Below are 56,533 nucleotides of genomic sequence, written 5' to 3' on the forward strand. Positions count from 1 at the left end.
TGGTGAAGAACCCGGTGACCGCCTCCGCCGCATGGTCGGTGCCGACCACGAGCAGGCCCTGGGCGCCGGCGAGAGCGTACTGCGCGATCATCCGGGCGCGCGCCTTGACGTTGCCCTTGTCGAAGTCCGGCATCGGGGTACCGGTGCTGACGGCGAATTCGGCTTCGAAGCCATCCACCGCACGCTGGATGTTGAACGTGAGGTTCGAGTCAGGATTAATGAACTCCAGGGCGAGTTGGGCGTCGTCCTCGTCGCGCTGCACCGCGTACGGCAGGCGCACCGGCACGAACCGGAGGGCATGCCCCTCGACGGTGAGCTCTTCGATCGCCAGCTGGCACAGACGCCCGGCCAGGGACGAGTCCTGTCCCCCGCTGATCCCGAGGATCAGCCCCTTCGCCCCGCTGGCAAGCAGGTAGTCCTTGAGGAAGTCGATGCGCCGCCGAATCTCGGCGGCCGGGTCGATGACCGGGGTCACGTGCAGTTCCTTGATGATTCGCACCTGTTGTTCTCGCATCTGACGAATCTATCAAGTCGCGGCGGGCGGATGTCGGAAGGACGCCTGCACATCCGCCCGGTCACACGGCGACTCATTGGACCGAGCCGCTCGGCCGAACTCGTAGCGTCGGAGGTGCTTCCGACATCACGTCGGAGGTGAAACGAATGGGGAAGCTGCATGCTGGTCACCGGATTGCTCGTGGGGATAGCCCTCGGATTTGTCATGCAGCGGGGGCGGTTCTGTGTCACGGGGGCGTTCCGGGACCTGTGGGTCACGGGCAACACGAGATGGCTCACCGCGTTCCTCATCGTCATCGCCGTGCAGAGCGTGGGGGTTTTCACCCTCGACGCCCTGGGCGTCATCTCGCTGTCTTCGAGCCCGTTCCCATGGCTCTCCACCATCGGCGGAGCCTTCATCTTCGGCTTTGCCATCGTTCTGGCCGGCGGTTGCGCGACGGGAACGTACTACCGCGCCGGTGAGGGCCTGGTGGGCAGCTGGCTGGCCCTGATCTTCTACGCTCTGTTCTCCGCCGTATCCAAGACCGGTGCGCTCGCCCCCGCCGTTACGGCCGCCCGCGGCGTCACCGTCGAGGCGTCCACGGTGCACGGCCTCCTCGGCGTGTCACCATGGCTCCTCGTGGCGGTTCTCGCCGTGGCCGTGGCCGCACTGGCCCGCCACCACCTGCGTCGCCGTCCGGCCGCACCGATGGCCACCCTGCCCGCTCGCAGGACGGGCATCGCCCACCTACTCTTCGAGAAGCAGTGGGGCGCCTTCAGCACCGCCCTGGTCATCGGAGTCCTCGCCATTGTGGCGTGGCCGCTCAGCTGGGCAACCGGCCGCGAGGCGGGCCTGGGCATCACGGGCCCCTCGTCGAACATCGTCAACTACCTCGTCGCCGGCGACGCCGAAGTGATCGACTGGGGCGTCTACCTCGTCATCGGCATCCTGCTGGGCTCCTTCATCGCCGCGAAGGCCAGCGGCGAATTCCGGGTGCGGATTCCCGATGCGCTCACCACTGTGCGCAGCATCGGCGGCGGTGCGCTGATGGGCATCGGCGCCAGCCTGGCCGGCGGCTGCACCATCGGTAACGCGATGGTCAACACCGCCACCTTCCAGCTGCAGGGCTGGGTGGCGTTCGGGTTCATGATCGTGGGAGTGGGCGCTGCGACCCGGCTGTTCATCACGGGACCGTCCAAGGCCCGGCTGGCGGCCGCCGGCCAGGCATCCGCGCCCGCCGCGCCCGCACCTGCATCGGTGCGCTCGTGACGGTCCGGTGATCGCTCCACTTCCTAGCAGCACCCCGTTCCGATCAGCAAGGAGACAACCATCATGGCTCAGCACGTTCTCGAAACCGACGGCCAGGTCTGCCCGTTCCCCCTCGTGGAGGCCAAGGAAGCCATCGCCCTGCTGGCGATCGGCGACGAGCTGGTGATCAACTTCGACTGCACCCAGGCGACGGATGCACTGCCGCGGTGGGCGGCGGAGGCCGGCTACCCCGTGACGAACTTCGACAGGGTCGGCAGCGCGGCATGGACCATCACGGTGCAGAAGGCCTGAGTCCCGCCGCCCAGAAAAAACCAACCCCGCCGGCAGGACCGGCGGGGTTGTGCTGTGCCCCCGGCAGGATTCGAACCTGCGACAAAGAGATTAGAAGGCTCCTGCTCTATCCCCTGAGCTACGGGGGCGCATAGCGCTTCAACGATACCGCAGTCCGGACCGCTGCCCTCGCGGCGGCGCGTTCAGAGCGCCTTGGCCGTTGCGACGAGCACCTGAGCGAGGGTCGGAACGCCCGTGGCGCGGAACACCTCGTCGCCGGCGGTGTTCTGCACGATGATCGTGGGGGTGTTGCGGATTCCGGCGGCCTCGGCCTCGGCATTGTCGTGCGCCACATCGAGCTCGCGCACCGTGGCGGCCGGCACCAGCCGTTCGACCTCGGCCAGAACGGCGCGGGTCTGCAGGCACGGCTCACAGAATGCCGAGGAGAAGAAAATGAGTTCCATGAGGGCTCCTAACCGTTGACCAAGGCGAGAACGGCCACAACCGCGGAAACCGCGGCCAGCAGCAGCGACACCCCGACCAGCACCGCGTGCACGATCAGGAACGACGTCGGCTTGCCGGACTCATCCCGCGCCCTGCCGTCCTGACTGACCCTCTTGTAGAAGCGCGGCCAGACCACGACGTTCCAGACGGCGTTGAGCAGAAGCAGGATGGCGAGTGTTGTAAGCATCGTCATCAGTCTACGAGCGCCGGGCGGCGAGCCGATCAGGGAGCCGCGTCGGGGCCCACCGCTAGACTCGCCCCATGACAAACAGCAGTGACCGGTTGGTATGGATCGATTGTGAAATGACCGGGCTCGACATCAACAATGACGAATTGGTGGAGATTGCGGTGGTCGTCACCGACTTCGACCTCAACATTCTCGACCCCGGCCTCGACATCGTGATCAAGCCCGACGCCTCCGCCCTGGCGAACATGGGCGACTTCGTGCGCAACATGCACACCTCCTCCGGCCTGATCGAGGAGATCCCCAACGGCGTGAGTGTGGCCGAGGCTGAGTACCAGGTGCTCGAGTACGTCCTGCGTTTCGTCCCCGAAGACCAGCGCGCGCCCCTGGCCGGAAACTCGATCGGCACCGACCGGGCGTTCCTGACCCGGTACATGCCGCGCCTGGACAAGCAGTTGCACTACCGCAACGTCGACGTGTCCTCGATCAAGGAACTCGCCCACCGCTGGTTCCCGCGGGCTTACTTCAACGCACCCGCCAAGGACGGCGGCCACCGCGCCCTCGCCGACATCCTCGAGTCCATCCGTGAGCTCGCCTACTACCGCAAGAGCGTGTTCGTGGCCGACCCCGGACCCACGAGTGCGGAAGCAAAATCGCACGCAACGGCCGTTGTGAACATCTTCACCCAAAACGTGTAATAGAATTCTTGAGTTGCCTTCGCTTGAGAAAGCGGAGCGGCACTTGGTGGGTATAGCTCAGCTGGTAGAGCGCCTGGTTGTGGTCCAGGAGGTCGCGGGTTCAAGCCCCGTTACTCACCCCAATGAAACAAGAAGTCCCGGCCCAACAGGCCGGGACTTTTTGCGTGCGCCACATGGCATGCTGAGTGGATGCTCACGCTCAGCCACGACGACTTCGAACGACTCGTCATCGATCAGCTCGATCTGCTCCCCGACGACATGGTCGACGGCCTCGAGAACGTGATCTTCGTCGTCGAGGACCGTCCAGAGGACGGCACCCTGGACACCCTGGGCCTCTACGACGGCGTCGCCCTCACCGAACGCGGCCAGTACGGTTTCGGTGAGATGCCCGACCGCATCATTCTGTTCCGCGAACCGCTGCTGGCCATCGTCGAGGATCTGGACGAGCTGCGCGACGAGGTTCACGTGACCCTCGTTCACGAGATCGCGCATTTCTACGGCATCGACGACGACAGGCTGCACGAGCTGGGTTGGGCGTGAGCCGCAGCCTGAGCGCGGTCGGCTACCCTGAACCATGAGTAGATTTCGACCTGGCCGTGTCCTCGGTATCTCGGTAGGAACTCTCGTGATCTTGATGATCGGGGTGTATGGGCCGGCCACGTTGCTCGGCCCGCTGCCCAGCGCCACGGTCACCGTCACCGCTCCGAACAGTGCCGTGCCGGCGTCCACCCCGGTGCTGCCCGCCGCCGGCTCCAGTGGGCTGCTCGCCGTCACCGCGGTGGACGACACCGCTACGGACGACACCGCTACGAACGACACCGCGACCGGCGGCGACCCCGTCGAGCCCGCACCCGCGACGCTCGGCGTGGACACCATTGCCATCGGCGGCGGCAGCGACCCGGTGCCGATGGCATCCGCCGCCAAGATCATCACGGCCCTCGTCGTGCTGGACGCCAAGCCCCTCGCGGCCGGCGAACCCGGACCGGCCTACTCCTTGGTCACCGCCGACTACCAGGATTACCTCGACTACACGGCCCAGGATGCCCGCACCGTCATCGTGTTTCCCGGCGAGAGCTGGACCGAGCGCGAGATGCTGCAGGCCATGATCCTCGGCTCCAGCAATAACCACGCCGACACCCTGGCCCGCTGGGCGTTCGGCTCCGTCGACGCCTACCTCATCGCCGCCAACGCCTGGCTGGCCGCCAACGGCATGCCGAACACCACGGTGGTCGACGCCAACGGCCTCCTCGACGGCAGCGCCGGGACCGGCACCGACTTGGCGCGCGTCGCGGGCCTGGCCGCGACGAACCCCGTGGTCGCGGACATCATCGCGCAGCCGGCATCCGCTCTGGTCGGCCAGCGCGGCGTCAGGAACACCACGGAGTATCTGCCCGAAGAGGGGATCACCGGTATCTCGCGCAGCTACACCGAATCCGGCGGGGTCTGCTTCCTGTTCACCGGCACCGTCGTCGCCGGCGAGAAGGCCTTCACCTTCGCGGGTGCCTTCCTGGGCGAACCGGACTACGACACCCTCACGGCCGACCTGACGGCCCTGATGGCCTCGGCGCGGGCGGGGGTCACGGAGCTTCCGATCCTGGCGGAGGGTGACGGATACGCGACCCTCACGACGGCGTGGGGCGATTCGGCCGATGCCGTCGTCGCCACCCCCAAGACCCGCTTCGGCTGGCAGGCCGCCGCCGGCACCGACCCTGTCGTGACGCTCGACGACGTCACGACGGGGCGTGCGGGAGCCAAGATCGGCCGGGTCACGGTGGATGCGTTCGGGGAGAGCGTCTCGTCGACGTTGGAGCTCGACAGCAGTCTGACCGACCCGGGTCCGGGCTGGCGCCTGCTGCACCCGGTCCCCGTGGTCAGCGCCCTCGTCGCCAGCTGGTAGTCAGCGGGTGGGCGTAACCGGTTCAGACCGGAGCGTCGTCAGATTCGACGGGATCGCTGTCCGACGAGTCGAAGGCGTAGCGCACGTGCAGCTTGCCCTGCACCTCTCGACTGTCGACCTCGTCGTACCAGAACAGCGATTCCATGCTGTCGACGGCGGCGACCATGCTGATCCGGGCGTCGTGCTTGCCGTGCAGGAGCACGCGGCTGTCGGTCTGGCCCTCGAGGGGACCGTCCACGAATTCCACGGTGTACTCGGTGTTCTCACTCTGCGGGGTAGTCATGACCCCAACTTACTGCTCAGGCCCGGTTTTCGCCTCAGGCGCCGCCGGAGCGCCCAAGCCCAGGCGGGGTGCCCGTGAGACTGACGCCGGCCGATAGTTGGGGCTGCTCCCGGGCTCGGTAGGCCTCCCAGTCGTGCTGCCACTGGTCCCAGTGCGCCTCGAACCCGCCGCCGTCACGGGCCAACGCCCGCCGCTTGCGGATGCCGTCGTCGGCATCCAGCCACACCCTGACGTCGCTCAGGGACGCATGCGCCCGGGCCAGGGCACCGCAGCCCTCGATCACGAGCGGCCGGTCGGGGTCGACGCTATGCCATTCGGCCGGGACGGCCCCCGCCCAGTCGTACCGCTGCCAGGCGGCTGGCCGGCCGGCATGCCGGGCGCCGAGCACCAGCCGGCCGACCTGGTCGACGGCGGCGTCCAGGCCGCCCCAGCCCGGGTAGATGTCATCGAGGCGCACCAGTGTCGGCGCCACCGGTCCCGGCCAGGCGGCCAGCACGGCGTCGGCGAGGGTGCTCTTGCCCGCGCCGCTGGGACCGTCGATGAGGATCACGGCCCGGTCGCCGACCGGATTGCGGTTCAGCGCCCTGACGGCGGCGAGCACCGGTGCGACCAGGTCAGGCGAGCACAAAATGCCACGTCCCCGCCAGAACGGCTGCCGAGATCGCCGCGGCGGCGATGGCAGCCCCGATCAGGACGACCAGTGTGTCACGCGCTCCGAAGACCGATTCCCTGGCCCAGGTGCGCGGTTCGTCGCTGCCGAAACCCCGGGCCTCCATGGCCGTGGCGAGTTTGCTGCCCCGTCGCACCGAAAGAACCAGCAGAGCGAAGGCGAGTCCGCCGAACCGGCGGGCGCGGCCGCGCAGGCCGCCGCCGTCGCCCACCCCGCGGGCCCGCCTGGCCAGGGCCAGGGAATGCCAGTCGTCGATGAACATGCCCACCAGGCGCAGCCCGGCTAGGGCGCCGAGCACGAACCGGGCCGGCAGGCGCAGCACCTGCGCGAGGCCGTCACCGAGGTCGGTGGGATCGGTGGTGGCCAACAGCACGATCCCGGGGATGCCGATGGCCAAGATCCGCAACCCAATCGCGAGGGCCAGGGCCACGGACCCCTCGGTCACCGATACGAAGCCGGCGCTGAACAGCACGGCGCCGGAGTCCTGTCCGTAGAGCACCGTGGTGAGCACGGCGAAGGGAACCGCGATCCACACCGGTGCGGTGCGCAGCCAGAACTGGCGGGCGCTCAGCCCGCACCAGGCCAGCAGCACAGCCTCGAGTGCGAGGGCGACCGCGGCCGAGACCCAATCGATGGACAGCATCAGGGCGCAGCTGATCACCAGCGCCACGGCGAGCTTGGCGACCGGGTTCACTCCAGCGATCGCACTGGGCCGGATCTCCGGCGTCATCAGGCTCACGACGCCTCCCTTCCGGCGGGCGCGCGCAGCCCGGCGGTCACGCTGCGGCCACTCGCCGGCCCGGTTCCAGGCACCAGGGTGAGGCGCGCATCCGCCAGCGCGGCCACGAACTGCTCATCGTGCGTGACCGCCAGGACGGCGGTGCCGGTGTCCAGCAGTTCGGCGAGGAGGCGCACCAGCTCGGCCCAGGTGCGGGAGTCCTGCCCGAAGGTGGGTTCGTCGAGGACGAGCAGCCGGGGCCGGGTCGCCAGCACCGTCGCCACGGACAGTCGGCGCTTCTCGCCGCCGGACAGGGTGAACGGGTTGGCGTCGGCGAGACGGTCCAGCCGCAGTCTGTGCAGCAGCGCGTCCACTCGCTCAGTTTGCTCGGCCCCGCCCAGGCCGAGGGCGCGGGGGCCGATGGTGAGCTCGGCACGCACGGTCCCGGCGAGGAACTGGTGCTCGGGGTCCTGGAAGACGGTGCCGATGCGCGCCAGCAGGTCGCGGGAGCGCCATCGGTGCGGGGCCGGCCCGAGTCCCCCGGCGAGGGCATCCGTTGCGGTCAACCGCCCGCCCGCGGGGGCCAGAAGCCCGGCCAGGGTGAGCGCGAAAGTCGACTTGCCGGTGCCGTTGGGTCCGGTGAGAGCCGTGGCCGTGCCGGCGCGCAGGGCGAGGTCGAGGCCGTGTGCGACGACGACGGCCTGTTTGCGGGCGAACGGCACCCGTCCGACGGCGAGGTCATCGGCGCTGAGCAGGACTTCCGCGCCGGGACCGTCGGAGCGGGGGCGCCGGTCGGGCGTCGCGGGTGGGAACCTGGGTATCCACACTCCGGCGGCGGCGAGCCGCTCCCCTTCGGCGCTGAGCACGCTGTCGGTGGGTCCGTCGGCGAGGATGCCGCCGGCCGGGTCGAGCACCACGATGCGGTCCACGACGTGCTGCCAGACCGCGACGCGGTGCTCGATCACGATGAGGGTCGCACCCGACGCCTCCACGGAGCGCAGCACGGCGTCGCGCACCTCGACGACACCGTCAGGGTCGAGGTTGGCGGTGGGTTCGTCCAGCAGCACCAGGCCCGGGCGCATGGCGAGCACCCCGGCCAGGGCCAGGCGCTGCTTCTGGCCGCCGCTGAGCGCGCTGGTCGGGTGCCGCAGAGGCAGGTCCAGGCCCACGTCCGCGAGGGCCCGACCGACCCGGGGCCAGATTTCGGCGCGCGGAACGGCGCGGTTCTCACAGCCGAAGGCGACGTCGTCGCCCACCCTCGCAAGCACGACCTGCGAGTCCGGGTCCTGCAGCACGAGGCCCACCCGGCCGCGGGACGCGCTGGGGCGGCGGCCGTCGATGAGGAGTTCGCCGGTCTCGTCGCCGTCCTCGTCATCGCCGAGCACACCGGCGAGGGCGTGCATCAGCGTGCTCTTGCCGGCTCCGCTGGGTCCGAGCACGAGCACCCGCTCCCCCGGGCGGATGTCGAGATCGAGCCCGGAGACCGCGGGGCGGGACCGGCCGGCGTGCCGCCAGCCCCAGCCGGAGGCCGTGACCCTGGCGCCGGTCACGGCCGGGCCTCGGCGACGCGGAGCGGGCATCCGGTGCGGGTCACCGGGCAGGCTGGGTGTCGACCCGGTCGGTCGGGCCCGATTCGCGGCCGGCGGCGAACCGGCTCAGCGCGCCGGTGCGGGCGAGTCCGCGCACCGCCAGCCAGGACAGCAGCCCGGCGAGCACGGTACCGGAGACGACGGCGGAAACCAGGTAGACGATCTTGGGGCCGATGTCGAGGGCCGCGTAGCTGGTGAAGGTGGTGTCGAGCAGACCAACGGCGATGCCCGCGCCGGCGCCGGCCAGGAGGGCCACGCCCAGGCGCCAGTTGGCGTACAAGAACAGGGCCAGCACGATCTCCGCGCCCAGCCCCTCGACGACACCCCAGATCAGGGTGGAGAAGCCCCACTGGGTGCCGATGAGCATCGAGACGACGGCGGCGACGACCTCGGTGTAGACGGCCGCACCGGGCTTGCGGATGATGAGTCCGCCGAGCACCCCGGCGAACAGCCAGCCGCCGGCCAGGAGTCCTTCGAGCCCGGGGGTGAAGGCCAGGAGGGCGCTCAGCGGCGACCAGGCCAGGCCCCATGCCCAGAAGATCACGCCGCTGGCGACGCCGATGACGCTGGCCACGACGATGTCGACGACCCGCCATTTCAGCACCCGCGGTTTCCGCGACGTGGAGAGAGAGGTGGCGGACGAAGTCCTGGAAGGCTGGGTGTTGATTGACGCGTGCACTGTACGTGCCCTTTCCGTAGAGGAATACTGGGCACGGGATTGAGAAGCCTCCCTGCGCTGGCATGATCCAGATCAGGTTCGACGGTCGAAGCTGAAGTAGCTTCCTCTCAGCCCGGTTCACCGGACTCCCGTGTTCAGCTTCGAGTATAGAACTCCCCGGGCGCATCCGGGCAATGCAAGGCGTCGCGCGACAATTTCTGCGCGCGAGGATCTCGCTGCTAGTGCTAGCGCTTGAGCGCGCGGATGATGCGCGCGATGGCCTTGCCGGCGACCCAGACGAAGGGGATGCCGACGGCCAGCAGCGAAATCACATTCGGTTCGAAGCGGGCCGCTCCGCCGGACTTAACGTAAGCGCCGATCGGGATGGCCATGCCACCGCCGCCACCGCCGGCCGCCGCGGACTCGTCACCTTCGCCGCCACCGCCAAAGCCGTACTGCACCAGGGCCACCGGAACGATCGTGACGCCCTCGATCTGCACGGGGTCTCCGTAGGCCGACCTGACGCCGATGGATCGAGCGTTTTCTGCGAGCTTCAAGGCGAGATTAGTCATGGTGAGAGGCTACTCCCCCTCTCCCTGCGGCGTCCCGGCGTTCGGTGTTCCGAACGGATGGACATCACGCTTCGGAGCACTTCCGCCGCCCAGCTGCGAGGCCGGCCGCACGATCCCCCGGCCGAACCGGGCGGTGACGGTGTCCACGGCCAGTTCGGCTTCCCGCCAGTCGTCGTCATCGTCCCACAGGCCCATGCCGGCACCATCGCCGGAGCCGAGTTGCTCGGCCCGCACTCCGATCAGGCGCACCCGGATGCCGCGGGCCGCGAGCACGTCGAAGCTCGCGGTGACCTCCTCGTATATCCGCCGGCCCACGTTGGTGGGCTCGGCCAGGGTGCGCGACCGGGTCACCGTGCTGAAGTCGGCGTAGCGGAGCTTGAGCACCACAGTCCGTGCGACGAGGCCGTTGCCGCGCAGCTTGGCGGCCACCGCATCCGCTTGGCGCAGGAGTTCGCTGCGCAACCGGGCGACATCGGTGACGTCATGTTCGAAGGTCACCTCGTGGCCGACGCTTTTCTCCTCGCGTTCGAGGTTGATCGTGCGCGGGTCGATGCCCCAGGACAGATCGTGCAGTTTGTGCGCGCTGGCGACGCCGACGGCACGCTGCAGCATCTCGAGGGGGGCGTGCGCGATATCGCTCACGTGCCGCAGCCCGAGCCCGAGCAGCACCTGTTCGGTGCTGGCGCCCACCCCCCAGAGGGCGCCGACGGGCAGCGGATGCAGGAAAGCGATTGTGTCCTCCGCGGGGATCACCAGCAGCCCGTCGGGCTTGGCCCGTCCGGAGGCCAGCTTGGCCACGAATTTAGTCGACGCGGCGCCGACCGAGCAGGTGAGTCCGGTCTCGGCGAACACACGGGCGCGGATCTTCCGCCCGATCTCGGCGGGTGAACCGTGCACACGCCGGGCGCCCGCGACATCCAGGAACGCCTCGTCGATGCTGAGCGGCTCGACCATCGGCGTCATGTCGGTGAAAATGCCCATCACCTGGCGGGACACCTCCACGTACCGGCCCATGTGCGGCTCGAGCACGATGGCGGCCGGGCAGCGGCGCAGGGCGATGGCCATCGGCATAGCCGAGTTGACCCCGTACTTGCGGGCGACGTAATTGGCCGCTGTCACCACGGACCGACCGGAGCGGTGGCCGATGACGACGGGGAGGTGCACGAGTTCGGGGTGGTCGAGCAACTCGACGGACGCGAAGAACGCATCCATGTCTATGTGCAGCATGGTGGCGGTCGTGTCGTCGACATCGGCGCCGGTGGTCTGCCGGTCGCTGCCATCCTGCCTGCTCACGCCGCACCACACCCTTCTGCCGCTCCGGCCGGAACCAACTCGAAGCTACCTTCGAGAGTACAGGCAGGAGGGGTCGGCATCGAGCTAGAAACCGCCGAAATCTCCACCGCCGCCGAAATCGCCGAATCCGCCGGAGTCGCCACCGAAACCGCCGCCGGAGTCACCACCGAAATCGCCGCCGGAATCGCCTGAGTCCGCCGTGGTCTCGGCGCCCGAGTCGGTGCCGGCGTCACCGGCCGCATCCGCCTCGCCGCCCATATCGGGCAGGAACGCGCCCACCAGCGCCGAGCCGACAACGTAGCCGGCCACGGTACCGAGCAGGGAAGCGCCGAGCATGCTGCCGAAGCCGGGGCCCTGCCGGCCGCCGGCCTGGTCGCCGCCGAAGACCCGGTCCAGGGTGCCCGGCTGGCGGAGTTCGGCCCGGGTGGCGGACTTGGCCAGGGTGGCCGGTTCGGCGTTCGCCGGGCGCTCACCCTCCATCGCGTTCTCGGTCAGCTGCTGGAAGAGCAGGTCGCGCTGCTCGTCGGTGAGCTTGCTGAACGCTTCGGTGTGCACTTGTTCAATGGTCTCCGGCGGTGCGGTGCGCAAGAGGTACCTGTAGCGTTCCACGGCGATCTCGTCGTCGGTGCGCTGCGGGGCCGGCGCGGTGCGGGTCGGCTCCGGTTGTTCGGGTCGGCCCAGGAGGCGATCGAGGAATCCCATGAGTCTGCTCCTTCGCTTTGGTGTCAGCCTAGGCGGCACCAGCCCGGACCGACAGGACCGTGGCCAGCGACTCCAGCGCTTTCACAGGGTCGGGACCGGCCGGGATGAGGACAACGCTCGTGGCTCCGGCGGTGTGCAGCTCATCGATGCGGCGGCGAGCGGATGCGGCGGTGCCGACCACCGCGAGCTGATCGACCCAGCTCTCGGGCATCGCTGCCGCGAAGTCAGCCCGGCTGGCGCTGGCCGAGCGCAGGGCGGCGAACTCCTTCGCGAAGGGCAGCACCGTGATGTGCGGGGCCCAATCGGGGTCGCCGATCCACTCAAGAGCCGGGCGCACCAGGTTGCGGGCCACGGCGGGGTCCTCGTCGACGGCGGCCGCGTTGTAGGCCACCACGTGACGGGCAGCCGACGGGGGGCGGAGGCCGGGGAACCCGAAGCCCTCCGGCGGAGCGTCGCGGCCGGCATCGAGGGCACCGATCGCGGCAGCGAGGTATTCGGGGGTGACGGGCTCGGCCAGCACCACCCCGTCGGCGCAGGCGCCGGCCAGGTGCAAGGACTTCGGTCCGCGCACGCCCGCCAGGATCGGCGGCACCGTGGACGGCGGACCGGCCAAGGCCACGGCATCCGCCTGGACGTAGCGGCCGGCTGTCGTGATGGAGGCCCCGCGCAGCAGGGCACGCATGAGGTCGATGTTCTCGGCGAGCATGGCCAGGGGGCTGGTCGGCCAGCTGCCGGTCTGCCGCATCCAGACGGGCATGCCATGCCCGACGCCCACCTGCAGTCGACCCGGGAAAAGTTCGGCGAGGGTGGCGATCTCGAGGGTCGCGAAGCCGGGGTTCCGGGCTGCGGCGGGCAGGATCCCGATTCCCACAACTATGGTCGTGGTGGCGGCGAGCACCACGGCGGCCTGGGCGATGCCCCCGCGGAAGAAGCAGTCCTCCACCACCCAGATCTCGGTGAAACCCAGTTCCTCGGCGCGGCGCGCGTAAGCCACGAACTGCGCTGCGGGCAGGTCTCGCGGCAGCATGACGGCGATGGAACCCGGGGCACTGGAAGCTGGCATGTGGACCTCGTCGCGGTAGGGCCGAGGACAGAGCCCGGCGGTGTTCTCTGTCGAACCTAGCTTCTACGGCGGAACTTCTCGCACTGACGGGGAGATTTCCGGCGGACCCGGAATGCCCGCGGGCCGAGCGTCGTTGCACCCAGCACGGACTTTCCCCTCTGGGCGGATGCCGCACGACAATCAACGAAGTGAGCCCACTGTGCTTGAAAAGACTCTGTCCGAAAAAACTGTGCTTGACACCACCTCCGCCAGCGCAGCTCCGTCGATCGACTGGTACACCCTGCAGAAACAGGCGCACCGTGAATTCGGCCGGCGCATCGCAGCCGTGGACGATTGGAACGCTCCGACGCCCGACAAGGAGTGGACCGTCGGTGATCTGGTGCGCCACGTCGTTCGGGAGCAGCAGTGGATCCCGCCGCTGCTGGCCGGGCTGACCCTGGACCAGGCCCGGCGCCGCGTCGACCCGCTCGGGGACGACCTCGTTGCCGAATGGCACACGCACTCCTCACTGGCCACCGCGGCGTGGCAGGCGGCGTCTGCGGATGCGTCGGTGCAACTCTCCTACGACACCGTCACGGTGCTGGACTACCTGCGCGAGCAGGTCTCCGACGTGACGATTCACTCCTGGGACCTGGCCAGGGCGACGGCGGCCGACGAGACCCTGGACCCGGCTCTGATCGAGGCGGTCTGGACGGTGTTCGAGCCGCAGCGGGATGCGCTGGAGGCCAGTGGCCTGTTCGATTCCCCGGTGCCGATGCCCGAGGACGCTCCGCTGCAGTCCCGGCTGCTGGCCCTCACCGGCCGCGACGACCGCCGCTGACCGCCGCCGCCGCGTCCGCCCGCGCCGATCAACTGTTGCTCGTTCGGACAAGTGCGCCCGGCACACCGGGACCATTTGTCCGCACCGGCAACAGTTGCGGCGCTAGGCCGGGCGCTAGGCGACGGTGGTGCCGAAGAGCAGTCCGAGCAGGTAGGTGACCCCGGCGGCTCCGAAGCCGATCACAAGCTGACGCAGCGCACGCTTCAGCGGCGGACCGCCGGAGAGCAGTCCGACGACTGCGCCGGTGGCCAGCAGCGCGAGGCCCACGAGGACCGCGGCGACTATGATCGCAGCGACGCCCTGCATGCCGAACAGGTACGGCAGCACCGGCAGCAGGGCCCCGGAGGCGAAGAAGCAGAAGCTGGAGATCGCGGCGCCCATGCCGGTGCCGATGGCTTCGTGCTCGTCGACAAGTGCGGCGGTGGAGCCGTCGAGCCGGCTCACGTCGAGCGCACCGGTGGCGACCGCCACGGTGCGCAGCACCTCACGGGCGTGTACCTCGGCGTCTTCGGGCGTCATGCCCTGGGCACGGTACACGAGGGTCAGTTCGTTGGCGGCCTCGTCCAGGTGTGAGAGCACGCTGCGCGTGGCCGGGTTCGGGGTGGATGCCTCGAGAAGCTCGCGTTGGGAACGCACCGACACGTACTCCCCCGCACCCATCGACAGGGCTCCGGCCAGCAGGCCGGCGATGCCGGTGAAGAGGATGGTGGCGGTGGGCACCCCGGTCGCCCCGATGCCCAGCACCAGGGCGAGGTTGCTCACCAGACCGTCGTTGACGCCGAAGACCGCGGCCCTGAAGGTGCCGGACAGCCGCTGGCGGCCGCGGGCGGCCAGGCCTCGAACGACTTCCTCGTGGATACGCTCGTCTGCGGCCATGGCGCTGGTGGCATCGGCGTCCCCGTCGTAGGGCGACCGTGCCTCGGCGCGTTGGGCGAGCGCGAGCACGAAGACGGAACCGAACCTGCGGGCCAGCAGGCCAAGCACCCGGGTGCGCAGCGCACCCTTCCGGGGCGCTCCAACCCGCTCGCCGAGCAGGTGGCGCCAGTGCGCTTCGTGCCGGCCCTCTGCCTCGGCGAGGGCCAGGAGGATGTCGCGTTCCTCGCCGGAACGCCGACCGGCCAGATCACGGTAGACGGCGGCCTCGGCCTGTTCATCGGCCAGATACCGCCGCCACCGACGGATGTCGGCCTCGGCGGGCTGGTTGAGGTCGGCCACGGCGATCACGACTCCGGAGCTGCCTCGAGCGAACCCTGCGACACCCGGGCCGACTCGTGGGGGCCGGTGCCGTCGAGACCGTAGAACGGTTCCTCGAAGTGCACCACCCACACCGCTTCCTTGCCCACGACGGGTGCATAAAGCGCCGAGCCGACGAGCTCGCCTGGCGCGGTGATGACCCCGATCGGGTCTTCCACCATCGAGTCGGGGTAGCGGCTGCGGTCAAGCCGCACCACCACCTGCATGCCGACGCCGAACACCGCGGCCGCCCCGTCGGCTGACGGGGCGTCCGCGGGCCGGCGGCTCCAGAGCGCCATTACTCCACCGACTCCGAAGGTGCAGACTCCACCGGAGCGCTGCCGGCGCGTTCGAGCACCAGTTCGCGCACCCTGGCGGCATCCGCCTGGCCGCGCATGGCCTTCATGACCGCGCCGATGACGGCGCCGGCGGCCTGCACCTTGCCGTCGCGGATCTTCGCGAGCACGTCGGGCTGCCCGGCGAGGGCCTCGTCGATGGCCGCAATCAGCGGCCCGTCGTCGCTGACGACGGCCAGTCCACGGCTGGCGACGACCTCGCTGGGGGTGCCCTCGCCGGCGATGACGCCCTCGAGCACCTGGCGGGCCAGGCGGTCGGTGAGGGTGCCGTCGGTGATCAGCTCGATCAGCGCGGCCACCTGGGCCGGGGTCACGAGGCTCTCGGCAGTCACGCCGGCGGCGTTGGCCAGACGGGCAATCTCGCCGGTCCACCACTTGCGGGCGGACTGAGCGGGCGCGCCGGCGGCGATGGTGGCCTCCAGAACGTCGAGGAGGTCGGAGTTGACCACATCCTGGAACTCGAGGTTCACAAAACCCCAGTCCGCCTGCAGCCGCTTGCGGCGGGCCGCGGGGGGCTCGGGCAGCGTGGCGCGCAACTCTTCGACCCAGGCACGCGACGGGGCGACGGGCACCAGGTCGGGCTCGGGGAAGTACCTGTAGTCGTCCGCGTCGCTCTTGGGCCGGCCGGCGGAGGTCACCCCGGTGTCCTCGTGCCAGTGCCGGGTCTCCTGGGTGATGGTGCCGCCGGCGTGCAGCAGCGCGGCCTGGCGCTGGATCTCGTAGCGCACGGCGCGTTCGACGCTGCGCAGTGAGTTGACGTTCTTGGTCTCGGTGCGGGTGCCCAGGATGTTCGAGCCGCGCGGGCGCAGGGACACATTCGCGTCGCAGCGCACGTTACCCTCTTCCATCCGGGCGTTCGAGACGCCGAGCGCCTTGACGATCTCGCGGATGGCGGCGACGTAGGTCTTGCCGATCTCGGGCGAGTCGGCTTCGCCACCCTCGATCATCTGGGTGACGATCTCCACCAGTGGCACGCCGCCGCGGTTGTAGTCGACCAGTGAATAGTCGGCGCCCTGGATGCGTCCTGCCGCGCCACCCATGTGGGTGAGCTTGCCTGCGTCGTCCTCCATGTGCGCGCGCTCGATGTCCACGGTCACCTGGCGGCCGCTCTCCAGCTCGATGGTGAGCTGGCCGTTGAAGGCGATCGGCTCGTCGTACTGGGAGGTCTGGAAGTTCTTGGCGGTGTCGGGGTAGAAGTAGTTCTTGCGGGCGAACCGGCTGGTTTCGGCGATCTCGCAGCCCAGGGCCAGGCCCAGGCGGATGGAGGACTCGATGGCCTGGCGGTTCACCTGCGGCAGCCCGCCGGGCAGGCCCAGGCAGGTGGGGCAGGTGTTGGTGTTGGCACCGGAACCGAATTCGTTGGCGCAGCCGCAGAACATCTTGGTCTTGGTGTTGAGTTCGACGTGCACCTCGAAGCCGAGCACCGGCTCGAACAGCTCGAGGGCCTTGTCGTAGTCCATCAATTCGGCTTTCGCCATCAGACGGCTCCCCCTTCGGTTGCGAACATTTCGATGTTGGCCAGAGCGGGTGCCTGGCTGAGCAGGGTGTGCCCCCAGTGTGCCTCGAGCAGCTGCTCGACGGCGGCACCGAAGGTGTACAGACGGGCATCCGCGCGGGCGGGCGCCATCACCTGCAGACCCACCGGGAGGCCGTCTTCGGGCGCGAGGCCCATCGGCAGGCTCATGCCGGGGATGCCGGCGAGGTTGGCCGGGATGGTGGTGATGTCGTTGAGGTACATCGCCATCGGGTCTTCGGTCTTCTCGCCGAACTTGAACGCCGTGGTCGGCGCCGTGGGAGAGACGAGCAGGTCGACCTTGTCGAACGCGGCGGCGAAGTCGCGCTGGATCAGCGTGCGCACCTTCTGGGCGCTGCCGTAGTAAGCGTCGTAGTAGCCGGCGCTGAGGGCGTAGGTGCCCAGGATGATGCGGCGTTTGACCTCGTCGCCGAAGCCGGCGTCGCGGGTGGCGGCCATGACGCGCTCGCTGGTGAGCGGGCCGTCCTCCGGGTTGACCCGGATGCCGAAGCGCACCGAGTCGAAGCGGGCCAGGTTGCTGGAGGCTTCGGCGGGCAGGATCAGGTAGTAGGCGGAGACCGCGTACTCGAAGTTCGGGGCGCTCACCTCGCTGACGATGGCGCCGGCCGCGGACAGCAGGGCCAGGGTCTCCTCGAAACGCTGCTTGACACCGGCCTGGAAACCCGCTCCGTTGAGTTCCTTGATCACGCCGATCCGCACCCCCTTGAGGGCACCGTCGGCCAGCCCGGCCTGGGCCGCGGCGGCCATCGACGGCCACGCATCCGTCAGCGATGTCGAGTCGAGCGGGTCGTGCCCGCCGATCACATCGTGCAGCAGCGCGGCGTCGAGCACCGTGCGGGTGACCGGGCCGACCTGGTCGAGCGAGGAGGCCAGTGCGATCGCGCCGTAGCGGGACACGCCGCCGTAGGTGGGCTTGACGCCGACGGAACCGGTGACGGCGGCGGGCTGACGGATGGATCCGCCGGTGTCGCTGCCGAGCGCCAACGGTGCCTCGAACGCGGCGACGGCGGCCGCGGAGCCACCGCCGGAGCCGCCGGGGATGCGGTCAAGGTCCCACGGGTTGTGGGTGGGGCCGTAGGCGGAGTGTTCGGTGGAGGAGCCCATCGCGAACTCGTCCATGTTGGTCTTGCCCAGCGGGATGAGGTCGGCGTCGCGGATGCGCCGAACCACGGTGGCGTCGTACGGCGGGATCCACCCCTGAAGGATCTTCGACCCGGAGGTGGTGGGCATGTCGTGCGTGGCGAGCACGTCCTTGATGGCGATCGGAACGCCGGCCAGCGGGCCGAGCTTCTCGCCAGCGGCGCGACGGGCGTCGACCCTCGCGGCGGTGGCCAGGGCGGCGTCGCGGGCCACGTGCAGGAACGCGTGCACATCGGGCTCGACGGCGTCGATGTGGTCGAGGTGGGCGCGCGTGACGTCGACGGAGCTGACCGAGCCGTCGGCGAGCAGACCGGCCAGGGCGGCGGCGGTCTGGTTGATAAGACTGGTCACGTTGTTACTCCTCGTCCAGGATGGCGGGCACGCGGAATTTGTCGCCGGCACGGTCGGGGGCGCCGGACAGGGCCTGGTCGACGGTGAGCGACGGCACGACGACGTCGTCACGGAACACATTCGTCAGCGGCATCGGGTGGCTGGTCGCCGGGACGTCGGGCGTCGCGACCTCGGCGACCCTGGCGACAGAGTCGACGATCTGGCCGAGTTCGACCGTGAGGCGATCGATTTCTGCCGAGCTGAGGTCGATCCGGGCGAGGTTGGCCAGATGCGCAACCTGCTCGGCCGTGATTTCAGACATGAAACTCCCAAGAAAATCGAAGCGGAAGCTCCAATTCTATTCGTCGTCGTCGGTTGCCAGGTCCGCGTTGTCGGTGCCGATCAGCGCCATGTTGTGCAGGGACTCGCTTCCGGGCCTGAAATAGTCGTTGTGGCCGAGGGATCCGCCGAGCCAGGCGCCGGTGACGGTGTCGGTCGCCCCGTCCACGCCGAGTGCCCTGGCACCGTACGAGGAGGCGCCGGGATCGCTGCCGAAGAACGCCGAGCTGACCGCCGGGTCCCAGTCCGCCTTGCCGACGAAGACGTTCCCGTTGGCGACCTCGAGCTTGTCGGCGGACTGGATTTCGCTACCCGGTGAACCGACCACGACGAGGGCGTCCACCTGCACGGAGCCGTTGGCCAGCGCCATGAGCGAGACGGTCGAACCATAGGAATGCGCGAACACCGAGATGAAGGGCTGGTCCGCTCCCCTGCTGGCGCGCACGCCGGCCCACGAGGTCTCGAGGAAGGCGGCGCCGGCCACCGCACGGTCACGCCAGCCGACGGAGAACACGTCGGGCGCCTCGTAGCCGATCCAGGCGATCGTGGCCACGGTCTTCGCTGTGGTCGCCGCGGCATCCGGGTACCCCGAGACAAGCCGGCTGCCGGTGGCGGATGCCGGGGTGACGGACGCTGTGCCGGGTGCGGTTGTGGTGGCGGCCGGCGCCTTCTTGCGTGCGGCCAGGACCGCACGCTGCTCGCGGTAGACGTCGTCGGCCACGGTGGTCCAGTTGACCATCGCGGGCTCGACCCGGTAGTTCATTCCCGGTACCAGGTAGCCGATGTAGTCGGCGGTGTCCGGGTTGCCCAGGGCGATCGCCGCCCGCCCCGACCCGTTGGGGTCGAGCAGGATCAGGCTGCGTTTGGGCCCGCCGTCGCTGGGTTTCAGGGCCAGTTGGACCTGGCTGAGCACGGCAACCCGGCCGCTGGCCAGGGAGCGTTCGGCATCTGACGAGTGGCCGGCGAGGACCCGCTTGGCCTCAGCGAGGGATTCACTGAGGTATCGCTCGTTCGCGCGACTGCGCTGCGCCAGCGGCACGCCGTCGAGGTTGCCGACCAGCCGCGGGGTCGCCGTGGTGAGGGTGGCCCGCTGGGTGGAGTCGAGCAGCGTCCACCAGGCCGACACCACCGTGGCTTCGGGCGGAGTCGCTAGCACCGAGTCGACGCGGGTGGGGTAATCGGCCACGAAGCTCCTCAACTCCGCGACGGCGAGCTGGGACATACCGACGAGCAGATTCGACCCCGTCATGGTGCGGAGGGAGGCCACGTCGATGTCGATGGCAGCGGCCGACTGCACCTCGAGCTCAGCCGAGGCCTGCGAGGCGCCCGCATCGCTCTGACGGTCCGCGACCCGGGCCGAAACGGTCTCGTAGACGCTGACCTGCGAGGATTCGGGCATCAGGACGGGCCCGCCCACCCCGACGAGGGCGAGCGAGGCAGTCAGCAGTGCAGCGGCCTCGAATAGCACGACGCGTCCCGTCCCCTCCCGAACGAATGAACAGCAAACAGACTCGACGCCCCTGGCAAGTCATGCGCTCTCAGCTTATCGAGCCGCGGGCGCTGCCACTGCCCCTCGTTCAGGGCGATCGGACACTTTTTGGCGCAATTCGGCGGCTGCGTTTCGGGCGGGTTTCCGGCGGGGGAACATCCGGTCACGGTGAGGTGAATTTTCGGGGCTCAGAGCGCCTCGGCGGCGCAGCAGACTGGAGGGGCTCAGAGGATGACGCTGCCCACCACCAACGTCCCGATGACCACGATCACACCGATCAGCAGCCCCGTCGCGCGGCCGATCCGTCGGCGGCTGACGGTTCCCTTGCGCCAGGAGGATCGGGACACCCGGTCCAGGTTCGGGAACAGCGCCTGGAACGGTGGCTCGCCGGGCTGGAGGAGCTCAGGCACCGTGGGTTCCTCGGTCGGACGGTCATCATCCTTGATGGGGGTCATGGCCGCAGCTTAGTGCCGGCGCCGGTTCCGGCCGCCTGGTGCGGGCGGCCGGGCGGGCGCGGGGGCGTCAGCCGGCGGCGCGGGCGGCGAGCAGGGCCACCTCGTCGGCGTCGGACAGTCCCGCCCGGCGCGGGCCCTGCGGCACCCTGAGGCGCTCCCAGCGCAGCGTGTCAGCGAGGGTCTCGGCGAGCGGGCGGGTGACCAATCCGGCGGCGCGGGCGGCACCGCTGTCTCGGGCATTGAACCCGGCGTAGTCCGGCAGGGGCAACCACAGCGGCAGGGACCGTGGCCCCGACCACGGCCCGACCTCGTGATCCAGTAGCCATCGGGCATCCGCGCCCACGACCGGGCCGGTGTGTCCGGCCACGCTCCTCGCCACGGCCAGGTGTTCGGCCAGCGCCACGGTCTCCCCCGTCGCGTTGAACACCCCGGCTGTGCGGTCCTCGGCGGCGTCGACGATCCATTCCGCCAGGTCGCGCACGTCGATCACCTGAACCAGCAGCCCCGGAACGTCGGGCACGAGCACACTCCCGTCGGCACCGGCGGGCTCCCTGAACCGCAGTGGCCAGTACCCGCTGCGGTCGGAGACGTCGCCGGGTCCGCCGATCAGACCCGACCGCACGATGAGCGACCTGTCGGCGCCGAACCCCGCAAGGAGCCGGTCCTCGCAGGCGACCTTCGCCTCGCCGTAGGTCTCCATCGACTCCATCACGTCACCGCTCTGCGCACCGACACGCTCAGCGCTCTCGTCCTGGCCCGGCACGGCGGTGTCGGCGTAGACGTTTCCCGACGATACGAAGGTGTACGCGGCGGCCCGGTCGCCCAGCGCCGCCACGGCCGAGGCGACCTGCCCGGGCTGCCGCGACACATCCACGACCACATCCCAGTCTTCGGCCGCCACCTCCGCGTACGCCCCGGCCTGGTCGCGGTCGCCCCGCACGAAGCGGATGCCGGCCGGGGCGTTCCCGGATTCGCCCCTGGCCAGGCAGGTGACCTTGTGACCGTGGTGCATCGCGGCCGTCGCGATGGTGCTGCCGAGCCAGGCCGTTCCGCCGAGAATGAGGAATCGCATGCGGCCAGCTAACCCAACCAGCGCTCCCCCCGGCAAGAGAGTTTCGCTCTGGGCACAGCGGAACGACGAGCGACCGCCGGCGGGAGCCTAGTCGGTGTCGCGGCCGGGCTCGGCCGCGGCGACTGGCTCAGGTTCGGCACCGCTCTCGGCCGGGGGATCCGCCGGGGCGGCGTCTGGCAGGCCGGCCGGGCCGTGTTCGAGCAGCAGCCGGAACTGGTCGGCGTCGATGATGCGCACGCCCAGGGCTTCGGCCTTGGCCAGTTTGGAGCCGGCGCCGGGGCCGGCGGCCACGTAGTCGGTCTTCTTCGACACGCTGGAGGCGTTCTTGCCGCCGGCGGCGATGATCGCCTCCGACGCGCCCTCGCGGGTGAAGCCCTCCAGCGAGCCCGTCGCCACGACGGTCAGCCCGGTGAGCACTCCACCGGCCGCCGCAGCGGCACCGGGGCCCGGGTGCCCCGGCGTGGCGAACTGCACCCCGGCCGCTGCCCATCGCTCCACGATGTCGCGGTGCCAGTCCACCTCGAACCAGTCGATCACGGCGTCGGCGATGATGCCGCCCACTCCGTCGACCTCGGCCAGCTCGTCGCGCGACGCCGAACGGATGGCGTCGAGAGAGCCGAAGTGGTTCGCCAGGGCCCGTGCGGCCACCGGCCCGACGTGACGGATGTTGAGTGAGACCAGGATGCGCCAGAGCGGCTTGGTCTTGGCCAGTTCGATCTCGGCGATGAGCTTCACGGCGTTGGACGACGGTTGCGGGCCGTCCAGACCCGCCTTCTTCTCGGCTGCGGACGGGTTCCGCCGGAACGGGGTGCGCTGACGCACGGTGCCGTCCTCGTCCTCGCGGGGCAGGCCGGTCTCGGGGTCCCGCACGACCACGCTGATCGGCAACAGATCCTCGATGGTGAGATCGAAAAGGCCGGCCTCGGTGTCCAACGGCGGCGTTTCGGGAACCGTGGGCTGGGTCAGCGCCGCCGCGGTCACCTCGCCGAGCACCTCGATGTCGAGGGCACCCCGCGAGCCGATGTGCTCGACCCGGCCGCAGACCTGGGCCGGGCAGCTCCGCGCGTTCGGGCAGCGCAGGTCGATGTCGCCGTCCTTGGCGGCCTTCAGCCCAGTGCCGCAGACCGGGCAGTCTGCTGGCATCACGAATTCGCGTTCGGTGCCGTCGCGCAGCTCCACGACCGGCCCGAGGACCTCGGGGATCACGTCGCCGGCCTTCCGCAGCACGACGGTGTCGCCGATCAGCACGCCCTTGGCCCTCACGACATCCTGATTGTGCAGGGTGGCCTGGCGCACGACGGAACCGGCGACCCTGACGGGTTCCATCACGGCGAACGGGGTGGCCCGGCCGGTGCGGCCCACGCTCACGACGATGTCGAGCAGCTTCGTGTTCACCTGCTCCGGCGGGTACTTGTAGGCGATCGCCCAGCGCGGCGCGCGGTTGGTGGCACCGAGTTCGTCGTGCAGGGCGAGCTCGTCCACCTTGATGACGATGCCGTCGATCTCGTGTTCCACGCTGCCGCGGTGCTCGCCGAAGTACTCGATGAACGCGGATGCCTCTGCCGGCGTCGCGACGACCCTGTAGTGGGTGCTGGTGGGCAGACCCCAGCCGGCGAGCAGGTCGTACACGGCGGACTGCGACTCGGCGCCGGGCTGGGCCCACGCGCCGATGCCGTGCACGAGCATCCGCAGCCGGCCGAGCCTGGCCTTCATCAGGGCAAGCTGGTCGGCGTTCTTGCTCTCGGCCTTCTGCCGGAGCGACCCGCTGGCCGCGTTGCGGGGATTGGCGAACACCCGCTCGCCCGCGGCGCTCTGCGCGGCATTGAGCTCCCGGAACGCTTCGACGGGGAAGAAGACCTCTCCGCGTACCTCCATCAGCGGCGGATGCCCGGTGCCGCTCAGCCGGGCGGGAATTCCGGGCACCAGGGCGATATTCTCGGTGACGTCTTCGCCGACCACGCCGTCGCCGCGGGTGGCGGCGCTGACGAGCACCCCCCTCTCGTAGCGGAGGTTGATGGCCAGGCCGTCGATCTTGAGTTCGCAGAGGTAGTGCACGGCCCGGTTGGCGCTCACCTGCACCTTGGCCGCCCAGGCCTCGAACTCCTCGATGGAGAACACGTTGTCGAGGCTGAGCATCCGCTCGGCGTGCTGCACCGGGTCGAACAGGGTGGTCTCGGCGCGGCCGCCGACGGTCTGGGTGGGGCTGTCCTGGCTGGCGAGTTCGGGGAAGAGCCGTTCGAGTTCTTCGAGGCGATGGATCAGGCCGTCGTAGTCGGCGTCGGAGACGATGACCTGGTTGCGCTCGTAGTAGGCGTCGCGGGCCTCGAGGATGCGCGTGGTCAGGCTGGCGGCCTCCTCGCCGGCGGCGGCCAGCGCGGCGGCCGGTGACGCTCCCGTCGCGTCAGGCATTGATCGTCGCGGAGTCGGCGGGAACCGGGCCTGCAACGTTGTCGCTTTTGACCGGAACGGCACTGATCGTGCGGTCGATCGTGCACTGCCCGAGCACCCGGGTACCCACATAGACCACAGCGGTCTGGCCCGGCGCCACGCCGGTCAGCGGCTCGGTCGGCAGGATGCGCAGCTCGGTGTGCGCCTCGACCGGCGGCGTCGCGGAGGGGTCGGCGGGCACGCAGATGACCTGGGCCACGGCGGGCTCCGGGTCGGCGTGCGCACGGATCTGCACGTCGCAGGCGAATTCGATCTCGGGGTGCTCCGGGGGCAGTCCGGCCCAGGTGTACTTGGTGCCGGCGATCTCCTTGATCGCCAGGGCCTCCTTGGGGCCCACGACCACGGTGTTGGACACCGGGCGTACCTCGAGCACGAAGCGGGGCTTGCCGTCGGCGGCGGGGGTGCCGATCGAGAGGCCCTTGCGCTGTCCCACGGTGAACGCCACGGCGCCCTCGTGCTGCCCGAGCTTGTTGCCCTCGCGGTCCAGGATGTCGCCGGTTTCCGGGGCGACCCGCTCGCCGAGCCAACCGCGGGTGTCACCGTCGGGGATGAAGCAGATGTCGTAGGAGTCGGGCTTGTTCGCCACCGAGAATCCGCGTTCGGCGGCCTCTGCGCGTACCTCGGCCTTGGACGGCGTGTCGCCCAGAGGGAACATCGAGTGCGCGAGCTGCTCCTTGGTGAGCACGCCCAGCACGTAGGACTGGTCCTTGGCCCAGGCGCTGGCCCGGTGCAGTTCCCGGTTGCCGTCGGCATCCGTCACGATCGAGGCGTAGTGGCCGGTGCAGACGGCGTCGAACCCGAGTGCCAGGGCCTTCTCGAGGAGGGCGGCGAACTTGATCTTCTCGTTGCAGCGCATGCACGGGTTGGGGGTGCGTCCGGCGGCGTACTCGGCGATGAAGTCGTCGACGACGTCGAGCTTGAACCGCTCGGAGAAGTCCCACACGTAATACGGGATGCCGATGATGTTCGCGGCCCGTTGGGCGTCCATCGAGTCCTCGACGGTGCAGCAGCCGCGGCTGCCGGTGCGGAGCGTGCCGGGCATGCGCGACAGGGCCAGGTGCACCCCGACCACCTCGTGCCCTGCCTCGACCGCGCGGGCTGCGGCCACGGCGGAATCCACCCCACCGCTCATTGCTGCCAGAATCTTCACTGGTTAAGTGTACGCACGCGGCGCCGAGTCGGCCATTCCCGCGCCGATCGCCTGCGCCCAGGCCACCGGCAGCGCCGTCAGCAAGGCGTCGACGTCGGCCTGGGTCGAGGTGCGGCCCAGCGTGATCCGCAGGGCGCTGCGGGCCTCGGCCTCGCTACGGCCCATGGCACGCAGCACGTGCGATGGCTCCGGGATGCCGGCCTGGCAGGCGGATCCCGTGGAGACCGACACCCCGGCGACGTCGAGCAGGAACAGGAGCGAGTCGCCTTCGCAGCCGGGGAAGGTGAAGTGGGCGTTGCCGGGCAGACGCCCGGCTGTGCCCGAATCTGCGGAGTCGGGGTCGCCGTTGTAGACGGCGGAGGGCACCGCGGCGCGAACGCCGGCGATCACACTGTCGCGCAGCACTCGCAGGCGCCGGTTCTCGGCGTCGAGGTCGGCGGTCATGGCTGTCGCCGCGACCGCGAACGACACCGCCGCCGCCACGTCCTGGGTGCCGCTGCGTACCTTGCGCTGTTGGCCGCCGCCGTGGATCAGCGGCACCACGGTGATCGTGCGGGACAGCACCAGGGCGCCGATGCCGACGGGGCCGCCGATCTTGTGCGCCGAGACGCTCAGCGCCGACACTCCGGTGGCGTGCAGGGCAGCGAAGTCGATGGGCACGTGACCGTAGGCGGAGATGGCGTCCACGTGCACCGGGATGCCGTGTGCCGCGGCGAGCGCCGCGACGTCTTCGACGGGCTGCAGGGTGCCCACCTCGTTGTTGGCGGCCAGCAGGGTCACCAGGGCCACATCCTCGGGGTCCTCAGCGATGGCCGCGGCGAGGGCGGCGAGGTCGATGCGGCCCAGCGTGTCCAGCGGGATCCACTGGACCGTCGCACCCTCCTGCTGGGCGAGCCATTCCACGGTGTCGACGGTGGCGTGGTGCTCTCCGCCGGGCACGAGGATCCGGGTGCGGGGCGCCCGGGCCCAGTACAGGCCCTTGATGGCCAGGTTCACCGATTCAGTGCCGCTGCCGGTGAAGACGATCTCGATGGGGTCGGAGTGCACGCTCGCGGCGACCCGTTCGCGGGCCTCCTCGAGCATCCGTTTGGCGTTCTGGCCCTGGCTGTGGATGGACGCCGGATTGCCGACGACAGCCATCGCCTCCGCGTACGCGGTGATGGCGGCCGGCAGCATCGGTGCCGTCGCGGCGTGGTCGAGATACGCGTGGTCAAAATGCACCGACATGTGCTCGCCTCCTGGCTGGTTCGGGTCCCGTGGATGGGCCGGTGCGGGCTGGTCTTTATACACCGTCCGCACTGATTACTCTAGATCTCATGACTTCAGCAGACACCCTCCGCAATCTGGGCGTCCGCGCTACGAGCAATGGCGGGGAACTCCGCGTCTGGTCCGAACACGCCGAGGCCATCGAACTGTGCATCTTCGACCACACCGACCCCAACTGGATCGTGCGCACCGTACCCATGGTGCGCGACGCCCACAACGTCTGGGTCGGCCGTAGCCGCACCCTCACCGCGGGCCGCCGCTACGGCATCCGGGTCTCCGGTCCAGCCGGTCCCACGCACTCGTTCCACCCCGAGAAGACCCTGATCGACCCGTACGCCCGGGGTCTGGCCCGGGTGGGACCCGACCAATGGCAGTCCACCATGGTCGACGACGCCTTCGACTGGGCCGGAGCCGTCAAGCCCAACACGCCGATGGATCACACCGTGGTCTACGAGGCGCACGTCCGGGGCCTGAGCAAGCTCAGCCCGGCCATGCCCGTTGAACTCCGCGGCACCTACGCCGGACTGGCACACGAGAGCACCATCGCGTACCTCAAGAACCTCGGGGTGACCGCCGTTGAACTGCTGCCGGTGCAGTCGTTCGTCTCCGAACAGCGCCTGATCAAGCAGGGCCTGTCGAACTACTGGGGCTACAACACCCTCAACTTCTTCACCCCTCACGCCGACTACGCCACGCAGGCCTCCCAGTCCGAGGGGCCGGAGGCGGTGCTGCGCGAGTTCAAGGGCATGGTCAAACTGCTGCACGAGGCCGGCCTCGAGGTCATCCTCGACGTTGTGTACAACCACACCGCCGAGGAGGGCCCGGCCGGACCGGTCACGAGCCTGCGGGGCATCGACAACGCCACCTACTACCGGCAGAACGCCAAGGGTCATTACATCGACGTCACCGGCTGCGGCAACACGGTCAACTTCGGCCACGACGTGCCGATGCGACTGGTGCTGGACTCTCTGCGGTACTGGGCCAACGAGGTGCAGATCGACGGGTTCAGGTTCGACCTGGCCGCGACCCTCGCACGCGACGAGAACGTGCACTACACGCCGGACCACCCTCTGCTCACCGCCATCCGCGACGACCCGGAACTGGCCGGGGTGAAGCTCATCGCGGAACCGTGGGACGTGGGCATGGGCGGCTGGCAGACCGGCAACTTCCCGACCGGCTGGTCGGAGTGGAACGACCGGTACCGCGACCGGATGCGGTCCTTCTGGCTCACCGACGTCGCCGCCGTGCGCAACCACTCGACCTCAGACAGCGGCATCGGCCGGTTCGCCTCCCGTCTGGCCGGGTCGGCCAACACCTTCTCGCTGGAGCGCGGCCCGGTCGCCTCGCTGAACTTCATCACCGCCCACGACGGTTTCACCATGGCGGACCTCACCGCGTACAACGTGAAGCACAACGTCGGCAACGGTGAGGCGAACCGGGACGGCACCGACGGGAACAACTCGTTCAACCACGGTGTCGAGGGGCCCACTCGCGATGTCACGGTGTTGCGTACCCGTCGGCGGGCGATGCGCAACCTGCTCGGCACCCTGTTGCTCTCCGCGGGTGTGCCGATGCTCACCGCCGGGGACGAGTTCGGTCGCAGCCAACGCGGAAACAACAACGCCTACTGCCACGACAGCGAGCTCACCTGGCTGGACTGGAACTTCGACGACTGGCAGCAGGACCTGCACCGGATCACCCGGCAGTTGCTTGCCCTGCGCCGGGAGAACCCGGCCCTGCGCCCCGTGAGGTTCGGCCGGCCGGGCCAGACCACCCCCAGCGCCAGCCAGATGGACTGGTACAACGCCGCCGGAGCCTCGATGTCGGAGGCCGATTGGAACTCCCCCCAGGAACGCACCCTGCAGTATCTCGCGGCCAGCACCCCCGAGCACGAGGCGTTCAACCGCATCCTCCTGATCGTTCACGGCCTGGAGTCGCCCACCGAGGTGACCCTGCCCATCCACTCCGGGGTCTCCAGCTACACGGTGCTCTGGGACTCCAGTCACGACGACATCCGCGAGGTGCAGAGTTCGCACATGCCGGGCGCCCGCCTCACCATGGGGGGTACCTCGATGCTGCTGTTGCGGGCCGAGGAAGCCCGGGCATGACCAAGCCGGATGCCGGCGGCACACCCGCCACTGTGGCGCTGCTGCACGCCGGCATCCGGTTCACCGCCCACCACTACCCGCATGATGCGGCGGTGGCCGGCTACGGCCTCGAGGCGGCGGACAAGCTCGGGCTGGATCCCGACCAGGTGTTCAAGACCCTCTTGGCGGACGCCGACGGTGCCCTCGTCGTGGCGATCGTGCCCGTCTCCGGTCAGCTGGACCTCAAGGCCCTCGCCGCGGCGGTCGGCGCGAAGAAAGCCGTCATGGCCGACCCCAAGGTGGCCGAGCGCAAAACGGGCTACGTCGTGGGCGGCATCAGCCCGATCGGACAGAAGACCCGGCTGACGACGGTGCTCGACGAGACGGCCGAGCTCTTCGACTCGGTCTTCGTCTCCGGCGGCCGCCGCGGCTTCGACCTCGAGCTCTCCCCCGCCGACCTCGTCTCCGTCACCGCCGCCGTCGTGGCCGCGATCGGCCGGGACCGCTGACGACGCCGGCCCGCGGGCGAGGTCAGCCGGCGACGGCCACCAGCCCCATCTCGGCCGCGCTGATCAGCAGGTCGTTCCGCGGCACGACCCTGACGGTGTAGCCGAAGCCGCCGGACCTGTCGAGTTCGACGGTTCCGGTGAACAGGGTGGGCGCGCCGGGCGTCACGGTTTCGGTCGCGTCCTGCCCCAGCACGTCGTTGATCGGCTCGAGGGCCTGGGTGCTGACGTCGGTGAGGTCGTCACCGCCGGTGCTCCTGCCGTAGACGACCTGCACCGTCACGTCCTCGGGTGCGAGGCCGTTCAACTGCACGTGCGCGCGCAGGCGCAGTTCATCGCCCACCTGCGGCACCGGGGCGACGCCACCGGACTCCACGTGCTCGACGGCCACGCCGGGCCAGGCTCCCCCGATGCGGGCCTTCCATTCCGCGAGTTCGCGGGCCGCCCGGAAGTTGTTGGCCGAGAGCCGCGCCTCGGAGACACCGGCGGGGCGGTAGAGCTTCTCCACGTATTCGCGCACCATCCGGCCGGCGTTCAACTCGGGCGAGAGCCCGGCCAGGGTCTGGCGGATGTTGGCGACCCAGCGTTCGGGCACGCCATCGGCGTTGCGCTCGTAGAACGGCGGCGCCACCTGGTGTTCGATGAGCTCGTACAGGGCGTCGGCCTCGAGGCGGTCGCGCTCGGCGGAGTTGGTGCTCGCGTCGGCAGAGGGAATGGCCCAGCCGTTCTGACCGTCGAAGTACTCCGGCCACCAGCCGTCGAGGATGGACAGGTTGAGGGCGCCGTTCAGGGCCGCCTTCATGCCGGAGGTGCCGCAGGCCTCGAGCGGGCGCAGCGGATTGTTCAGCCACACGTCGGTGCCCGGGTACATCAGCTGAGCCATACCGATGTTGTAGTCGGGCAGGAACGCGATGCGGGTGCGCAGCTCAGGATCGGCGGCAAACTGCACGATCCGCTGGATCAGCCGCTTGCCCTCCTCGTCGGCGGGGTGCGACTTGCCGGCGATGACGATCTGCACGGGGTGCTCGGGGTGCAGCAGCAGGGCGCGCAGCCGCTCGGGATCGTGCAGCATCAGGGTGAGCCGCTTGTAGGTGGGCACCCGACGGGCGAAGCCGATGGTGAGCACGTTGGGGTCGAAGACCTGGTTGATCCACGCCGGCACCAGACCGCCGGGGTTCTGCACCAGCCAGGCCGCGCCGATGCGGCGACGGGCGTCCTCGACGAACTGGCGGCGCATATCGCCGCGCACCTCCCAGAGGTCCTGGTCGCTCACCGCGGGCGATGCCCAGTCGGCCGTGGAGGTGTCGGTGGTACCGAGCCGATTCGCGGCGAGGGCCTTCAGCGCCGGGTCCGTCCAGGTGGGGGCGTGCACCCCGTTGGTGATCGAGGTGATCGGCACCTCGCTGGCGTCGAAGCCCGGCCAGAGGCCGCTGAACATGCGCCGGCTCACCTCACCGTGCAGCTTCGAGACGCCGTTGGCGTGCTGTCCGAGCCGCAGGCCCATGATGGCCATGTTGAAGACATCCGGCGACCCGCCCGGGTAGCTCTCGGCGCCCAGACCCAGCAGGTCGTCCACGGCCACACCGGGCAGCAGGTCGGTCTCGAAGTAGCGGCGCACGAGGGAGGTTTCGAACCTGTCGATTCCGGCAGCCACCGGGGTGTGCGTGGTGAAAACGGTGCCGGCACGGGCTACCTGCAACGCCTCGGCGAAGCTCAGACCCTCACCGATGAGGCTGGAGATGCGTTCCAAGCCGAGGAATCCGGCGTGTCCCTCGTTGGTGTGGAACACCTCGGGCTCGTCGCGGCCGTTGAGGTGGCTCCACAGGCGCACGGCACGGGCCCCGCCGATGCCGAGCAGCAGTTCCTGCAGCAGCCGGTGTTCGCCGCCGCCGCCATAGAGCCTGTCGGTCACCTGGCGCAGTTCGTCGGTGTTCTCCGGGATATCGGTGTCCAGCATCAGCAGCCGGATGCGGCCGACCCTGGCCTCCCACACGCGAGCGTGCAGGGTTCGGTCGTCCGGCAGGGCGAGGGACACCTGCACCGGCGAACCGTCCGCCCGGCGCAGCACCGACAGGGGCAGACCGTCGGGGTCCAGCAGCGGGTAGCTCTCCAGCTGCCAACCGTCGCTCGAGATCGCCTGGCTGAAGTAGCCGGCCTTGTAGAACAGGCCAACGCCGACGAGTGGAACACCGAGGTCCGAGGCGCTCTTGAGGTGGTCCCCGGCCAGGATACCCAGGCCGCCGGAGTACTGCGGCAGCGCCGCCGCGATGCCGAACTCGGGCGAGAAGTACGCGATCGACGCCGGCTTCGCCCCCTCGAGGCCCTGATACCAGCGCGGTTCGTTGAGGTAGGCGCGCAGGTCGTCGCGCACCAGGTTGACGCCGGCGACGTAGTCGTGGTCCAGGGCGAGTTCCGCCAGCCGGGCCGGGTCGACGGCGCCGAGCAGGGCGACGGGGTCGGTGCCGATGCTGCGCCACAGCTCCGGGGCGATGTGCTCGAAGAGCTGCCGGGTGGGCTCGTGCCAGGACCAGCGCAAGTTGCCGGCCAGCTCATCGAGCGCGGCAAGCGACTCTGGCAGGACTGCACGGACGGTAAATTTACGGATCGCCTTCACGAACCTTACTTTAGGGGCGCAACGTGTCCACCGGGTAACAGGTGTGCGCGCGTGTGACCACCGATTCGGCCCCCGTTCGCGCTACGGTCGTCTTGTGGCTAAGACACCAAAACGAACCGGTACCGCCCTCTCAACTCCGAGCATCGCGGATGTTCCGACCAAAGTCGGTCGAATCCCCGTCCTCGACCTGTCCCCGCAGCTGAACGACAATCTCTGGCCGGCGAAGGCTTTCGCCGGCGAGGTCGTGCCGTTCGGTGCGACCGCCTTCAGGGAGGGGCATGACGCCATCGGCGTGATGCTGCATCTCACGGCGCCGGACGGCACCCAGACCCAGCATCCGATGCGCCCCGGCGCCCCGGGCACCGACAGGTACGAGGCCCAGGTGCGCCTGGACCTGCAGGGCTCGTACACCTACAGGGTGCGTGCCTACGCGGATGACTTCACCACCTGGGTGCACAACGCCGCCATCAAGATCCCCGCCGGCATAGACGTCGAGCTGATGTTCCTGATCGGTTCGACACTGCTGGCCTCCGCCGGCAAGGACCTCAAGCGTCCCACCGTGGAACGTCGGCTGTTCGCCGCCGCCGCCAAGACCCTGGCCAATACGAAGCTCCCCCTCGCGGTCCGGCTGGCCGTCGTCACCGATCCGGCCCTGGCCGCGGCAGCAGTCGTGCGCCCCCTCGCCAGTCTCGACTCGTTCTCCGCCGAGCGCACCGTGCGGGTCGAACGCACCCGCGCCGGCGTCGGCTCCTGGTACGAGTTCTTCCCCCGCTCGGAGGGCGCCGTGCGGCGAGAAGACGGCAGCTGGCAGAGCGGAACCTTCCGCACCGCGGCCGCCCGCCTGCCCGGCGTCGCCGCGATGGGCTTCGACGTGTTGTACCTGCCGCCGATCCACCCGATCGGCCGGTCCTTCCGCAAGGGCCCGAACAACACCCTCGACGCCGGCGAGAACGACCCGGGTTCGCCGTGGGCGATCGGCTCGGCTGCCGGCGGACACGACGCCATCCACCCGGAGCTCGGCACCATTGACGACTTCAGCTTCTTCCTCGACGCCGCCCGCACGGAGGGCATCGAGGTCGCCATCGACCTGGCCCTGCAGGCCTCGCCGGACCACCCCTGGGTCACCGAGCACCCGGAGTGGTTCACCACGCTGCCGGACGGCACCATCGCCTACGCCGAGAACCCGCCGAAGAAGTACCAGGACATCTACCCGATCAACTTCGACAACGATCCCGCCGGCATCCGTGCCGAGGTGCTGCGCTTGGTGCGCTACTGGGTCGGCGTTGGCGTGAACATCTTCAGGGTCGACAATCCGCACACCAAGCCGTTGGACTTCTGGGAGTGGCTGATCGGCACCATCAACCGGGAATCGCCCGACGTGGTGTTCCTGGCCGAGGCGTTCACCCGTCCGGCGCTGCTGCAGGGCCTGGCCAAGGTCGGCTTCCAGCAGTCGTACACCTACTTCACCTGGCGCAACACCAAGGAGGAGCTCGAGGAGTTCTTCGACGACTTGGCCCACGACACCGCGGACTTCCTGCGCCCGAACCTGTTCGTGAACACTCCCGATATCCTCTCCGAGTACCTCCAGTTCGGCGGACCGGCGGCGTTCAAGATCCGTGCGGCCCTGGCCGCGACGGCGGCGCCCACCTGGGGCCTGTACGCGGGCTTCGAACTCTACGAGAGCGTCGCCCGTCCCGGTGCCGAAGAGAACATCGACAACGAGAAGTACGAGCTTCGGCCCCGCGACTTCGCGAAGGCTGAAGCGCTCGGCAGGTCGCTGGCGCCGTTCCTGGCCCAGCTGGGACGCATCCGTGCCGCCCACCCGGCCCTGCGTCAGCTGCGCAACCTCGACATCCACTCCAGCGACGACGACTCGATCCTCGTCTACAGCAAGTACCTGGCCGGTGAGTTCACCGACGACGGTCGCACCGACGCGCTCATCATCGTCGCCAACGTCGACCCGCATTCGGTGCGTGAGACCGTGGTGCACCTGGATGTGACCAGGTTCGGTCTCCCCCTCGGCTCCCACTTCGAGGTCGAGGACCTCATCACCGGCGCCGTGTGGACCTGGTCCGCGGACAACTTCGTGCGCCTGGACGCCTTCACCGAACCCGTGCACATCCTGCACGTGCGGATCCCACAGGCACCGAACCAGAACGGACTGGCCGAATGAAACACGCCACCGGCCGACCCGCCGACGAACTGCCCACCTTCTCAGCGCACATCCTCGAGACGGTCTCGGTCGGCTCGTACTACAACCCTCACGAGGTGCTCGGCCAGCACCTGCTGGACCTGCCGAACATCACCGACCCGATCACGGTCATCCGGGTCCTGCGTCCCCTGGCCATCGAGGTCGTCGCGGTGCTGTCCACCGGCGCCCGCGTCGAACTGTCCCATCTGGGCTACGGCATCTGGCAGGGTGTCAGCACCATCGGCCCGCAGGACTACGAGATCGAAGCGCACTACGAGGGCGGACCGGCCTGGATCAGCGACGATCCCTACCGTTACCGGCCCACGCTCGGCGAGCTCGACCTGCACCTGATCGGCGAGGGCCGGCACGAACGTCTCTGGGACGTACTAGGCGCCCACGTGCGCACCTTCACCGGCGTGACCAAGCCTGTCAGCGGCACCTCGTTCTCGGTCTGGGCGCCACACGCCCGTGCCGTGCGCGTGATCGGTGACTTCAACAGCTGGTACGGCGTGCTGCACTCGATGCGCAACATGGGCAGCACCGGCGTCTGGGAACTCTTCGTGCCCGGCCTGACCGCTGGCTCCAACTACAAGTTCGAGATCCTCACCCAGGCCGGCGAGTGGGTGCAGAAGGCCGACCCGATGGCCCGTTACACCGAGGTGCCGCCGCTGACCGCGTCGGTGGTGGGCGAGACCGCCTACACCTGGCAGGATGCCGCCTGGCTGGCCGAACGCAGCGCCACCGACCCGCACAACCGGGCCATGAGCGTGTACGAGATGCACGTGGGCTCCTGGCGGCCCGGGCTGGGCTACCGGGCCCTGGCCGACGAGTTGATCAGCTACCTCGAAGAACTCGCGTATACGCACGTGGAGTTCATGCCGCTGTCCGAGCACCCGTTCGGGGGCTCCTGGGGCTACCAGGTCACCGGCTACTACGCTCCGACGAGCCGGTTCGGCCACCCCGACGACCTGCGCTACCTGATCGACCGGCTGCACCAGGCCGGCATCGGCGTGATCATGGACTGGGTTCCGGGACACTTCCCCAAGGATGAGTTCGCCCTGGCCCGCTTCGACGGGCAGGCCCTGTACGAGCACCCGGACCCGCGCCGCGGTGAGCAGATGGACTGGGGCACCTACGTCTTCGACTTCGGCCAGATGCAGGTGCGCAATTTCCTCGTCGCCAATGCGCTGTACTGGCTCGAGGAGTTCCACATCGACGCCCTCCGGGTGGACGCGGTCGCCTCGATGCTGTACCTGGACTACTCGCGCAAGGACGGCGAGTGGGAACCCAACAAGTTCGGCGGCCGGGAAAACCTCGAGGCGATCAGCCTGCTGCAGGAGATCACCGCGACGGCATACAAGCGCAACCCCGGCACCATCATGATCGCCGAGGAATCCACCAACTGGCCCGGTGTCACCGCGGCCACCTCCGGCGGCGGCCTGGGCTTCGGGCTGAAGTGGAACATGGGCTGGATGCACGACTCGCTCGAGTACATGAGCGAAGACCCGATGCACCGCGCGTACCACCACAACGAGATCACCTTCTCGTTCGTCTATGCGTTCAGCGAGAACTTCCTGCTGCCGATCAGCCACGACGAGGTTGTGCACGGCAAGGGCTCCCTGATCGGCAAGATGCCAGGAGATCCGTGGCAGCAGCTCGCCAACGTGCGGGTCTACCTCGCATTCATGTGGGCGCACCCGGGCAAGCAGCTCCTGTTCATGGGGCAGGAGTTCGGCCAGCGGTCCGAGTGGAGTGAAGAGCGCGGACTGGACTGGTGGATGCTCGACCAGCCCGGTCACCGTGGCCTGTTCAACCTCGTCGGCCAGCTCAACCGGGTGTACCGGGACACGCCCAGCCTCTGGGAGCGTGACAACGAACCCGGCGGGTTCGAGCTGCTCGACGGCGGCGCCGCTGCGGAGAACGTGGTCAGCTTCGTGCGCTGGGACCACGACGGCACGCCGGTGGTCTGCCTGTACAACTTCTCCGGAGCCCCGCACACCGGCTACAGGGTGGGGCTGCCCCTGCCCGGCGCCTGGGAGGAGATCCTCAACACCGATGCCGAGAACTTCGGCGGCTCCGGGGTCGGCAACCTCGGTGAGGTGACCGCGTTCGCCGAGCCGTGGGCCGGCCGGCCGGCATCCGCCACCCTCACCCTGCCGCCGCTCGGCGCCCTCTGGCTGCGCCTGCGCCGCTGACATCGCTCAGGCCACGCGAAAGCGCCCGCCTGGTCGCCTCAGTCGCCTGAGGCAGCCACACGGGCGCTTTCGCGTTCCCGCGTTTAGTAGAGCAGCGCGGTGAGGCGTTTGCGGGCCGGCGGCACGCGCGGGTCATCGGTACCGACGACCTCGAACAACTCGAGCATGCGCTGGCGGATGACGTTCTTGCCCGCAGCATCCTGGCCGGGGAACAGGCCCAGCAGCCTGTCGAAGGCGTCCTCGATGTGTCCACCGGACAGGTCCAGGTCGGCCACGAGGAGTTGAGCGTCCAGGTTCGCCGGGTCGTCAGCGGCAGCCGAACGCACCTCGGCGATGGTCTTGCCCTGCAGCCGGGCGAGCAGGCTGACCTGGGCGAGACCGGCGGTGGCCATGGTGTCGCGGGGGTCGCGGGCCAGGGCGAGCTTGTAGATGTCGATGGCGGCGGCGTAGTCGCCGCGCTCGATGGCCTCGTAGGCCTCGCGGTGATGCGGTGGCAGTTCGGGTTCGACGGGCTCGGCCGGCGGGCCGGCGGGCGTCTCGGCGGCCTCGGCCACCCCGGTCACACCGTGCTGAGCGGCCAGCTCAAGCACCCGCTCGAAAACCTCGCGGATCTGCACCACGGGGAGTACCCCGTCGAAAAGCTGAACCGGCTGACCGTTGATCACCGCGGCGAGGGTCGGCACCGACGTGGCCTGGAACGCCTGGGCGAGCTGCGGGTTCGTGTCGATGTCGACGGTGGCCAGCACGAAGCGGCCGTTGTACTCCCTGATCAGGTTCTCGATCACCGGGGTGAGCTGGGTGGCCGGCTCGCTCCAGGTGGCCCACAGGTCCACAATCACCGGCACGATCTTCGACAGTTCCAGCAGCTCCGCGAAGTTGGTGTCGGTACCCTCGAGCACCAAATTCGGTACCGGAACGACACCGGCGACGGCGCCATCCGGCGCGGTCCCGGTGCTCACGCCGGCCGCGGCCGCCGGTGGGCGGTTCACGAGCGAGGACAGGTCGACGGCGCCGCGCAGGTTGGCGCCGGCTGGGGGGACAACGGTCATGGAAGCTCCACGGAATTGATCAGTCCCTGACTAAAGCCAAGGAGAACGATTTTGTCGGTTGAATTGGCGGCAGGCACGTGGAACAGGAGCTGCTCGCTATAGGTGCTCTGGATGCCCTTGGTGGTCTCCTCGATACCGGAGAGCGCCTTGCTCGGGCCTTCCTTCGGGGTGATGGTCGCCTTGCCCGCGACGGGAGTCACCGTGGTGATCTCGTTCACACTCACGGCCACGATACTGCCGGAGTCGTTCGTGGCAAGGGCAATGATCTCGCCACTCCCAACGGCATTGGTGAACTCCATCGTGCCGGTGTCCTCAAGCTCCAACAGCTGCTTCTCCTTGTACTCCAAGCCCAGCTGGGTGCGGGCGGTGTCGCCCTTGGCTTCGAAGAGCGGGAACGACGGGCTCGCCTCGCCTTTCAGCAGGATGTCGGCGTAGGCCGGGCCAACAGCGTTGGGCGCCATCGACATGAACTTGTTGTCGGGGGCGATCAGCGGTGCTCCGATGGTGGCCGGGGCCACACTCGGAACCTTGGCGGATGCCTCGAGCTGGACGGCGTACTCGACCAGGTAGTTCTCCCGCGGAGATTCCTGCTTGAGAATAAGCGCCATGGTGGGCACCGAGGCCTCATCAGCCGACTGCAGCACCGTCATGACCACGCGCGGCCAGGCATCGGTCTGTTGGGGAAGCGTCAGCGTCAGCGGGGAATCCGGCAGCGCCACGGTCGCCGCGTACGACGCATCGGCGGCGCGGACCTTGTAGTTGGCCAGACGCTGCTCGAGCGCGGGGCCGGTGAACCGGGTGGCCAGGCTGTCGGCATCCAGGTTCGCGTCGGCCTCCGCCGTGAGCGCGACAATGTCGCCAACGATGCGCTCGAGTTGCGGCACCGTCACAGCGGGCTCCGGAGCCTCGTCGGCCACGGGAGCCTCGATATCCTCGGCGCTGGGCGAGGGCGTCGCCGTTGCGGTGGCGGCGGCCTCCGGAGCGACGGTCGGCCAGAACTCCGGCGAACATCCGCTGAGCACCAGGCCGGAGACCAGCACGAGGGGAACGGCGATCATGGACCGGCCGATCGACCGGCGTGGACCGGTGATCTCGCTCGCCTTGATGGTCTTGGGGCGCGGCACCCGGGGCAGCCTGGGCATGCGCGGCCCGCGCGGCACGTTGCGCCGCGGACGGCGGGACCGGCGGAAGTGCAACAGGCCCAGCAGGTAGATCACGAAGCCGAGCAGACCGATGAGAGCTCCCCCGACGATCAGCGGACCGGCCCACGGTGTCGCGTTGTCCGTCGGCCAGGCCACGGTGATATCCGTCGGCGCCGGGGCGGTCCCGTCGGAGGCGACAAGCACCGAGATCCCGGCCGGCGCGCTGATCGTGGTGGTCAGCGACCGGTCACCGGTGTACTCCTCCAACCACAGGTCGGAGCCGGCAGGGTCGGTGGCCAGCGGGGCCGCTTCGGTTTCCGCCGCCGGCGTGACGGCGGTTCCCGTCGCCGGGGTAACAGTCAATTTCCCGGTGTCGGCATCGAGGCCCACCGCCGCGTACTCGTCAGCGCCGATCCAGGCCTGGATGTCCGCGGTACGCGCGTAGGCGACGAAGACGCTGTCGGAGCCGGAAACCGTGATGGTCTGGCTGCCGGGGAACGTGCCCAGGGCCGCGCCGTCGATCACCGCGTACGGCGCACCGTCGTCGACCGTCGCGCTCAGGCTCGTGGAAGCAGGTTCGAGAAAGACTGTCCGCTGCGCGATGCCGAATGCGATCATCAGCGCGGCGAGGACGAATGCCAAAATGGCAAAGACGAAACGCACGTAAAACCCTCCTGTGTTGCCTGCCGATGGCTGCGAATCACAACGACTGCCACCGCTTGTCGGGGCCGGGAAGCAACAGACACGGACGTCTTACGATAGTGGACGCTCCTGAGAGGTGCCTAATAGCGGCTTTTCGCGTGATTCCCCTCCCTCCACAGCCTCCTTTCCCCCGAAGGCGGGATGGGGAGCAGAGTGTCCGGGCACTAAAATTGCACGGTCTGCTCCGTCCGTATCTGACTCGGGGTCAGGCCCATTTATGAGGAGACAACGTGGCGACCGACGAGGCTGACTTCACCCAGGTATTCCGAGGGTACGACAAGGACGAGGTCGACAAGGCCATCCAGGGACTTCGGCGCGACCTGATCCAGGCCAACGCCCAGAGCACCGAGTCGGCCAAGGAAGTCAAACGACTGGGGGCCAGAATCGACGACCTCAATGCCGAGATCGAAGAGGTCGGCAGTCCCACCTTCTCCGGGCTGGGCACCAAGCTCGAGAACACCCTGCGCGTCGCCGAGGAGCAGTCAACCCGGGTCATCGCCCAGGCCGATATCGACGCCGAGAAGCTGCGCGCCTCCGCATCCGCCGAGATCGACGCGCTGAAGCGCCAAGCCTCCGAACACGCCGAACGAACGGTGTCCGACGCCACCGTCAAGGCCCACCGACTGCTCACCGATGCCCAGGTCGAGGCAGACGATCTGCTCACCCGCGCTGGGCAGACCCACGAACAGCTCACCCAGGATGCCCTCCAGGAGGCCGCGGCGATCCGCGGCGCCGTCGCCACCGAGGCGGCGGAGCTCCGGGCCACGGTCAAGCGTGAGGTCGCCGCCATTCGCTCCGAGGCCGAACGGGAGGCCGCTGAGGTGCGGGTCGTCGCTCAGCGCGAGGCCACCGAAGCGAGGGAAATCGCCGCTGGTCTCACCCGGGAAACCGAATTGACGCGCGCGGAAGTGGCCCATGAACTGGACCAGCAGCGTGCCGACCTCGCCCGCGAGACCGAACAGGCCCGCATCGACCTCGCCACCGAGACCGAACAGGACCGCATCGACCTGGCCCGGGAGACCGAACAGGCCCGCATCGATCTGGCCCACGAGACCGAACAAGCCCGCTCAGACCTGTCCGTGGAGATCGAGCAGGGTCGCACCGACCTCGCCCGGGAGATCGAACAGGCTCGCGCGGATCTCACCATCGAGGGTGAGCAGGCGCACACCGACCTCGACCGGGAGCTGGACCGAGATCGGGCGGCAGTGAACCGCGACCTCGACAAGGCGCACGCCGACCTCGCCGCCGAGATCGAGCAGGCCAGGGCCGACCTCGCCCGGGAACTCGAGCAGACCAAGGCGGACTTCGACGCCGACAGCGAGCAGGCCAGAATCGATCTGGACAACCATCTCACCGCCACCCGCAAGCGCGGCGAGCACGAGGCGGCCAAGCTGCGACGCGAAATCGACCAGATCCGAGCCGACCTCGAGGTGGAGCTCAAGGCGCGCAGGGACGAAGCCGAGCAGGACCACCTGGCCCGTCACCAGGCGGCCGTCGCTCAGACGCAGCGTTACCTGGACGACTCCTCGGCTCAGCTCGCCGTCACCAACGCCCGCACCGTGGAACTGCGCACTCTCAACGAACAACTGGATGCCGGTGCCCGCGCCGACGCGAAGACGGCGAAGGCGAAGGCCGACGATGAGGCCGAACGCATCGTGCGGAATGCCGAGGATCGCGCGGCGGCCCTCGTCGCCGATGCGGAGACACGCACTCGTGAACTCGTCAACGACGCTGAAGACCGTCTGGCGCAGATTAGGATTGAGCGCGAGTCGGTCGCCGGCTACTTCGAAAGCCTGCGCAGCGTCCTGACCCAGGCGGAGAAAGTGAACGCTGACCAGGACTAGTCACAACGCCGAGCAAGTGGAGACAACAGTGAAGATCCAAAACGCCTTCCGGCTCGGCCTGGTAGGAACCCTGGGTGTCGGCCTCGGGGTGCTGATCCTGAGCTCGATCGTCTCGCTGTCCACGATCATCACCTACATCGGGGCGGCCCTGTTCCTGGCCCTGGGACTCGACCCGGCGGTCTCGTGGCTCGAGAAGAAGAAGTTCCCGCGGTGGGCCGCCATCCTCACGGTGCTCGTCGCCGTGCTGGGCGCGCTGACCGGGGTGATCTTCGCCATCGTCCCGATCATCGCCGACCAGATCTCCAACCTGTCTGAACGCATTCCGGCCCTGGTGAAGTCGGTGAATTCAGCGACTTTCCTCGTCGACCTGCAGAAGCAGTTCCCGGCCCTTGATGTGCAGGAGATCGTCGAGGCGGTCACGAAATACCTCGGCGGCAACCTCACGGAGATCACGTCCACCATCGTCCAATCCGGTTTCGCCATCGTCAGCGGCTTGTTCGGCGGCCTGATCATCCTGATCCTGACCCTGTACTTCACGGCGTCACTGAACACCATGAAGCGAGCCACCTACCAGCTGGTCCCCGCCTCCAAGCGGGAACGCTTCGCGGACCTGAGCGAGCAGATCACCACGGCCGTCGGCCGGTTCATCGTGGGACAGGGCGCCCTGGCCGCCTGCAACGGTGTTTTCAGCTTCATCTTCCTGTCGATCATCGGCGCCCCCTTCCCCGCCCTGCTGTCGGTGATCGCGTTCCTGTTCTCGCTCATCCCGCTGGTCGGCACCATCACCGGATCCGTCATCATCGTCGCCACCTGCGCGATTCCCGGTATCGGCAGCTCCTGGCTCACCGTGCTCGTCGCGGGCATCTACTACCTGGTCTACATGCAGCTCGAGGCCTACGTTCTCAGCCCGAACATCATGAACCGCGCCGTCGCCGTGCCCGGCGCCGTCGTGGTGGTGGCAGCCCTCGCCGGCGGGTCGCTGCTGGGCATCCTCGGCGCCCTGATCGCGATCCCGGTCGCGGCATCGGTCATCATGATCATCAAGCAGGTCGTGATCCCCCGCCAGAACGAGCTGTAAAGCCTCAGGAGCGCCCTGTCAAGCGGCGCGGTGCTCCTGAGCGCCGGACGCCCGCCGGTTGCTTACGCGGCGGCTCAGAGCTCGGCCGCTCAGAGCCGGGCGGCTCAGCGTTCGCCGGCCCAGGTCTCCGGCAGTGGGCCGGCTGCCGGGTTCACCGCGGCGACGATCTCGTTGAGCACCCGGCGGGTCTGGCTCTCCCCCACCCAGAGATGCTTCGCGCCGTCCACATTGATCAGTCGGGCGTTCGGAACGCTCGCGAACCGGGTGCGGGCCTCCTCGGGCCGGAGGTAGTCGTCGTGTTCGGGCACCAGCACCACGAGCTCGCGCTCGTCGTCCGCCCAGGCCGCCAGTTCGGCATCCGTTGCCCGATGCAGCGGTGGCGACAGCAGGATCGCGCCGTGGATCGGGTGGTCGAGGCCGTACTTGATCGCCAGTTCCGTGCCGAAGGACCAACCGACGAACCAGGGATCAGGCAGGCCACGCTCCGTGACGAAGGCCATGGCCGCGGCCACATCGGCACGTTCGGCGTCGCCGTGTCCGAAGCTGCCCCCGCTGGTCCCCCGCGGTGAACTGGTACCACGGGTGTTGAAGCGCAGCACGGCGAGGTCGGCCAGCGCCGGCAGCCGTCCGGCGGCCTTCCGCAGGATGTGCGAGTCCATGAAGCCGCCGTGCGTGGGCAGCGGATGCAGGGTGACCAGGGTGGCGACGGCGGGCCGACTCGCCGGCGTGGCCAGCTCGCCCACCAGGGTGAGGCCGTCGTCGGTGTGCAGCTCGATCTGCTCGCGGGTTGCGGGCAGGTCGATGCCGCCGCGGATCTCGACTGGTCCGGCCATGGTGGTGCTCCTCGTCGGGGGGGGGGGGGGGGAACGCCTNGGTGAACGCCTGCGCGAAACGCTCGGGTTACTTGATCTTCCAGCAGTGCAGATGCCAGTGGCGCCGGGCGGCGAGGTCCGCCGCGTCGCCGGTCACACCGTCGCCGCGCCAGGTGACCATGTGGGCCACTCCGGGGTTGATGTCGAGCAGGCAACCGGGGCAGAGGTAGGTCTTCCCCGCCTGGGCGGCGCTGATCGGCTGCACATGCCACACGCCGTCGCGCTTCACCTCGGTGCGGCGCCAGCCGGCGAGCATGCGCGAGAGATCGTCGGTCTCGTCTTCGCCGGTGCCGGCTCTGCGGCCCTTGGGGCGGTTGCTGCGCGGCATGGTGCAAGTCTAACCCTGGCTCGAAGGGCCCAGCTGGGCCGGTCGGGTCGGGTGACTAGTACCAGCCGACGTCGACGGAGTGGCCCCAGGCGCCGCAGGGGGTGCCGTAGCGGCCGCTGATGTAGCCCAGGCCCCATTCGATCTGGGTGCCGGCGTTGGTTTCCCAGTCGGAGCCGGCCGAGGCCATCTTCGAACCGGGCAGTGACTGCGGGATCCCATAAGCGCCGCTGCTGGAGTTCATCGCGTTGACGCGCCAGCCGGACTCCTTGTTCCACAGCGACACCAGGCAGCTGTACTGGTCTTCGCCCCAGCCGCGGGACGCGACGGCGCCGTAGGCGTATGCCTGGGCGGAGCCCGGGTCGGGGACGGCAGCCGGTGCGGCGCTGACGGGGCCCGGCGACGTCGTCGACGCGGCGGCCACGGGGGCCGGTGCGGGTTCCGGCTCGGGTTCGTTGATGGTGTAGCTGTCGATGACGACAGCGTTGGCCACGGTGCTGGCCACGAGCAGGGACTGAGCGGCCTCGCCCTTGTACCGGTCGGACGCGGCGCCGGGCACCTGGAAGTACGGTGACGCCGTCGCCCCGGAGTACGGGTCGACCACGGTGACGAGCACGAAGGCGGCAGCAGCGGTGAATGCGAACAGCGACAGCGCTACGTGGCTGCGTGAGCGCGGGCGGTGCATGCTCCGCGGGATCGGCCGGGCGGGCGTCTGCACGGCCAGGTTCCCGAAGGGTGCACGAAGCGATTTGGTGCCCGGTGTGCTCACCGGCATCGCGCCCGAAACGGGCGCGGAAATGTTGAGATGTCTACCCACGATGATTAGACCCTAACCCACTTCGCGGGTAACGGCCAGGTAACGACACGCGATGTGTCACCGAACGGCGAGCATCACGTCCACGACACTGTCGAGAACCAGGTCGACCTGGGCCTCCCTGTAGCCGGTCCGCTGCGGGCGGAAGACCGCCGTGCGCACATCGTCGACGGTGACCGGGTGGCCGTCCTGGAAGTAGGTGACGAGCTTCGCGGCGAGGCGGTCGACATCGGCTTTGTTGTAGCCGGTGCTGAAGATACTGGTGCGGGAGAACCGGTGACCCGCCGGTCGGCCGAGGCGGTTGATGATCACCTGCGCGGTCTGACGGGCCTCGTCCAGCCAGGCCTGCGAGCCGGATTCGCCGGTGGCGCGTTCCCGCTCCCGCAGCGCGAAAGCGTCCTCGAGACGCTCCAGGGCGGCGTCGACGTGGCTGGGCGAATAGCCGCCCTTCTGCATGGCGAAGGCCGTGTGACGGATGTCGGCTGCGGTGAGCTGGTCCGTCCCACCCGCATCGTCGTACGCGTGCCGAGTCGACTCGAGGAACTCCTCGACCTGCTTGAGGTTGTAGCCGAGCATCTTTTTACTGGTTCGCGGAAACGTAGTGCTCACCGCCTCATTCTGCCCCACCGGACGCCGAGTGTCGAAAGCAGCCGGGTCAGGCGAAGATGAGGTAGAGCGCATAGGCCGCGGCCGCTGACGGCAGGATGGAGTCCAGACGGTCGAGGAAACCGCCGTGGCCCGGCAGCCAGGAGCTCATGTCCTTGATGCCGAGGTCCCGCTTGATCAGCGATTCCGCCAGGTCACCGAAGGTGGCTGTGATCAGGATCACTACACCGAAGATCGGACCGAACCACCACGGCTCGCCGAGCATGAAGATGGCCAGCAGGATGCCGACGACCACACACACGATGGCCGCTCCGGCGAAGCCCTCCCAGGTCTTCTTGGGACTGATCGACGGCACCATCCGGTGTTTGCCGAAGGAGAGGCCTGCGGCGTACGCGGCGGTGTCAGCGGAGATCACCAGTAGCAGGAACGCGAGCGTCCACCACTGGCCGCCCTCCTGGGTGACCAGAAGCACCGCGAAACTGGCCAGGAACACGACGTAGACCTGGATCAGGAAGCCGCCGCCGATGTCGGTGAGCACCACGCTGCGGGGTGCGCGGTGCCTGGGGAAGGCGAGCATGGCCAGCCGCCACAGGGTGATCAGCAGGATGCCGCCCAGAGTGGCGAGCCACTGGCCGCCGGCACCCCAGTAGAACGCGGCGGGCACGACGGCCACCGCCGACGCCAGCACCGGGATCCGGGGCACCTTCCGGCCGCCCCGGCGCAGAGCCTCGGCCAGTTCGAAGGCCGTGAACCCCACGACCACGAAGGCCATGATCATGAACAGCTCTTTGATGAAGATCAGGCTCACGAGCATCGCGCCGCCCAGGACCAGCCCGATCAGGGTCGCCAGAATCAGGTTGCGCCCTGTGCGGGCCTCGATGCGTTCGTTCGTCGCATCCAGCTGCGCCTTGGTGGCCTGCACCTGGCGTTCGATGTCGGCCTTGGTGGACTGCACCTGTGCCCGAAACTCGGCGCGGCCGGTGCCGCGACCCCGCTGGGGTGGCTGGGTGGGCCCTGGCTGATCCGTCATTCGCTTAGCCTCCGCTAGATAGCGAGGAGTTCGGCTTCCTTGCGCTTGAGGGCGTCGTCGATCGCGTCGATGTGAGTCTTCGTGATCTGCTCGAGCTCCTTCTCTCCGCGGGCCACGTCATCGTCGCCGACCTCGCTCTTGAGCGCGTCGAGTTCGTCCTTGGCCTTGCGGCGCAGGTTGCGAACGGAGACCTTGGCATCCTCACCCTTGGTCTTGACGATTTTGACGTACTCCTTGCGGCGGTCGTTCGTCAGTTCGGGCAGCGAAGCCCGGATGACGATACCGTCGTTGCCGAGGTTGGCGCCGAGGTTCGGGGTGTCCCGAATGGCGTTCTCGATGTCGCGCAGGGCGCTCTTGTCGTACGGGGTGATCAGGAGCGTGCGAGCTTCCTGGTTCTGCAGCGAGGCAAGCTGCCCCAGGGGCGTCGGGGTGCCGTAGTAGTCGACCAGGATCTTCTGGAACATCTGCGGGTTTGCTCGCCCCGTACGCACGGTGGCGAAGTCTTCCTTCGCGGCCTCGACGGCCTTATCCATGCGCTGGGTGGTGTCGGTCAGGACATCCGTAATCACGGTGACTCCTTCTTCGGTGGCTTCAATAATCCTAGTTGGAGACGAGGGTTCCCAGTTCGGCGCCGAGAATGGCGGCCGTCACGTTGCCGTGCGGAGCCATCCCGAACACCCGCATGGGCATGCTGTTGTCCATGCACAGGCTGAAGGCCGTCGAGTCGACGACCTTGAGGCCGCGCTGGAGCGCATCCTGGTAGGTGATGCTGTGGATCTTGTGTGCGTCGGGGTTGGTGCGCGGGTCGTCTGAGTAGACACCGTCGACGCCGTTCTTGGCGACCAGGACGACCTCGGCACCGATTTCAAGGGCACGCTGCGCGGCCACGGTGTCCGTGGAGAAGTAGGGCAGTCCGGCGCCGGCGCCGAAGATGACGACGCGGCCCTTTTCCAAGTGACGCTCGGCGCGTCGCGGGATGTACGGCTCGGCGACCTGGGTCATGGCGATGGCGGATTGCACGCGGGTCTCCGCTCCGGCCTGTTCCAGGAAGTCCTGCAGGGCGAGGGCGTTCATGACGGTGCCCAGCATGCCCATGTAGTCGGCGCGGCCTCGGTCCATGCCGCGCTGGGAGAGTTCGGCGCCGCGGAAGAAGTTGCCGCCGCCGACGACGATCGCGATCTCGACGCTCTTGGCGGCCTCGGCGATTTCCCGGGCCAGGCTGCTGATGACGTCGGGGTTGACACCGAGGCTTCCGGCCCCGAATGCTTCGCCCGACAGTTTGAGGAGGACTCTGCGCTTGGTACCTGTATCTGACATGCCCGTGAGCGTCCTTCCGTTGTGGATCGTGATTCTAAAACTACCGGTTGAGCACCGGTGGGCTATACCCCTGCTGCGGCCCACCTGGAGCCGGGCAGAGAAGAAGGAGACCGGATTGCCGAGGCGATCCGATCTCCTTCTGTCTCATGCTGCCTTACTGGTTACTGCTGTGCCGGTTGCGGCGGAGCTGGTTACGCGCCGACCTTGAACCGGGCGAAGCCGGTGACGGTCAGACCCGCGTCAGCGAGCACCTTCGCCACGGACAGCTTGTTGTCCTTGGCATAGTCCTGCTCGAGAAGTGCGACCTGCTTGAAGTACGCGTTGACGCGGCCTTCAACGATCTTGGGCAGCGCGGCGGCCGGCTTGCCCTCGTTCTCGGAGATCTCGGTGACGATGCGACGCTCGGCCTCGACGGCTTCTGCGGGGACGTCTTCGCGAGCCAGGTATTCCGGGTTCGCGAACGAGATGTGCTGGGCGATGCTGCGCGCGGTTGCGGCATCCTCACCGGTGTAGCCGAGAACGACACCGACCTGCGGGGGCAGGTCCTTGCTGGTCTTGTGCAGGTAGATCTCGAAGTTGTCACCGGTGACGGCTGCGACGCGGCGAAGTTCGAACTTCTCACCGATGATCGCGGCTTCGCCGTTGATGAGGTCTCCGACGGTCTGGCCATCCGCCGGAGCGGCAAGCGCCTCGGGGACGTTGGTGGCGCCGGCAGCGGAAACCGCGTCCAGAACCTTCTCGGAAAGAGCGCCGAACTTCTCGCCCTTGGCGACGAAGTCGGTCTCGCAGGCGAGCTCGAGCAGGTAAGCGGTGTTTCCGATCACCTTGGCGGCCACGAGGCCCTCAGAGGTGGAACGGTCGGCGCGCTTTGCGTTGCCCTTTGCACCCTTGAGACGCAGGATCTCAACCGCGCGCTCGATGTCGCCATCGGCTTCGACGAGTGCGTTCTTAGTGTCGACCATGCCGGTGCCGAGGCGCTCGCGCAGGATCTTGACGGATTCGAGGTTGAAGTTTGCCATACCTGTTGTCCTTACTTGGTGTCGGCTACGGGAGCGTCGGCTGCAACCTCTTCGGTTGCGGCTTCGGCCGCTGCGGGCTCTGCTGCTGCGGGTGCCTCTTCTGCAACCTGCTCGGTGGCGACGGTTTCGTCGGCGACCTTCTCGGTGTCAGCGGAGGACTGCTCGGGCGTGGTCTCGGCCGGAGCTGCGAGCAGCTCGGCTTCCCACGCGGCGAGGGGCTCAACTTCGGCGCCCTCTTCCGGCTTCTGGTGACGCTGGATGAGGCCCTCGGCCGCGGCGTCGGCGATGATGCGGGTGAGCAGGCCAACGGAGCGGATGGCGTCGTCGTTACCCGGGATCGGGTACTGAACGTCGTCGGGGTCGCAGTTGGTGTCGAGGATCGCGATGACGGGGATGCCGAGCTTGCGCGCCTCGTCGATGGCGAGGTGCTCCTTGTTGGTGTCGACAACCCAGAGCGCGGACGGCGTCTTGGTCAGGTTGCGGATTCCGCCGAGGCTCTTGTGCAGCTTGACGAGCTCGCGCTTCTTGATGAGCATTTCCTTCTTCGTGAAGCCGCTCTTGGCGGTGTCCTCGAAGTCGAGCTCTTCGAGCTCTTTCATGCGGGCCAGACGCTTGGAAACGGTCTGGAAGTTGGTGAGAAGGCCACCGAGCCAGCGCTGGTTGACGTAGGGCTGGCCGACTCGCGTCGCCTGCTCCGAAATCGATTCCTGCGCCTGCTTCTTGGTGCCGACGAAGAGGATGGTGCCGCCGTGGGCGACGGTCTCCTTGACGAAGTCATAGGCCTTGTCAACGAACCCGAGCGACTGCTGCAGGTCGATGATGTAGATGCCGGAACGCTCGGTGAAGATGAAGCGCTTCATCTTCGGGTTCCAACGGCGGGTCTGGTGCCCGAAGTGCACGCCGCTGTCGAGCAGCTGGCGAATGGTTACGACGGCCATGAGCCGTACTCCTTATCCGACGTTTCTGCACAGCAGAAAACGCCCATCGGTTTGTGTCGTGATCGGATGATCACTACTCCTGGTGCCCGGCGCACAACCGCCCGACTTCGTGAAAAGTCAGGACCGAGTGGATGTGTTGGCCGAATGGGCACGCGTAGTCAGCGCACAAAGCGCTGCTCAGAGAACTCTAGCACCCGGCCGACCCCGGCCGCGCACCAACGCGCTCCCCCGCAGCCACTCCTCCACAGCCGGTTCTTTCACACGTTTGGCACAGCCGGGCCCGCGGCCCGCCTCCCGACCTCGCCGTCGTCCGATGGTGGAGCCATGACAGCGACAGGACGCCCCGACAAACGCCTCGCCTCCACCCGTTCTCCCCTGCACAGGTTCCGGTCTCGCCGGCGCCCGGCGCAGGCTCTGTTCCGTCTCGCGGCGCTGCCGGTCTGTGCCATCGCGGCCGCACTACTCACCGGCGCACCAAGCCTGTCCGACTCGCCGGCGCCGGCGTTGGCCTCTGCGCCGGTGCCTGTCGTTGCGGAGCACAGTGCCGCGGCATCAGTTGCGGTTCCCGTGTCGGCGACACTCGGTGCTGCCCTGCCCGGACAGGCGGCGCCGGCCGGATGGGCCTGGCCCGTCGGACCACCACGGGAGCTGACGCGTCCCTTCGAGGCGCCGACCAGCCGGTATGCGGCCGGGCACCGCGGTATCGACCTCGTGGCCGGTGAAGGCCACCCGGTTCGCTCCCCCGCCGACGGGGTGGTCACCTTCGCGGGCACGGTCGTGGACCGGCCCGTTCTGTCAATCCAGCACGGTGAGGACCTGGTGTCCAGCTTCGAGCCGGTCACGGCCACGGTGAGCGAGGGTGATCGGGTGCTGGCCGGGCAGGTCGTGGGCGTCGTGGCGACGGGTTCGCACTGCACCGCGCGCTGTGTGCACTTCGGGGTGCGCCGGCACGGTCAGTACATTTCGCCGATGCTCTTTCTCGGCGGGCTGGCGCGCGCGATACTGCTGCCACTCCCGCCGACCGGCCCGGTGCCGATCCCGGCCCGCTGACGCCCGCACTCTCACGGAGTGGCGTCAGGCGCGGGGGTGCGCGAGCCGGTAGCTCTGCTGCAGTCTCTCCGCCGAAACGTGGGTGTAAATCTGGGTCGTGCCGAGGCTGGCATGGCCGAGCATCTCCTGCACCGCGCGCAGGTCGGCTCCACCGTCGAGCAGGTGCGTGGCCGCCGTATGGCGCAGGGCGTGCGGACCTGCCGGACCGGTGCCGGGCATCGACTCAAGCAGGGCCGCGACCAGGCGGTACACGGCGCGCACCCCGAGGCGCTGCCGGTGGCTGCCGAGGAACAGGGCGGACGGGTCGGCCCCGGCGGCCCGCCGAACGGCCATCGTGCCCCCCGTCGCCTCTGACCGCGTCGTCTCGGCCGGAACCGCGGCGGCCAGCACCGGACGTGCCGCCCGCAGGTACCGCACGATGGCGCTCTGCGCCGGCACGCCGAACGGCACAACGCGTTCCTTGTCGCCCTTGCCGGTGACGCGCACCGTCAGGCGGGACAGGTCGACGTCCCCCACATCGAGTCCGACGAGTTCGGAGACCCGCAGGCCGGACGCATAGAGCAGTTCGATGATGGCCAGGTCACGCACGGCTCCCGGGTCGTCGGCGCCCGCGGCGGCCTCGAGGCGGTCGAGCAGTTCCTGCATCTGGCTGCGATTGATCACCCGCGGCAGGGTGCGGCCAGGTTTCGGCGAACGCAGCCGCACGGCGGGGTCGCTGGGCAGCACGCCGTCCCGGGTGAGCCAGGCGGTGAACCCGCGCGCCGAGGCGGAGCGCCGGGCGATGGTGGCCCGCGCCAGTCCGGCCTGCGTTCCCGTCCACAGCCAGTCGCGCAGGAGTTCCAGGGTCAGGCCGTCGACGGTGTCCACCGCCCGATCTTCGGCGAAGGTGGCCAACCCGGCCAGGTCGGCGCAATACGCGCGCACCGTGTTCACGGAGAAACCGCGTTCGGTCGCGAGATAGCGGGCGAAGCCGTCGATCGCCGGGTCGAGATGCATGCCTCCAGCATCTCGCGCGCCGGGCGGGATGCCGGCACCGACGCGGGAATCGCCGTCATTCGCCCGCTCTCCCGCACGGCGCCCACTCACGGTGATCCTCCCCCGGTCTCGGCTACCCGGCCGGCTGTGCGACGTGTCGGGAGAACGCCGCCAGCCGGTCTGTCGGGCTGAGCGCCTCCATCCGGTCGAGGTAGGCCGGACCGAAACGGGTGACCACGTCGAACGCGCCCAGGGGAACATTCGAGTGCACCACCTGGTCGGCATAGACGTGCACAAGGTTGATCGACTGGCCACCGCCGACACCGGTGAGCTGGCGTGGCGGGGCTGCCGCGTCGATCGTGTAGCAGGTGGCCGCGGCGACGGACACCGGGATCCCGGCGAACAGTCCCGTGGTGGCGTGGTGCAGGTGACCGCCGAGGATCGCGCGTACATCGCTTCCCACCAACACCTCGGCCAGCGCCGTCTGGTCGCGCAGTTCCAGGATGGTCATCAGCGGCAGGGCCGTGGGTACCGGTGGGTGGTGCAGGGCGAGCAGGGAACCGTGTTCGGCGGGTTCGCTGAGCACGTCGCGCAGCCAGGCGAGTTGGTCGGCGGTGACCTCGCCGTGGTGGTACCCGGGCACGCTGGTGTCCAAGGAGATCACTCTCAGTCCGTTGACGTCGACGACCCTGTCGACGGGCCCGTCGTGGGCCTCGACACGCAGGAGTTCGGTGCGGAACGCCGCCCGTTCATCGTGGTTGCCCATCACCCAGACCAGTGCAGCGCCCATCCGCTCTGCGGACGCCTCGACGATGTCGCGCACCCGGCGGTACGCATCCGCCTCGCCTCGGTCGGCGATGTCTCCGGTGAAGACGAGGGCGTCGATGGCCAGGCCGGAGGCTTCCAGCTGCGCCATCGCGCGATGCACTGTGCTGTCGGTGTCGACGGCGTCGTACAGCAACCGCCCGGATCCGTCCGCGCCCGTGCCGAGGAAGTGAGTGTCGCTGAGGTGCACGATGAGGTGGGAGGCCGGCCGGTACTGGCCCATCTGTACAGTGTCTGTTCCGGTCATGAGCTACCCCTCGCTGATCCGACGGACTGAATCGACGCCCTCGGTGTGACGCGCCGTCAGGAACACCCTAGGGCGTAGCGCCGACAACGACTCCGAGGAGATCCCGGGTACTGCGACACCGGCTGTCACCTCGGATATCGGCGCGCCGACTCCCGACGCCTGCGGGGCCGGCGCAGTACGGCACGGTTAGATGGTGCCATCTGTTCACACTGTTCTTGGGGGTCCTGTTGGTTTCGAAACGCTATGCCTGTGTTCTGGTTGCGCTCACACTCTCTCTCGTGACGGGCTGTTCTCAGGCTGACGAAACCCTCGCGGTACCGGACACCAGTGAGGCGCCAGCCGCGGAGGCCGGCCCCGAGGCGGACGATCTCGCGCCCCTCGCCCTCACCGTCGCGGACCTGCCGTCCGGTGGCTGGAGCCTGGAGCCGTCCAGCAGCACCGACTCAGAGGATGCGGAAGTCTCCACCGACAAGTCAACAGGGGACCTGTGTGCACTGGACTTCGCGAGTGCCTTGTCCATTGACGAAGCCGACAACCTCAACGGACACACCTTCACGCGGGAGACACTCGATCAGACCCTGAGTACCGGGGTGTTCATTGTCGAAGACGGTGAACAGGTCATAGCGGACTTGAGCTCAGAGCTAGCCTCCTGCACCGAACCCCTGGCAACGACGGAAAACGGTCGAGACACGCTGATAGAGATCGACGAATTAGTAGGCGGCGAGGCCGCCATCGAGGGTGATTCCCTGGCCTGCCGCCAGATAAAAATGACCTTCGGGTATAACGCGTTCGCCGGCTCGATCTGTTTCGTCGCCGACGGTGACCTGGTCGTGTCGACGATGACCACCGGACCGTCCATGTCCCCCGTCCAGGCCGAAGAGTTCGCCCAGCTCACCAACGCCGCCACCCAGAAGGCCTTTGCAGCCCGGTAGTCCAGGCCCAGACCTGCGCGGAGCACAACTGTTGCCGCTCCGGACAAGTGCGCCCGGTGTGCCGGGCACATGTGTCCGGACGGGGAACAGTTAGGCCGGCGACTCAGGTGACCCTGACCCAGCCGGTCGCTCGTTCCCGCACCGAGCCCTCGAGGTCGAGGGTGCCCAGCGCCCCGAGCACCGCCACTGTCGACAGTCCGGAGCGCCGGGCAATGTCGGCGGCTACGCGAGGCGCCCGCACGCTGAGCGCATCGAATACCCGCACCTGATCGCTCGTGCGTTCCCGCGGCACGGTTCCCTCAGCATCCCGGCCGGCCGTCCCGGGCACGTCCAGCTCCAAATCCACGCCCAGGCCGATGAGCTCGGCCATATCGGCGGCGCTGGTGACGCAGATGGCGTCGTAGTCCCGCAGTAAGCGGTGACAGCCGGCCGAGGTGGGCGAGGTGACCGGGCCGGGAACAGCGCCGAGCGGGCGTCCGAGCGCTGCCGCGTGCCCGGCCGTATTGAGCGATCCGGAGCGCCAGCCCGCTTCGAGCACCACGGTGGCCGCACTCGAAGCGGCAATCAGCCGGTTGCGTTGCAGGAACCGCCATTTGGTGGGCGGCGCCCCACAGGGAAGCTCGGACAGCACGGCGCCGGCCTCGACGATGCGGGTGAGTAGGGCGTCGTGTCCGCTGGGGTAAAAGCGGTCAACTCCCCCGGCCAGAAAAGCGACGGTCGCTCCGTTGCTGGCCAGCGCCGACCGATGTGCCATTCCGTCGATCCCGTAGGCCGCCCCCGACACAATAGCGAGTCCCCGGTCGACCAATCCCGCCGCCGCCTCCATCGCCACGTGTTCTCCGTACCCTGTCGCAGCGCGAGCGCCGACCAGGGCAATGGAGTGGCGGAGCGCCGCCAGGGCATCCGGTTGACCCCGCCACCACAGGGCGAGCGGGGCGTGCCGGCCCAGGTCGTCGACAGCGCGGGGCCAGAGCGGGTCGTTGGGCAGGAGCAGTGCCGTTCCCGTGCGCCGGGCCTGCTGCAGCGACCGGATCACCTCGGTCGACGACAATCGTGGTCGCCATCGGGCGAGTGCCTGCTCCAGCTCCGGGCGGAGTCCGGAAGGATCACTCGCCTCGTGCTCGCCGACGGAGTCCGTGAGCGTGCCGGCCAGTCGGTCCGGGGGCCACGCCTCCACCACCGAGCGAAGGGCCGCCGCCGCGCCGAGCAGGCCCACCACGGCGCCGGCGACCCCGTCCCCCGGTTCGGCGATCGTGGTCCAGGCCGCTCGGGCGAATACCTCCCCAAGGTCGGAGAGCCGCGCAGAAGTGAGCTCGGCATCGGCGGGCCGGGCATCCGCCGGCTGCTCCTCACCGGGTGCGGCGGCGGCCGGGCGAACGCCGGCGGTGAGCGAGGTCACCACCGCCTCGTCGATTCCGAACAGTGTCATGACGCCATTCCCTTCCGCAGGTACAGGGCCTGCCCCACTTCGTCTGGCCCGGGTCTGGCGACTCCGGTCAAATCCGCGACAGACCACGCCACCCGGAGTATCCGGTCGTAGCCGCGCATGGTGATCCCACCCCTCTCGAGGGCCCGGTCGAGCATCGCCGTGACCGGGGCGCCCAACCGTCTCTCGGAACTGCGCAGCCAGGGTCCTGACACCTGCGAGTTCACCGTCCAGGGCGTTCCGGCCAGCCGCTCTGCCGCGGTTTCCCGCGCGGCCAGAACGCGGCTGCGGGCCACCGCGCTGGACAACCGGCCGCCGTCGGCCGAGATGCGTAATTGCGCTGCGGTCACCCGGGTCACGGTGAGTTGGATGTCGATGCGGTCCAACAGCGGGCCGGAGATGCGGGCGAGATAACGGCGCCGCGCGTTCGGCGGACAGCTGCATTCCTGATCGCCGGCGCCGTATTGGCCGCACGGGCACGGGTTCGCGGCCAGCACCAGCTGAAATCTGGCGGGAAAATGGGCGATGGCGTTCGCCCGGTGGATGCTGATCCGACCGGATTCCAGGGGCTGTCTGAGAGCGTCGAGCACCGCACCGGAGAACTCAGGTGCCTCATCCAGGAAGAGCACCCCGTGGGACGCCCGCGCCGCCGCACCCGGCCGGATCTGCCCGCTGCCGCCGCCGACCATCGCGGCCGCCGTGATGGTGTGGTGTGGCGACTCCAACGGGGGCCTGGTGATCAACGAACGCCCCACCGGACGGCCGCTCAGCGACCGCAGCGAGCTCACCTCCAGAGACGCGGCCGGGCCAAGGTCGGGCAGCAGCCCCGGCAGACGGGCCGCGAGCATGGTCTTGCCCGCGCCTGGCGGCCCGAGCATGAAGAGATGGTGACCGCCGGCCGCAGCCACCTGCAGGGCCAGGATGGCCTCGTCGTTGCCGACGACGTCGAGCAGGTCGAGGCTCTCGTCGGCCGGGTCGTCCTCAACGGGAGCACGCAGCACCTCCACCTCCTGGGGCTCCAACCTCGCGCCGTGCCAGATCAGCGCGTCACGGAGCGACGCCACCCCCACCACCCGGATCCCCGGGACCAGGGCCGCCTCCTCGGCGTTGCCGGCCGGGACCATCACCGTGCGGTGCCCGAGCCGCGCCGCGGCGATCACCGCCGGCAGCATGCCGGGCGTCGGCCGCAAGCGCCCGTCCAGGGCGAGCTCACCGATGTGCACCACAGCGCCCACCGACGCGGCCGGCACCACCCCGTCCGCGGCCAGACAGGCCACCGCGATGGCGAGGTCGAAGCCGGAGCCGTGCTTGCGCAGGGCGGCGGGCGAGAGGTTCACGGTGAGCCGGTGCCCGTTCAGCGCACAGCCGGAATTCTTGGCCGCGGCGCGCACCCGTTCGGCGGCCTCGGCCAGGGCCGCGTCCGGCAGCCCGATCAGCCGCATCCCCGGCAATTGGCTGGAGATGTCGGCCTCGACCTCGACGAGCGACCCGGCGAGGCCGATCAGGGCGACGGAGTGGGTGCGGGCCAGGCCCATCAGAACACACCCTCGAGGTGTTCGACACTCGGTGCGTGGCCCGGGCGGGCGATCACCGCGATGGCGTCAATACGGATGTGTCGCGCCCTCGGCTCGAATTGTGCGCACCAGGCCCCGGCCAGCCGGCGCAGCCTGGCCAGCTTGGCCACCGTGATGGCCTCGAACGGATGCCCGTATCCGGTGCCTGAGCGGGTCTTCACCTCGACGAACACAATGTCGCCATCCTTGGCGACGATCAGGTCTATCTCACCCTGCCCGCACCGCCAATTGCGCTCCACCACCGTGTACCCCGCCCGCGCCAGGTACTCCGCGGCGCAGTCTTCGCCGCGCCGGCCCAAATCGTCTTTGCGTGCCACGAGCACCTCCGCGACCAGCATGCGAGGACCGGTCTCGGACGCGAGACGGCGGTGTCGAGCCTGTGCACACACAGCGCAGCCCGCCCCCTGTGGAGGAGCGGGCTCTCGGTGTTCGGCTGATCCGGATTGAACCGACCGGACTAAACGGTGTCGGAGCGCCCCTCCGCCTGCATTTCCCTGGAGGCCTGCGCGAGCTCCTTGTCGAGCTCCTTCGCGTCGACCTTCAGCTCCTTCTGGAGGTGCTTCTGCGCCACGAGGCCCGCCTTGCGGAATTCCTCGTCGAGCCGGTCCTTGCCCACGACGATGAGCGCGGCCTCGCCGGAATCGAGCAGCTCGCCGAGTTCCTTGATGTCACCACGGTCC

55 protein-coding genes, 2 tRNA genes and 1 riboswitch (2 of these 58 running past the window's edge) are annotated in these 56,533 nt (G+C 68.9%); of the genes, 15 read left to right on the plus strand and 42 right to left on the minus strand.

Features of this window, described 5'->3' with window-relative positions:
* Positions 1-514: the 5' portion of an ammonia-dependent NAD(+) synthetase gene (gene nadE, locus E3O60_RS14685; RefSeq protein ID WP_088456419.1), read on the minus strand. The gene continues 308 nt to the left of window position 1, outside the view; 514 of the gene's 822 nt are visible here — the first part of the coding sequence; its start codon is at positions 512-514; the stop codon falls past the left edge of the window.
* A gap of 159 nt (positions 515-673) precedes the next feature.
* On the opposite strand from nadE, the gene E3O60_RS14690 reads away from it, so the two are divergent.
* Both E3O60_RS14690 and E3O60_RS14695 read left to right on the plus strand, forming a co-directional pair.
* Positions 674-1,762, plus strand: coding sequence for a YeeE/YedE family protein (locus E3O60_RS14690; RefSeq protein ID WP_103479573.1), 1,089 nt, complete (start codon positions 674-676; stop codon positions 1,760-1,762).
* Between the two features lie 63 nt (positions 1,763-1,825).
* The gene (locus E3O60_RS14695; RefSeq protein ID WP_088456421.1) at positions 1,826-2,053 is read left to right on the plus strand and encodes a sulfurtransferase TusA family protein; all 228 of its coding nucleotides are present in this window, start codon (positions 1,826-1,828) and stop codon (positions 2,051-2,053) included.
* Positions 2,054-2,108: 55 nt separating this feature from the next.
* Here the strand turns inward: E3O60_RS14695 and E3O60_RS14700 are convergent.
* The 3 genes from E3O60_RS14700 to E3O60_RS14710 form a co-directional block, all read right to left on the minus strand.
* Positions 2,109-2,181, minus strand: a tRNA-Arg gene (locus E3O60_RS14700).
* 54 nt (positions 2,182-2,235) lie between these two features.
* Entirely contained in the window at positions 2,236-2,496 is a 261-nt protein-coding gene (locus tag E3O60_RS14705) for a thioredoxin domain-containing protein (protein WP_134480136.1), read from the minus strand.
* 8 nt (positions 2,497-2,504) lie between these two features.
* Entirely contained in the window at positions 2,505-2,723 is a 219-nt protein-coding gene (locus E3O60_RS14710) for an SCO4848 family membrane protein (RefSeq protein ID WP_088456423.1), read from the minus strand.
* Positions 2,724-2,797: 74 nt separating this feature from the next.
* Between E3O60_RS14710 and orn the strand changes: the two genes are divergently transcribed.
* The 4 genes from orn to E3O60_RS14730 all read left to right on the plus strand — a co-directional run bounded on the left by orn (position 2,798) and on the right by E3O60_RS14730 (position 5,315).
* On the plus strand, positions 2,798-3,418 hold the full coding sequence (orn, locus tag E3O60_RS14715) for an oligoribonuclease (protein WP_088456424.1): 621 nt from the start codon (positions 2,798-2,800) through the stop codon (positions 3,416-3,418).
* 46 nt (positions 3,419-3,464) lie between these two features.
* Positions 3,465-3,540, plus strand: a tRNA-His gene (locus E3O60_RS14720).
* A gap of 67 nt (positions 3,541-3,607) precedes the next feature.
* Complete coding sequence (locus E3O60_RS14725) at positions 3,608-3,958, plus strand: metallopeptidase family protein (protein ID WP_103432014.1); 351 nt, start codon at positions 3,608-3,610, stop codon at positions 3,956-3,958.
* Between the two features lie 94 nt (positions 3,959-4,052).
* Positions 4,053-5,315: a D-alanyl-D-alanine carboxypeptidase family protein gene (locus E3O60_RS14730; protein ID WP_241980152.1), complete on the plus strand. Its 1,263-nt coding sequence runs from the start codon at positions 4,053-4,055 to the stop codon at positions 5,313-5,315.
* Positions 5,316-5,337: 22 nt separating this feature from the next.
* Here E3O60_RS14730 and E3O60_RS14735 read toward each other — a convergent pair whose 3' ends face one another.
* The 9 genes from E3O60_RS14735 to E3O60_RS14775 all read right to left on the minus strand — a co-directional run bounded on the left by E3O60_RS14735 (position 5,338) and on the right by E3O60_RS14775 (position 12,863).
* A complete protein-coding gene (locus E3O60_RS14735; protein WP_088456427.1) occupies positions 5,338-5,598 on the minus strand; it encodes a hypothetical protein in 261 nt (86 codons plus the stop codon).
* A gap of 34 nt (positions 5,599-5,632) precedes the next feature.
* On the minus strand, positions 5,633-6,226 hold the full coding sequence (locus tag E3O60_RS14740) for an ATP-binding protein (protein WP_241993282.1): 594 nt from the start codon (positions 6,224-6,226) through the stop codon (positions 5,633-5,635).
* Entirely contained in the window at positions 6,213-7,007 is a 795-nt protein-coding gene (locus E3O60_RS14745; RefSeq protein WP_370291366.1) for an energy-coupling factor transporter transmembrane protein EcfT, read from the minus strand. The genes E3O60_RS14740 and E3O60_RS14745 overlap by 14 nt, the downstream gene beginning before the upstream one ends.
* Entirely contained in the window at positions 7,004-8,566 is a 1,563-nt protein-coding gene (locus E3O60_RS14750) for an ABC transporter ATP-binding protein (RefSeq protein ID WP_134408757.1), read from the minus strand. Before E3O60_RS14750 ends, E3O60_RS14745 begins: the two co-directional genes overlap by 4 nt.
* Before the next feature lie 10 nt (positions 8,567-8,576).
* Positions 8,577-9,254, minus strand: a complete 678-nt coding sequence (locus E3O60_RS14755; RefSeq protein ID WP_134408758.1) for an ECF transporter S component — start codon at positions 9,252-9,254, stop codon at positions 8,577-8,579.
* 31 nt (positions 9,255-9,285) lie between these two features.
* A riboswitch (TPP riboswitch) is annotated at positions 9,286-9,396 on the minus strand.
* Between the two features lie 82 nt (positions 9,397-9,478).
* Positions 9,479-9,805: a hypothetical protein gene (locus E3O60_RS14760; protein ID WP_088456430.1), complete on the minus strand. Its 327-nt coding sequence runs from the start codon at positions 9,803-9,805 to the stop codon at positions 9,479-9,481.
* A 9-nt stretch (positions 9,806-9,814) separates the two neighbouring features.
* Positions 9,815-11,098: a DNA polymerase IV gene (gene dinB / locus E3O60_RS14765; RefSeq protein WP_134408759.1), complete on the minus strand. Its 1,284-nt coding sequence runs from the start codon at positions 11,096-11,098 to the stop codon at positions 9,815-9,817.
* 84 nt (positions 11,099-11,182) lie between these two features.
* Complete coding sequence (locus E3O60_RS14770; RefSeq protein ID WP_088456432.1) at positions 11,183-11,800, minus strand: hypothetical protein; 618 nt, start codon at positions 11,798-11,800, stop codon at positions 11,183-11,185.
* A 28-nt stretch (positions 11,801-11,828) separates the two neighbouring features.
* Positions 11,829-12,863, minus strand: coding sequence for an LLM class flavin-dependent oxidoreductase (locus E3O60_RS14775; protein WP_088456433.1), 1,035 nt, complete (start codon positions 12,861-12,863; stop codon positions 11,829-11,831).
* A 229-nt stretch (positions 12,864-13,092) separates the two neighbouring features.
* On the opposite strand from E3O60_RS14775, the gene E3O60_RS14780 reads away from it, so the two are divergent.
* Positions 13,093-13,683, plus strand: coding sequence for a TIGR03086 family metal-binding protein (locus E3O60_RS14780; protein ID WP_240632192.1), 591 nt, complete (start codon positions 13,093-13,095; stop codon positions 13,681-13,683).
* A 114-nt stretch (positions 13,684-13,797) separates the two neighbouring features.
* Here the strand turns inward: E3O60_RS14780 and E3O60_RS14785 are convergent, their stop codons facing one another.
* The 11 genes from E3O60_RS14785 to E3O60_RS14835 all read right to left on the minus strand — a co-directional run bounded on the left by E3O60_RS14785 (position 13,798) and on the right by E3O60_RS14835 (position 26,456).
* Positions 13,798-14,907 carry a VIT1/CCC1 transporter family protein gene (locus tag E3O60_RS14785; RefSeq protein WP_198414989.1) on the minus strand — a complete coding sequence of 370 codons (1,110 nt, stop codon included), beginning with the start codon at positions 14,905-14,907 and terminating at the stop codon, positions 13,798-13,800.
* The gene (locus tag E3O60_RS14790) at positions 14,904-15,215 is read right to left on the minus strand and encodes a hypothetical protein (protein ID WP_088456435.1); all 312 of its coding nucleotides are present in this window, start codon (positions 15,213-15,215) and stop codon (positions 14,904-14,906) included. Before E3O60_RS14790 ends, E3O60_RS14785 begins: the two co-directional genes overlap by 4 nt.
* Positions 15,215-16,750 (minus strand): Asp-tRNA(Asn)/Glu-tRNA(Gln) amidotransferase subunit GatB, encoded by a 1,536-nt coding sequence (gene gatB, locus E3O60_RS14795; protein WP_088456436.1) that lies wholly within the window; start codon positions 16,748-16,750, stop codon positions 15,215-15,217. The genes E3O60_RS14790 and gatB overlap by 1 nt, the downstream gene beginning before the upstream one ends.
* Positions 16,750-18,297 (minus strand): Asp-tRNA(Asn)/Glu-tRNA(Gln) amidotransferase subunit GatA, encoded by a 1,548-nt coding sequence (gene gatA / locus E3O60_RS14800; protein WP_088456437.1) that lies wholly within the window; start codon positions 18,295-18,297, stop codon positions 16,750-16,752. The genes gatB and gatA overlap by 1 nt, the downstream gene beginning before the upstream one ends.
* A 4-nt stretch (positions 18,298-18,301) precedes the next feature.
* Entirely contained in the window at positions 18,302-18,598 is a 297-nt protein-coding gene (gene gatC / locus E3O60_RS14805; protein ID WP_088456438.1) for an Asp-tRNA(Asn)/Glu-tRNA(Gln) amidotransferase subunit GatC, read from the minus strand.
* A 36-nt stretch (positions 18,599-18,634) separates the two neighbouring features.
* Complete coding sequence (locus E3O60_RS14810) at positions 18,635-20,083, minus strand: alpha/beta hydrolase (RefSeq protein ID WP_088456439.1); 1,449 nt, start codon at positions 20,081-20,083, stop codon at positions 18,635-18,637.
* Positions 20,084-20,328: 245 nt separating this feature from the next.
* A complete protein-coding gene (locus tag E3O60_RS14815) occupies positions 20,329-20,559 on the minus strand; it encodes a hypothetical protein (RefSeq protein ID WP_088456440.1) in 231 nt (76 codons plus the stop codon).
* Between the two features lie 67 nt (positions 20,560-20,626).
* A complete protein-coding gene (locus tag E3O60_RS14820) occupies positions 20,627-21,631 on the minus strand; it encodes an NAD-dependent epimerase/dehydratase family protein (protein ID WP_088456441.1) in 1,005 nt (334 codons plus the stop codon).
* Between the two features lie 87 nt (positions 21,632-21,718).
* Positions 21,719-24,040 (minus strand): NAD-dependent DNA ligase LigA, encoded by a 2,322-nt coding sequence (ligA, locus tag E3O60_RS14825; protein ID WP_134408324.1) that lies wholly within the window; start codon positions 24,038-24,040, stop codon positions 21,719-21,721.
* Positions 24,033-25,229: a tRNA 2-thiouridine(34) synthase MnmA gene (mnmA, locus tag E3O60_RS14830; RefSeq protein ID WP_198415727.1), complete on the minus strand. Its 1,197-nt coding sequence runs from the start codon at positions 25,227-25,229 to the stop codon at positions 24,033-24,035. The genes ligA and mnmA overlap by 8 nt, the downstream gene beginning before the upstream one ends.
* Positions 25,230-25,232: 3 nt before the next feature.
* On the minus strand, positions 25,233-26,456 hold the full coding sequence (locus E3O60_RS14835; protein ID WP_134408325.1) for a cysteine desulfurase family protein: 1,224 nt from the start codon (positions 26,454-26,456) through the stop codon (positions 25,233-25,235).
* An 89-nt stretch (positions 26,457-26,545) separates the two neighbouring features.
* Here E3O60_RS14835 and glgX point away from each other — a divergent pair, with 89 nt between their 5' ends.
* Together glgX and ybaK are read left to right on the plus strand one after the other, a co-directional pair.
* Positions 26,546-28,603 carry a glycogen debranching protein GlgX gene (gene glgX / locus E3O60_RS14840; protein WP_088456445.1) on the plus strand — a complete coding sequence of 686 codons (2,058 nt, stop codon included), beginning with the start codon at positions 26,546-26,548 and terminating at the stop codon, positions 28,601-28,603.
* A complete protein-coding gene (gene ybaK / locus E3O60_RS14845) occupies positions 28,600-29,091 on the plus strand; it encodes a Cys-tRNA(Pro) deacylase (protein ID WP_134408326.1) in 492 nt (163 codons plus the stop codon). Before glgX ends, ybaK begins: the two co-directional genes overlap by 4 nt.
* A gap of 22 nt (positions 29,092-29,113) precedes the next feature.
* Here ybaK and glgP read toward each other — a convergent pair whose 3' ends face one another.
* Positions 29,114-31,702: an alpha-glucan family phosphorylase gene (gene glgP, locus E3O60_RS14850; RefSeq protein WP_088456447.1), complete on the minus strand. Its 2,589-nt coding sequence runs from the start codon at positions 31,700-31,702 to the stop codon at positions 29,114-29,116.
* A 94-nt stretch (positions 31,703-31,796) separates the two neighbouring features.
* Between glgP and E3O60_RS14855 the strand changes: the two genes are divergently transcribed.
* Both E3O60_RS14855 and glgB read left to right on the plus strand, forming a co-directional pair.
* Positions 31,797-33,875, plus strand: a complete 2,079-nt coding sequence (locus E3O60_RS14855; RefSeq protein ID WP_174776705.1) for a maltotransferase domain-containing protein — start codon at positions 31,797-31,799, stop codon at positions 33,873-33,875.
* A complete protein-coding gene (gene glgB / locus E3O60_RS14860; protein ID WP_134408327.1) occupies positions 33,872-36,088 on the plus strand; it encodes a 1,4-alpha-glucan branching protein GlgB in 2,217 nt (738 codons plus the stop codon). The genes E3O60_RS14855 and glgB overlap by 4 nt, the downstream gene beginning before the upstream one ends.
* Before the next feature lie 83 nt (positions 36,089-36,171).
* On the opposite strand, the gene E3O60_RS14865 is transcribed toward glgB, so the two are convergent.
* The gene (locus E3O60_RS14865; protein ID WP_088456449.1) at positions 36,172-37,137 is read right to left on the minus strand and encodes a tetratricopeptide repeat protein; all 966 of its coding nucleotides are present in this window, start codon (positions 37,135-37,137) and stop codon (positions 36,172-36,174) included.
* The gene (locus tag E3O60_RS14870) at positions 37,134-38,942 is read right to left on the minus strand and encodes a hypothetical protein (protein WP_134408329.1); all 1,809 of its coding nucleotides are present in this window, start codon (positions 38,940-38,942) and stop codon (positions 37,134-37,136) included. The genes E3O60_RS14865 and E3O60_RS14870 overlap by 4 nt, the downstream gene beginning before the upstream one ends.
* A 269-nt stretch (positions 38,943-39,211) precedes the next feature.
* On the opposite strand from E3O60_RS14870, the gene E3O60_RS14875 reads away from it, so the two are divergent.
* Together E3O60_RS14875 and E3O60_RS14880 are read left to right on the plus strand one after the other, a co-directional pair.
* On the plus strand, positions 39,212-40,825 hold the full coding sequence (locus E3O60_RS14875) for a hypothetical protein (RefSeq protein WP_088456451.1): 1,614 nt from the start codon (positions 39,212-39,214) through the stop codon (positions 40,823-40,825).
* A 28-nt stretch (positions 40,826-40,853) separates the two neighbouring features.
* Positions 40,854-41,903, plus strand: a complete 1,050-nt coding sequence (locus E3O60_RS14880; RefSeq protein ID WP_088456452.1) for an AI-2E family transporter — start codon at positions 40,854-40,856, stop codon at positions 41,901-41,903.
* A gap of 104 nt (positions 41,904-42,007) precedes the next feature.
* Here the strand turns inward: E3O60_RS14880 and E3O60_RS14885 are convergent, their stop codons facing one another.
* From E3O60_RS14885 to rpsB, 9 genes are all read right to left on the minus strand, one after another.
* The gene (locus E3O60_RS14885; RefSeq protein WP_088456453.1) at positions 42,008-42,736 is read right to left on the minus strand and encodes an alpha/beta hydrolase; all 729 of its coding nucleotides are present in this window, start codon (positions 42,734-42,736) and stop codon (positions 42,008-42,010) included.
* A 67-nt stretch (positions 42,737-42,803) separates the two neighbouring features.
* Positions 42,804-43,103, minus strand: coding sequence for a hypothetical protein (locus E3O60_RS14890; RefSeq protein WP_088456454.1), 300 nt, complete (start codon positions 43,101-43,103; stop codon positions 42,804-42,806).
* Positions 43,104-43,158: 55 nt separating this feature from the next.
* Positions 43,159-43,917, minus strand: a complete 759-nt coding sequence (locus E3O60_RS14895; RefSeq protein ID WP_240632193.1) for a lytic transglycosylase domain-containing protein — start codon at positions 43,915-43,917, stop codon at positions 43,159-43,161.
* A gap of 57 nt (positions 43,918-43,974) precedes the next feature.
* Positions 43,975-44,523, minus strand: a complete 549-nt coding sequence (locus E3O60_RS14900) for a DivIVA domain-containing protein (protein WP_240632194.1) — start codon at positions 44,521-44,523, stop codon at positions 43,975-43,977.
* A gap of 46 nt (positions 44,524-44,569) precedes the next feature.
* Complete coding sequence (locus tag E3O60_RS14905; RefSeq protein WP_088456456.1) at positions 44,570-45,550, minus strand: phosphatidate cytidylyltransferase; 981 nt, start codon at positions 45,548-45,550, stop codon at positions 44,570-44,572.
* Between the two features lie 14 nt (positions 45,551-45,564).
* The gene (gene frr, locus E3O60_RS14910; RefSeq protein WP_088456457.1) at positions 45,565-46,119 is read right to left on the minus strand and encodes a ribosome recycling factor; all 555 of its coding nucleotides are present in this window, start codon (positions 46,117-46,119) and stop codon (positions 45,565-45,567) included.
* Between the two features lie 31 nt (positions 46,120-46,150).
* On the minus strand, positions 46,151-46,867 hold the full coding sequence (pyrH, locus tag E3O60_RS14915) for a UMP kinase (protein WP_088456458.1): 717 nt from the start codon (positions 46,865-46,867) through the stop codon (positions 46,151-46,153).
* Positions 46,868-47,058: 191 nt separating this feature from the next.
* Positions 47,059-47,886: a translation elongation factor Ts gene (tsf, locus tag E3O60_RS14920; RefSeq protein ID WP_088456459.1), complete on the minus strand. Its 828-nt coding sequence runs from the start codon at positions 47,884-47,886 to the stop codon at positions 47,059-47,061.
* Between the two features lie 11 nt (positions 47,887-47,897).
* Positions 47,898-48,824 (minus strand): 30S ribosomal protein S2, encoded by a 927-nt coding sequence (rpsB, locus tag E3O60_RS14925; protein ID WP_088456460.1) that lies wholly within the window; start codon positions 48,822-48,824, stop codon positions 47,898-47,900.
* A gap of 324 nt (positions 48,825-49,148) precedes the next feature.
* Here rpsB and E3O60_RS14930 point away from each other — a divergent pair, with 324 nt between their 5' ends.
* Positions 49,149-49,874, plus strand: a complete 726-nt coding sequence (locus E3O60_RS14930; RefSeq protein WP_134498492.1) for a M23 family metallopeptidase — start codon at positions 49,149-49,151, stop codon at positions 49,872-49,874.
* Between the two features lie 24 nt (positions 49,875-49,898).
* Here E3O60_RS14930 and E3O60_RS14935 read toward each other — a convergent pair whose 3' ends face one another.
* Together E3O60_RS14935 and E3O60_RS14940 are read right to left on the minus strand one after the other, a co-directional pair.
* Positions 49,899-50,870 (minus strand): tyrosine recombinase XerC, encoded by a 972-nt coding sequence (locus E3O60_RS14935; protein ID WP_088456462.1) that lies wholly within the window; start codon positions 50,868-50,870, stop codon positions 49,899-49,901.
* A 112-nt stretch (positions 50,871-50,982) separates the two neighbouring features.
* Positions 50,983-51,921, minus strand: coding sequence for a phosphodiesterase (locus E3O60_RS14940; protein ID WP_088456463.1), 939 nt, complete (start codon positions 51,919-51,921; stop codon positions 50,983-50,985).
* A 215-nt stretch (positions 51,922-52,136) separates the two neighbouring features.
* Between E3O60_RS14940 and E3O60_RS14945 the strand changes: the two genes are divergently transcribed.
* The gene (locus tag E3O60_RS14945; RefSeq protein ID WP_134498494.1) at positions 52,137-52,853 is read left to right on the plus strand and encodes a hypothetical protein; all 717 of its coding nucleotides are present in this window, start codon (positions 52,137-52,139) and stop codon (positions 52,851-52,853) included.
* A 103-nt stretch (positions 52,854-52,956) separates the two neighbouring features.
* On the opposite strand, the gene dprA is transcribed toward E3O60_RS14945, so the two are convergent.
* From dprA to E3O60_RS14965, 4 genes are all read right to left on the minus strand, one after another.
* Positions 52,957-54,282, minus strand: coding sequence for a DNA-processing protein DprA (dprA, locus tag E3O60_RS14950; RefSeq protein ID WP_088456465.1), 1,326 nt, complete (start codon positions 54,280-54,282; stop codon positions 52,957-52,959).
* Positions 54,279-55,814 carry a YifB family Mg chelatase-like AAA ATPase gene (locus tag E3O60_RS14955; RefSeq protein WP_134498496.1) on the minus strand — a complete coding sequence of 512 codons (1,536 nt, stop codon included), beginning with the start codon at positions 55,812-55,814 and terminating at the stop codon, positions 54,279-54,281. The genes dprA and E3O60_RS14955 overlap by 4 nt, the downstream gene beginning before the upstream one ends.
* Complete coding sequence (locus E3O60_RS14960) at positions 55,814-56,170, minus strand: YraN family protein (protein ID WP_103479632.1); 357 nt, start codon at positions 56,168-56,170, stop codon at positions 55,814-55,816. The genes E3O60_RS14955 and E3O60_RS14960 overlap by 1 nt, the downstream gene beginning before the upstream one ends.
* A gap of 140 nt (positions 56,171-56,310) precedes the next feature.
* Positions 56,311-56,533, minus strand: the 3' end of a protein-coding gene (locus E3O60_RS14965) for a DUF1269 domain-containing protein (protein ID WP_088456467.1). The gene runs 302 nt beyond the window's last position; 223 of the gene's 525 nt are visible here — the last part of the coding sequence; the start codon falls outside the window, past its right edge; it ends in the stop codon at positions 56,311-56,313.

Origin of the sequence: Cryobacterium sp. TMB1-7 (genome assembly GCF_004402435.1) — a bacterium.
GTDB lineage: Bacteria > Actinomycetota > Actinomycetes > Actinomycetales > Microbacteriaceae > Cryobacterium > Cryobacterium zongtaii.

What these genes read in the sequence shown, in the direction of transcription:
- E3O60_RS14690 (WP_103479573.1), top strand. Translation starts at nt 674, where the DNA reads ATGCTGGTCACCGGATTGCTCGTGGGGATAGCCCTCGGATTTGTCATG.
- E3O60_RS14695 (WP_088456421.1), top strand. Translation starts at nt 1,826, where the DNA reads ATGGCTCAGCACGTTCTCGAAACCGACGGCCAGGTCTGCCCGTTCCCC.
- E3O60_RS14705 (WP_134480136.1), bottom strand. Translation starts at nt 2,496, where the DNA reads ATGGAACTCATTTTCTTCTCCTCGGCATTCTGTGAGCCGTGCCTGCAG.
- E3O60_RS14710 (WP_088456423.1), bottom strand. Translation starts at nt 2,723, where the DNA reads ATGCTTACAACACTCGCCATCCTGCTTCTGCTCAACGCCGTCTGGAAC.
- orn (WP_088456424.1), top strand. Translation starts at nt 2,798, where the DNA reads ATGACAAACAGCAGTGACCGGTTGGTATGGATCGATTGTGAAATGACC.
- E3O60_RS14725 (WP_103432014.1), top strand. Translation starts at nt 3,608, where the DNA reads ATGCTCACGCTCAGCCACGACGACTTCGAACGACTCGTCATCGATCAG.
- E3O60_RS14730 (WP_241980152.1), top strand. Translation starts at nt 4,053, where the DNA reads ATGATCGGGGTGTATGGGCCGGCCACGTTGCTCGGCCCGCTGCCCAGC.
- E3O60_RS14735 (WP_088456427.1), bottom strand. Translation starts at nt 5,598, where the DNA reads ATGACTACCCCGCAGAGTGAGAACACCGAGTACACCGTGGAATTCGTG.
- E3O60_RS14750 (WP_134408757.1), bottom strand. Translation starts at nt 8,566, where the DNA reads ATGCCCGCTCCGCGTCGCCGAGGCCCGGCCGTGACCGGCGCCAGGGTC.
- E3O60_RS14760 (WP_088456430.1), bottom strand. Translation starts at nt 9,805, where the DNA reads ATGACTAATCTCGCCTTGAAGCTCGCAGAAAACGCTCGATCCATCGGC.
- E3O60_RS14770 (WP_088456432.1), bottom strand. Translation starts at nt 11,800, where the DNA reads ATGGGATTCCTCGATCGCCTCCTGGGCCGACCCGAACAACCGGAGCCG.
- E3O60_RS14775 (WP_088456433.1), bottom strand. Translation starts at nt 12,863, where the DNA reads ATGCCAGCTTCCAGTGCCCCGGGTTCCATCGCCGTCATGCTGCCGCGA.
- E3O60_RS14790 (WP_088456435.1), bottom strand. Translation starts at nt 15,215, where the DNA reads ATGGCGCTCTGGAGCCGCCGGCCCGCGGACGCCCCGTCAGCCGACGGG.
- gatB (WP_088456436.1), bottom strand. Translation starts at nt 16,750, where the DNA reads ATGGCGAAAGCCGAATTGATGGACTACGACAAGGCCCTCGAGCTGTTC.
- gatC (WP_088456438.1), bottom strand. Translation starts at nt 18,598, where the DNA reads ATGTCTGAAATCACGGCCGAGCAGGTTGCGCATCTGGCCAACCTCGCC.
- E3O60_RS14815 (WP_088456440.1), bottom strand. Translation starts at nt 20,559, where the DNA reads ATGACCCCCATCAAGGATGATGACCGTCCGACCGAGGAACCCACGGTG.
- E3O60_RS14820 (WP_088456441.1), bottom strand. Translation starts at nt 21,631, where the DNA reads ATGCGATTCCTCATTCTCGGCGGAACGGCCTGGCTCGGCAGCACCATC.
- ligA (WP_134408324.1), bottom strand. Translation starts at nt 24,040, where the DNA reads ATGCCTGACGCGACGGGAGCGTCACCGGCCGCCGCGCTGGCCGCCGCC.
- E3O60_RS14835 (WP_134408325.1), bottom strand. Translation starts at nt 26,456, where the DNA reads ATGTCGGTGCATTTTGACCACGCGTATCTCGACCACGCCGCGACGGCA.
- glgX (WP_088456445.1), top strand. Translation starts at nt 26,546, where the DNA reads ATGACTTCAGCAGACACCCTCCGCAATCTGGGCGTCCGCGCTACGAGC.
- ybaK (WP_134408326.1), top strand. Translation starts at nt 28,600, where the DNA reads ATGACCAAGCCGGATGCCGGCGGCACACCCGCCACTGTGGCGCTGCTG.
- glgB (WP_134408327.1), top strand. Translation starts at nt 33,872, where the DNA reads ATGAAACACGCCACCGGCCGACCCGCCGACGAACTGCCCACCTTCTCA.
- E3O60_RS14865 (WP_088456449.1), bottom strand. Translation starts at nt 37,137, where the DNA reads ATGACCGTTGTCCCCCCAGCCGGCGCCAACCTGCGCGGCGCCGTCGAC.
- E3O60_RS14885 (WP_088456453.1), bottom strand. Translation starts at nt 42,736, where the DNA reads ATGGCCGGACCAGTCGAGATCCGCGGCGGCATCGACCTGCCCGCAACC.
- E3O60_RS14890 (WP_088456454.1), bottom strand. Translation starts at nt 43,103, where the DNA reads ATGCCGCGCAGCAACCGCCCCAAGGGCCGCAGAGCCGGCACCGGCGAA.
- E3O60_RS14905 (WP_088456456.1), bottom strand. Translation starts at nt 45,550, where the DNA reads ATGACGGATCAGCCAGGGCCCACCCAGCCACCCCAGCGGGGTCGCGGC.
- pyrH (WP_088456458.1), bottom strand. Translation starts at nt 46,867, where the DNA reads ATGTCAGATACAGGTACCAAGCGCAGAGTCCTCCTCAAACTGTCGGGC.
- tsf (WP_088456459.1), bottom strand. Translation starts at nt 47,886, where the DNA reads ATGGCAAACTTCAACCTCGAATCCGTCAAGATCCTGCGCGAGCGCCTC.
- rpsB (WP_088456460.1), bottom strand. Translation starts at nt 48,824, where the DNA reads ATGGCCGTCGTAACCATTCGCCAGCTGCTCGACAGCGGCGTGCACTTC.
- E3O60_RS14930 (WP_134498492.1), top strand. Translation starts at nt 49,149, where the DNA reads ATGACAGCGACAGGACGCCCCGACAAACGCCTCGCCTCCACCCGTTCT.
- E3O60_RS14935 (WP_088456462.1), bottom strand. Translation starts at nt 50,870, where the DNA reads ATGCATCTCGACCCGGCGATCGACGGCTTCGCCCGCTATCTCGCGACC.
- E3O60_RS14940 (WP_088456463.1), bottom strand. Translation starts at nt 51,921, where the DNA reads ATGACCGGAACAGACACTGTACAGATGGGCCAGTACCGGCCGGCCTCC.
- dprA (WP_088456465.1), bottom strand. Translation starts at nt 54,282, where the DNA reads ATGACACTGTTCGGAATCGACGAGGCGGTGGTGACCTCGCTCACCGCC.
- E3O60_RS14955 (WP_134498496.1), bottom strand. Translation starts at nt 55,814, where the DNA reads ATGGGCCTGGCCCGCACCCACTCCGTCGCCCTGATCGGCCTCGCCGGG.